The following is a 54,595-nucleotide window of genomic DNA, read 5'->3' on the forward strand; positions in this document are numbered from 1 at the left end:
CGCCAGCCTCCTGCTCCTTCAGCACACCGATAATCTGCTCTTCCGTAAATCGCTGCTTCTTCATTCGTCCGTCCTTTAATGGGCCGGACTCTAATCCATTCTGGAGGAAATTCTCAGTGGCAGGTCACCACGACCAAAGGGCGGTACGCAAACTTTATTCAAGGCACGTGCGATCTGGTATGATCCCTTGCCCGTTGAGGCTTCATTGAAAATCGCGCGAACGATCTCGACCCGATCCGGCATCAGCCTAAACGATTTTCTGTCGCCATTGAGCTCCAACCACGAGGGACACATTCGGGTCAGCTTGCTATCGCTGATGCCTTGCCTCTTGTTTTCCCACGCAGCGCCGACACGCATGCTTTTGGTCTTGGACTCTTCGTGAGCCCGGCTCATGATCAGGACTGACTGGATAATGTCGATGAAATCAGCGCTGCCAGTACGATAGACGTGTTTGTCTACGAGTGTGACGATATTCACGCCAGCTTGCAGGATCTGGAGGAAAAGCGTGGTAGCTGCTACGGAGCTTTGTCTGCTTATGCGATCCAGGGACTCGACTAAAAGGAATGAGCCAGAGGGAATTTGCCCGTTCTGCACAAGATTAAGGAAGCGTCCAAGCGAACCCTCTTCGACATTCCGGCCGTGAAATGCCGAGATGCCAATGTCTTCCAGCTTGAAGTCTTCTACGAGTTCTAGATCATTTTCGGCGGCATATGTCCTAGACGCCTCCGATTGCCTGCGCAGGCTGTCGCCTCGCAGCTGAATCTCAGTGGACATTCGAATGTAGGAATAAGCTTTTGATTTCATGGGGCACCTCTTCAATGCCCAGGTAGGTCAAGCAGAGGCTCATCTCAACGCGAGAACTGTGGACATGCTTTATTGGCTGAACAGAACTTCGCCTCTTGGGTCGTCCCTACGGATTTATTTTTTTCCGCTGGGGCATTCATTCAAACCGTCGTGATTAATCCACCTTACCAGCTGCATGTTGATCTTGCCCGGCCCGACCATGAGCTGAACGTCGACCGGAACGCCTTCTATGCCTTGGAATGCGACTGTGCTGACGCGCGAAACCATAACCACCCCGCCCCTAACTTCATGTCCGGGACGCCAGCGATACACGCTTTCCGTGCCAGGAATTGCAATCTGGCATAGAAACAGGAATGAAACAAGAACATTAACCGAACAATTTCACGCATCCGCTGCAAACGGGTTGCGGGCGGTTGTATCGCGAGAACAAAGGCGATCCGTATCCGAAACGCCTTGCCTTCATCAGGCGCGTTTTGCCTCGATTGCATCCCAGAGGAGGCCTGCGACGTCGGCGCCGCCGAACTTCTTGACTTCGCGGATGCCCGTCGGGGATGTGACGTTGATCTCGGTCATGTAATCGCCGATGACATCGATGCCGACGAAGATGAAGCCGCGCTCGCGCAGGGCGGGTCCGATGCGGGAGCAGATTTCCTTCTCGCGCGGCGTGATCTCGGTCGCCTCGGCGCGGCCGCCGACATGCATGTTGGAGCGGCTGTCGTGTTCGGCGGGAACCCGGTTGATCGCGCCGACTGGCTCTCCGTCCACCAGCAGGATGCGCTTGTCGCCCTTGCGCACGGCCGGCAGATAGGCCTGGGCGATGTAGGGTTCGCCGCGATACATCTGGCCGAACATTTCGAGCAGCGACGTGAAATTGCGATCGTCGCGGGCGGAGTGGAAAACCCCGGCCCCGCCATTGCCGTAGAGCGGCTTCAGGATGATATCGCCCATCTCTTCCCGGAAACGGGCGATTTCGCCCGGATCGCGGCTGATCAGAGTTGCCGGCATCAGATCGGCGAATTCGGTGACGAAAATCTTCTCCGGCGAGTTGCGCACCCAGGCGGGGTCGTTGACGACAAGCGTTTTCGGGTGGATGCGCTCGAGCAGATGCGTCGAGGTGATATAGCCCATGTCGAAGGGCGGATCCTGGCGCAGATGAACGACGTCCATCTCCGACAGGTCGAGGCGTTCCTTCTCCCCGAGCGTGAAATGATCGCCCTTGACGTCGCGAACCTGCAGCGGTTCGACAGCGGCGAAGATCTTGCCGTCACGCATGGTCAGGCGGTCGGGAGTGTAGTGAAACAGCTCGAAGCCACGCGCCTGCGCTTCGAGCGCCATGGCGAAGGTGGAATCGCCGGCAATGCTGATGCCGGAAATATGGTCCATCTGGAACGCGACCTTGCGGATTTTCGCCATGACTTCAGCCCCCTAGGATTGGCCCGCCTGATGTAGGATGGCGGGCCTCCAAAGGCAACTGCAATCGGCCGATATCACGCGGAGATGCCGACCTGCGTCTTTGCCCGCAACATGTTGCGCAGGCGGAAAAGCATGGCGATCGGCTTCGGGAAAGGCCGGCGGATGAAGGCGACCTTCTTTAGGTACTTGTCGATGCGCCACGTGGCCCAGGTCCGGCCCTTGAAATAGGCGACATCGCCTGCCTGGAGAACGCGCTGGGTGCCGTCTTCGGCAGTCACATGCACTTCGCCCTCAAGGATCACCACCGTTTCGTCCCAATGGAAGTACCAGCGGAACTCGCCTGCCGTACATTCCCATACACCGGTCGTCGCGCAATCGTCCTCGGCGGTGGAATGAGAACCGGCGCGCGCCTGCGGATCGCCGGCGATGACCCAGGTGGGCTCGATCGGCATCGGCTTCATTTCGAGAGAATGCGGACAGGCGCCGATAAACGGCTTCACCTTCGGCTTTTCAGGTGCGTAGGACTTGGACCGAAATGCAATTGCCGCTGCGGTCGCGGCGAGGACGTGCCAACTCATGTTTTCCCCGGAAGCTGTCAATTCCGGGAGATGCTAGCGGCAAAGAGTAAGCCCGCTCTTCAGGCCGATGTTAGAATTTTAACGATCGGCCTCAATTTCGGATTGGGCCCTCAGATAACCGGCTCGACCGGCGCGAGCTTTGCCTCCGCCGGAACGTTGCCCGGCAGCCGCTTGCCCGTTTCGATCGAGAAGAAGTGCAGGCGCTTGGCATCGACGGCAATGCGCATTTCCGGCGATAGCGCAATCTCCGGAGAAACGGCGGCAGTCATCTGCTGGTCGCCGACGGTGCCGTGGATCAGGCGCTGGGCACCCAGCTCCTCGGTATATTCGAGACGGAAGGGCAGAGCCTCCTCGTCGTCGCGGGCGATGCGCAGATCCTCGGCGCGGACGCCGACGGTGACGGCACCGGAGGTCGGCGCGAAACCGTTGAGGGCGACCATCGCCGGGCCGATCGCCAGCTTGTCGCCATGCAGCTCGCCCTTGACGAGGTTCATGGCCGGTGAGCCGATGAAGCTTGCAACGAAGGTGGAGGCCGGCGCGTGGTAGACTTCCAGCGGTGCACCGATCTGCTCGATCTCTCCCCCGTTCAGAACGACGAGGCGGTCGGCCAGCGTCATGGCTTCGAGCTGGTCGTGGGTGACGTAGATCGACGTGGTACCAAGCCGGCGCTGCAGGCGCTTGATCTCGCCGCGCATGGAAACACGCAGCTTCGCATCGAGGTTGGAGAGCGGCTCGTCGAACAGGAAGGCTGCCGGCTTGCGGACGATGGCGCGGCCCATGGCGACACGCTGGCGCTGGCCGCCGGACAGCTGGCGGGGCTTACGCTCCAGATACTGGGTGATCTCCAGCATGCGGGCGGCTTCGGCGACACGGGCGTCGATCTCGGCCTTCGGCGTGCCGCGGTTCTTCAGACCGTAGGCGAGGTTGTTGTAGACCGTCATATGCGGATAGAGCGCGTAGTTCTGGAACACCATGGCGATATCGCGCTCGGCCGGCTCGATCTGGTTGACGACCCGGCCGGCGATCTTCACTTCCCCTGAAGAAATGGCTTCCAGCCCCGCAACCATGCGCAGCAGCGTGGATTTGCCGCAGCCTGACGGACCGACGAGGACGATGAACTCGCCGTCGACGATGTCGATGGACACCGAGCTTACCGCCTTCACGCCGCCGGTATAAATTTTCGAAACTTCTGAGATGTGAATTCCAGCCATGTTATTTCTCCGTTTCAGTGAGCCCGCGGATGAACAACCGCTGCATGAAAACCACGACGAGGATGGGGGGAAGCATGGCGAGAACGGAACCTGCCATGACCAGCTGCCACTCGATGACACCGTCCTGCACGGTGACCATGCGCTTCATCCCCATCATCAGCGTGTAATAGCCGGGGTCGGTGGTCACCAGGAGCGGCCAGAGATACTGAACCCAGCCATAGATGAAGAGGATGACGCATAGCGCGCCGATATTGGTGCGCGAGAGCGGCAGCAGGATGTCCCGGAAGAACTTCATGGGGCCTGCTCCGTCCACCCGGGCCGCTTCCAGAAGCTCGTCGGGGACCGTCATGAAGAACTGGCGGAACAGGAAGGTCGCCGTGGCCGATGCGATCAGTGGGACGGTCAGACCGGCCCACGAATTCAGCATGCCGAGGTCGGCGACGATCTTGTATGTCGGCATGATGCGCACCTCGACCGGCAGCATCAGGGTCACGAAGATGATCCAGAAGGCCAGCAACCGGAACGGAAACCGGAAGTAGACGATGGCGAAGGCGGAAAGGATCGAGATCGAGATTTTTCCGATCGTGATCGCCAGTGCCATGATCAGAGAGTTCAGCGCCATGTGCGAATAATTGGGCAGGCCGTGAGCCGCAGCGGCACTCGTCAGAATGGTCGAGTAGTTCTCGATGAGATGCGATCCCGGCAGAAGCGGGACAGGCCCACTCATCAGCGTCGAGACGTCATGGGTCGATGCCACGATCGCGAGATAGACCGGTAGCGCGACCATCAGAAATCCCAGGATCAGGAAAGCGTGGGTGAGGAAGGTCAGGAAGGGGCGATTTTCAACCATGATCGTTCCTCAATACTGGACGCGGCGTTCGACGAAGCGGAACTGAACGAAGGTTAGCAGCATCACGATCAACATCAGCAATACCGACTGCGCCGAGGACGAACCGATGTTGAGACCAACGTAACCGTCCTGGTAGACCTTGTAGACGAGCGTGGTCGTTGCCTGGGCAGGCCCGCCGCCCGTCGTGGCATCCACGATCGGGAAGGTATCGAACATCGTGTAATTCACGTTGATGATGAACAGGAAAAACGTCGTCGGAGACAGAAGCGGCAGAGAGATGGTGAAGAAACGCCTCACCGGGCCCGAACCGTCGATGGCGGCTGCCTCGATCAGCGACTGCGGCACCGACTGCAACCCGGCCAGGAAGAAAAGGAAGTTGTAGGAGATCTGCTTCCAGGCTGCCGCGATGATGATCAGGATCATGGCATGCGTGCCATTGAGATCATGGTCCCAGCGAATGCCCAGGCGCTCCAGGAAGAAGGGCAGCAGGCCGGTAGAAGTATTGAAGAGAAACCACCACAGGACGCCCGCCACCACAGGTGCGACGGCATAAGGCCAGACAAGCAGGGTGGTATAGATTTTTGCGGACCGCGCCAGGCGATCGACCGCCGCCGCGAATGCGAGGCCGAGCATCATCGAAAGAACGGTGACGGATACCGCGAATACGGCGGTGCGCCAGAGCGCATCCAGATAGTTCGGATCCGCAAACAACTGCCGATAGTGGGTCAACCCTACGAAAACGGTCGAGAAGCCAAAAGGATCTTCCCGCTCGAAGGAGGATTTCACTGCCTGCGCGGCAGGCCAGATGAAGAAGACGAGCGTGATAACGAGCTGGGGCGCGAGCAGCAGATAGGGCAGCAGGCGGTTGTTGAAGGTTGTTCTTTTGGTATCCACCGGTCCCTCACCACAACGTAACAAGCAAGCAAGGGAGGGCCGGCGACAGCCGGTCCTCCCTGCAGCAATCGGAACAATCAGTTCGAGTTGGCAGCTTCGAATTCACGCAGAAGCGCATTGCCGCGCTGCACCGCGCTGTCGAGCGCCTGCTTGGCGTCCTTCTTGTTGGCGAGGAGTGCCTGGAACTCTTCGTCGACAATGGTGCGGACCTGGGTGAAGTTGCCGAACCGCACGCCCTTCGAATTTTCCGAGGGAGTACCGCGGGTGATCTGCTTGATGGCGATGTCGGAACCCGGGTTCTTTGCGTAGTAGCCCTGCTTCTGGCCGAGATCGTACGCAGCGTTGGTGATCGGCAGGTAACCGGTGAACTGGTGCCAATCGGCCTGGACTTCCGGCTTGGAGAGATAGCTGAAGAACTTGGCTACGCCCTTGTAGGTCGCCTTTTCCTTGCCGTTCAGCACCCAGAGGGTGGCGCCGCCGATGATGGAGTTCTTCGGCTCCTTGATCTCGTCGTCGTAGTAAGGCAACGGGGCGAAGCCCGGTGTGAAGGTCTTGGCGTTGTTGATGACGCCTGCGCGCCCTGCGGAGGAGTTCATCGTAATGGCGCATTCCTGAGAATAGAACATGGTCGCCGCCTGGTCGCCGCCGACCGGACCGCCATACTTGAACAGGCCTTCATCCTGCCACTTCTTCAGGTTTGCCCAGTGCTTGGTCTGCAGAGGACCGTTGAAGCTGAATTCAGACTTCACACCGCCGAAACCGTTCTGCAGGGTGCCGAAAGGCTTGTCATGCAGCGCCGAAAGGTTTTCGGTCTGGACCCAGGTGATCCAGGCCGAGGTGAGGCCACACTTGGCAGCGCCGGAGGAAACGATCTTCCTCGAGAATTCCTCGACTTCCTTCCAGGTCTTCGGGGCAACCTCGGGATCAAGGCCAGCCTTTTTGAAGACGTCCTTGTTGTAGTACATGATCGGCGTGGAGGAGTTGAAAGGCAGCGACAGGATGTTGCCCTTGGTATCGGAATAGTAGCCGGTGACCGGAGACAGGAATGTCTTGGTGTCGAAGGGTTCGCCTTCATCGGCCATCAGCTTGTAGACCGGGTAGACGGCGCCCTTGGCGGCCATCATCGTGCCGGTGCCAACTTCGAAGACCTGGACGATGGCCGGCTGCTGGCCGGCACGGAACGCGGCGATCGCGGCGGTCAACGTTTCCGGATAGCTTCCCTTGTAGACCGGAACGACCTTGTAGTCGCTCTGGCTCTCGTTGAACTTCTGGGCGATCTCTTCGAGCTTCTTGCCAAGCTCGCCGCCCATGGCATGCCACCAGGTGACTTCGGTCGCAGCAAGCGACGAGGTCGCAGACAGTGCGACCGCGATCGCGGCCATCGAAAGTTTTTTGAACATTTTTAGGTCCTCTCCACCTCTGTTGGGATGAGGACCGCAATAGGACCAGGCTGTGACAGGCCCTTAACAGTTTTATGTCAGGAATGTTACATTGCACACCTATGCAATAATTTCACATCAGCGTCAGAACGCATTCGCAAAATGCCGCGGCAGACGGCCGGGAAGCACCGCGATCACGTCGTAACGCCGAGACAATCTGGCGGCGTCCTGTCGTTTTGAAAGCCAGACATCGCTTGCGGCTCGAATTCGGCTCTGAGTGACGTAACCGACGGCGTCGATCGCCTCCTGTTCCCCGATCCGCGCCTTGACCTCGACAAAAGCCACCAGGTCGCCTTTGCGGACGATCAGATCGATCTCCCCGAGCTTGGTACGGTAACGGATCGCAAGGACTCGATAGCCCTTGAGCAGGAGATAAAGCGCAGCGAGATATTCCGAGGCATGGCCCCATCGCTGAGCCTTTTGCCGCTGAGCCTTCTGCCGCTCGACTTTGCGGCGCTTCAGGTCTCGGTCAATCTCCGCCACCCGCCTCGCCTTTCAGGTTCAGAAGCCGCTGATAGAGATCCTTGCGCGGAAGTCCGGTCACGCGGGCAGCTTCGGCTGCAGCCTTGGCGGCTGGCATGGAGGCCGAAAGCTGGCGCAGCAGCACGTCCACCTCGATCTCGCCGGGAGGCTCCTCTGCCTCGGGCGGCGCCAGGAGCAGCACGATCTCGCCCTTCACGACGCGGTCGTCATTGTAATAGGCGGCAAGCTCCTCCAACGTGCCGCGGCGAAACTCCTCGAACGTCTTCGTCAATTCGCGGCAGACCGCCGCGCGTCGCCCCGCCCCGAGTACTTCGGCGGCAGCGCCAAGCGTTGCGCCGATGCGATGCGGCGATTCAAAGAAGATCAAAGTCGCCGGCACTTTCGAAAGCTCGGCCAGCCGGTCCCGCCGGCCCTTGTCCCTGACCGGCAGGAAACCGGCGAACAGGAACGCATCGGACGGCATGCCGGAACCGACGAGGGCTGCGAGCGGCGCCGAGGCGCCGGGGATCGGCACGACCTTATGACCGGCCTCGATCGCCATCTGACCGAGGCGGTAACCGGGATCGGAGACGAGCGGCGTGCCGGCATCGGAGACCAGCGCCACCGATTTTCCCTCCTGCAGCGCCGCGATGAGCTTCGGCCCGACCTCGTCGGAATTATGCTCGTGATAGGCGTAAGGCCGATTGACGATGCCGTAGCGGTCGAGCAGCACCCGAGTTACCCGGGTATCCTCGCACGCCAGCACATCGGCACCGGAGAGCGTTTCGAGCGCCCTCAGCGTGATGTCGCCGAGATTGCCGATCGGGGTTGCGACCAGATAAAGCGCCGGCTCCAGCGGCCGCGCGGGCACGAAAGTATTGGCGACGCGATAGCCGCGCTGGCTGCTCTTCGGTTCATCGGTCAAGGGGCGTCACGCGCAGATGAATGGTCATGAGCCTTTATGGGCAAGCCGGCCGGCTTCGGCAAGTAACGGGCAAGCCGTTGAGAACGCATATTTTCTGTGTGCAGTGCGTGAGACAGATGTGAAATGACTTGCTAACGCCTTGTTCACCTCTTGCTTTTCGAACGGGTTGTCTGCCATTTTGCCGGTCCACATCATCCGGCTGACCCAAAGCCGGCAGAATATCAGGGTCCGGCCCTGCCGGATCGCCACGGTCGAAAGCGATTGCGTCCATGCGTATTACTCTTGAGCGGTCAAACCTTCTGAAGTCGCTGAACCACGTGCATCGCGTGGTGGAGCGACGGAACACCATCCCGATCCTCTCCAACGTGCTGATGCGCGCGTCCGGCGCCGGTCTCGACCTGAAAGCGACCGACCTCGATCTCGAAATCACCGAAGCCCTTCCGGCCATGGTCGAGACTGCCGGCGCCACGACGGTTCCGGCGCACCTGCTTTACGAAATCGTCCGCAAGCTGCCGGACGGTTCCGAGGTGCTGCTCGCCACCAACCCGGACGGCGGCTCGATGACAGTGCAATCCGGCCGCTCGAAGTTCTCTCTGCAGTGCCTGCCGGAATCGGACTTCCCGGACCTTACCGCCGGCAGCTTCACGCATACGTTCAAGCTGAAGGCGACCGATCTGAAAATGCTGATCGATCGCACCCAGTTCGCGATCTCCACCGAGGAGACCCGCTACTACCTGAACGGCATCTTCTTCCACACGATCGAAGCCGACGGGGACCTGAAGCTTCGCGCGGTAGCGACCGACGGTCACCGTCTGGCGCGCGCCGATGTGCAGGCACCGTCGGGCTCGGAAGGCATGCCGGGCATCATCATTCCCCGCAAGACGGTCGGCGAGCTGCAGAAACTGGTCGACGATCCGGAAGCGGCTGTCACAGTCGAGGTTTCGGATGCCAAGATCCGCGTCACGATCGGCTCGGTCGTGATGACCTCGAAGCTGATCGACGGCACTTTCCCGGATTACCAGCGGGTCATCCCGACAGGCAACGACAAGGAAATGCGCGTCGATTGCCAGAGCTTTACCAGGGCCGTCGACCGCGTCTCGACCATTTCCTCCGAGCGCGGCCGCGCCGTAAAACTGTCGCTGACCGACGGCCAGCTGATGCTGACCGTCAACAATCCTGATTCCGGCAGCGCCACGGAAGAGGTTGCGGTCGGTTACGACAACGACCCGATGGAAATCGGCTTCAACGCCAAATACCTGCTCGACATTACCGCCCAGCTTTCGGGCGACGACGCGATCTTCATGCTGGCGGATGCCGGTTCCCCGACATTGGTGCGCGACACGGCGGGCGACGACGCGCTCTATGTGTTGATGCCGATGCGCGTTTAAATCATGAAGGCGGCCGGAAACCCCGGCCGCCTTTTTCATACGGTTTTCCCAGGTGCGACATTTTTCCTTGCTTTTGCGGCATTGAGGTTCCACATGGGGCGAAAAAGGGAGAGGATAAAAATGGAACTGCGCTTGAAGGAGCGGCTCGGCCGCAAGTTCGATGACGAGATCCGGTTCTTCAAGGGTTGGATCGATGGCCCGAAACGGGTCGGCGCGATCTGCCCCACCTCCTCCGTCACCGCCAAACGCATGGCAAGCGTCATCGACACGGCCTCGGGCCTGCCCGTCCTCGAACTCGGACCCGGCACCGGTATCATCACCAAGGCGATCCTGAAGCACGGCGTCTCGCCGGAAAACCTGGTCTCCATCGAATATTCGACCGATTTCTTCCAACATCTCGTCCGCACCTATCCGAGTGTCAACTTTATCAACGGCGATGCCTTCGACCTCAAGCGCACGCTCGGCGCCTTGAAGGACAAGACCTTCGACAGCGTTATTTCGGCAATCCCGCTTTTGAGCTTCCCGATGGAGCGCCGCATCGCGCTGCTCGAAGACCTGCTCAACCGCATTCCGGCCGGCCGGCCGGTGATGCAGATCACCTACGGTCCCGTCTCGCCGATCATCGCCCAGCCCGACCGTTACCGGATCAAGCACTACGATTTCGTCGTCAGGAACATCCCGCCGGCGCAGCTCTGGACCTATAGCCGCGGCTGACATGACGTTCGGTCTCTACATCACTCATCCTCAGGTCCGTATCGATCCCGACATTCCGGTGCCCCGTTGGGGGCTTTCGGATCTCGGCGCCGCCCGCGCCCGCGAGGCCGCCAAATCCGATTGGGCGAGGAAATTGGGCCGGATCGTCTCCAGCGACGAGGTGAAGGCGATCGAGACTGCGGAAATCCTTAGCCTCGCCTCGGGCATTTCGATCGAGATCGCGGAAGATACCCACGAGAACGACCGGTCGGCGACGGGCTTTCTGCCGCCGCCGCAGTTCGAGGATGCGGCCAACTGGTTCTTCGCCCACCCGGAAGAGAGCTTCAAAGGCTGGGAGCGCGCCGTGGACGCCCAGAGACGCATCGTTTCGGCGGTCACCAGAATTCTCGCCGATCACGATCCACATGTGCCGATCGCCTTCGTCGGCCATGGCGGCGTTGGAACGCTGTTGAAATGCCACCTCACCGGCTCGCCGATCGCCCGTGACCGGGACCAGCCGGGTGGCGGCGGAAATCTCTTCTGCTTCACCCTTGCGGATCGGACTGTCTCATGCGACTGGACGCCCATCGAAAAATGGGAAGGGTTCCAGGCATGAACGCTCGTGATCGCCTCATCGTAGGCCTCGATATTCCGACCATCGGCGACGCCGAAAAGATGGTCGCCACGCTCGGTGACACCGTTTCCTTCTATAAGATCGGCTATCAGCTCGTATTCGCCGGCGGTCTCGAACTTGCACGCGATCTCGCAAAGGATGGCAAAAACGTCTTCCTCGACATGAAGCTGCTCGACATCGACAACACGGTCGCGAAGGGCGTCGAGAACATCGTCAAGATGGGCATGACCATGCTCACCCTGCACGCCTATCCGAAGGCGATGCGCGCCGCGGTCGAGGCAGCAAAAGGTTCTCATCTCTGTCTGCTCGCGGTAACCGTCCTGACCTCGATGGACGAGACGGATCTCGTCGACGCCGGTTACGAATACGATCCGCATACGCTTGTTCTGCGACGCTCCGAGCAGGCGCTGGCCGCCGGCATGGGCGGCATCGTCTGCTCGGCAGAAGAGTCGGCCGCGGTGCGCAAGATCGTCGGCCCCGAAATGGCGATCGTCACGCCCGGCATCCGCCCTGCAGGTTCGGAAGCGGGCGACCAGAAGCGGGTCATGACGCCTTCGGACGCATTGCGGGCCGGATCGAGCCATCTCGTCGTCGCCCGGCCGATCGTCAAGGCGGCGGATCCGAAGGCTGCGGCACAAGCCATCCTCGCCGAGATGCAGGGCGCGCTCTGACGACCATTCGTTGCCGGAGACGATTTCTCCGGCTGTGATCCGGGATGAGTTCCGGCGGACCGCAGGAAAGGGTGCAAAGCCTGTCGTATTGACTCGTCCCGGAATTTGCCTGAAGTCATCGCAACCGAAAACACGCTGGAGGAAATACCATGGCCAAGGGATATTGGGTTGCCCGCGTCGATGTCCGCGATCCGGAACGCTACAAGGATTATATCGCGGCCGCCACGCCCGCCTTCGAGAAATACGGCGCCAATTTCCTCGCCCGCGGCGGCGCGATGGCAGCGATGGAGGGCAAGTCCCGCGCCCGCAACGTCATCATCGAATTCCCGTCGATGCAGGCCGCCATCGACTGCTACAATTCTCCCGAATATGCGATCGCCATCAAGATCCGCCAGGAAGTGGCGGATGGCGAAATCGTCGTCCTCGACGGCCTTTAAGAACCGGTTGTCGCGGGCGGTGCGGCAGTGGAGACACTTCCACCCGTGCCGCGATTCGGTTAAACAGCACTCATCTCGTCCCACAGGCTCCCGGAGCACGCCATGACCATCAACAACCTTCCGCCGCTCGTCACCGTTTTCGGAGGATCGGGCTTCGTCGGCAGGCATGTGGTTCGTACGCTGGCCAAGCGCGGTTATCGCGTCCGGGTTGCCGTCCGCCGCCCGGATCTCGCAGGCTTCCTGCTGCCGGCCGGCTATGTCGGCCAGATCTCGCTGGTCCAGGCGAACCTTCGCTACCGCCAGTCGGTCCTGAAGGCCGCCGAAGGCGCTTCGCATGTGGTCAACTGCGTCGGCATCATGTTCGAGAGCGGCCGCAACACGTTCGATGCGGTCCAGGATTTTGGTGCTCGCGCGGTTGTCGATGCGGCACGTGCGGCCGGCGCCAAGCTTACCCATGTTTCCGCGATCGGCGCCGATGCCAACTCGGAATCGTCCTATGCCCGCAGCAAGGGCCGCGCCGAGGCGACGATCCTTTCGACGCTGCCGGATGCCGTGATCCTGCGGCCGTCGATCATGTTCGGGCCGGAAGACAGCTTCTTCAACAAGTTCGCCTCCATGGCCCGCACCTTCCCCGCCCTGCCGCTGATCGGCGGCGGCAAGACGAAGTTTCAGCCGGTCTATGTGGAGGACGTCGCCGAAACCGTCGCACGCTCCGTCGACGGCACGATCGCAACCGGAAAAATCTATGAGCTGGGCGGGGGCGAAGTCATGACCTTCCGCCAGTGTCTCGAGACGATGTTGCGCGTCACCAATCGCAGCAACGCGCTCGTCTCGCTGCCCTTCGGCATCGCATCGCTGATCGGCAGCATCGCGTCTCTGATCCCCTTCGTCCAGCCGCCGATCACCAGCGACCAGGTGAAGCTGCTGAAGATCGACAACGTGGTTTCCGATGCCGCCGTCACGGAAGGCCGCACGCTGCAGGGGATAGGCATCCGCCCGACGCTCGCCTCTTCGATCCTGCCATCCTACCTTGTGCAGTACCGCCCGCAGGGGCAGTACACCGGTTCCGGCCGCGCCGCCTGACATTCGTTAACCATATTACGCAATTGATTTCGCTCCGGCATGCCGGCAGTGCCCGCTGAAAATTCGGGCACCCCTTTGTTGTCGCTCATGTTTCGGGCAAGGATTGTGGCACAAAGGTCGCAGTGGCCAATGCAGTCGCGTTAACGGCCGGTTCAGCAAAATCCTTTATTGAATTCTTCTAATCCAACCCATAGATCCTCCCTCACCAAACAAGCGGCGCAACCGTGACGATAAAATCTTCCATCGAAAGGCATTCCTCCATGGGCAAGCCCATCGCCCTCTTTTTTGCATGCGCAGCGCTGATCATCCTCGCGGGCTCCTTCATGGCCCCGACGACGGGCGCAGCCGGCAAGAGCGAATGCACGCCCGCATACGGCGTCGACCCGTGCAGCACGGCATCCATCCAGCACTGACATGATCGGGAAGTCGGCGGCCTTTTGAGCCGCCTTCTTTTTACGCTCCCAGCAGCAGGGCGATCAGGCCCGCGGCGCCGATGACGATTCGCCAGTAGGCGAACGGCGCATAGCCCCGGCTCGATACGAAATCGAGCAGCGATCGCACCACCACGATGGCGGTGACGAAGGCGGCGACGAAACCGACAGCGATCACGGCGCCGTCGTCGAAACTCAACGCATTGCGGTTTTTATAAAGATCGAGCACGAAGGCGCCGAGCATGGTCGGCATGGCGAGGAAGAACGAAAATTCCGCCGCCGAGCGCTTGTCCGCGCCGAGCAGAAGCGCACCGACGATCGTCGCGCCGGAACGCGAGGTCCCGGGGATCATCGCCACGCATTGGCAAAGGCCAATCTTGAAGGCGAGCGACAGCGGATAATCCATCACGTCGTGGTATTTCGGCTGGAACTTGATCCTGTCGACCACAAGCAGCACGAAGCCGCCAAGGATCAGCATGACACAGATCAGCATCGGCGTTTCGAACAGCACGGCCTTGATGAAATCGTGGGCCAAAGCGCCGATCACCGCCGCGGGCAGGAACGCGATCAGCACCGTTGCCACGAACCTGCGCGCCTTGGGGCTGGTCGGCAGATCGGCTGCGATCTGCAGCAGCTTGCGGGCATAAACGAGCAGGATGGCGAGGATAGCACCAAGCTGGATCAGGACCGCGAAAGTGTTGCCGGGGGATTGGAAACCGAGGAAATGACCAGCCAAAAGAACGTGGGCGGTCGAGGAAACGGGAAGAAATTCAGTGAGCCCCTCGATCAAACCGAGGACGAGCGCACTGATGATGGACTGATCCGCCATTCTTAATCCTTTATTGAGCAGATAAGGGCAGTTTTAAGCAGTTTATGAGCCGTTGCTTGTCTTGGGACTACCAAATCCATATAGCTGCCATATGTCAGGCGGGCGCGCGAGGCGCCCCTGCCCCTCCTATACGAAGTTCGTGAAGTTCAAGTATCCATGCCCACGCTCTATCATCATTCCATGTCTTCGGCCTCCCGGTTCGTCCGGCTGATTCTCGCCGAATACGGCTTTCAGGCGGACTTGCTCGAGGAGCAGCCGTGGGAAAAGCGGCGGGAATTCCTGACGCTCAATCCTGCGGGCACACTCCCGGTCTATGTCGACGACAGCATGAGAGTGCTTTGTGGCCCTTCCGTGCTCCTGGAATTCCTCGACGAAACCCATGGCGTGCTGAAGCGCGACCGCCGGCTGCTTGCCGAAGACCCGTGGCAGCGCGCCGAAATCCGGCGCCTGACGGAATGGTTCCTGCAGAAGATGGAGCAGGATGTCACCCGGCCGCTGACCCGGGAGCGGGTCTACAAGCTGCAGATGACGACCGCCCAGGGTGGTGGCGCGCCGGACTCGAAGGTGCTGCGCACATCCCGCGCCAACATCCGCCAGCATATGAAATATCTCTCCTGGCTTGCCGGATCACGGCCATGGCTTGCGGGCGACCGCCTGAGCTATGCCGATCTCGCCGCCGCCGCTTCGATTTCGATCCTCGACTACCTTGGCGAGATTGATTGGTCGGAGACGCCGGTCGCCAAGGACTGGTATCAGCGGCTGAAATCGCGACCCTCCTTCCGGCCGATGCTTGCCGAACGCATCCGCGGCCTCACCCCGGTATCCCATTATGCGGACCTTGATTTCTGACGCGACCTCGCGGGAGGAAGAAAAGGCGCTCCGGCGGCGGGAGAAGCTGACCGCCTTCATCCGCGAGGAGGCAAAGGCGCAGGGCTTCGATCTCTGCCATGTTACCGGCCCGGACAGTATTCCGCGGGCACCCGAGCGGCTGGAGATTTTCCTCGCCGAAGGCCACCACGGCAGCATGGACTGGATGGCGGAGACGAGGCTGCGCCGCGCCGATCCGAAGGTGTTGTGGGATCAGGTGCGTTCGATCGTGATGTTCGGGCTGAACTACGGGCCGGACGAAGACCCGCGCGGCGTTCTCGAAAAGCCCGACAAGGCGGCGATCTCGGTCTATGCGCGCAACCGCGATTATCACGACGTCATCAAGGGCCGTCTGAAAGAGATCGCGACGCGCTTTGCGGCGCGCGCCGGCGAGGACGTGAAGGTCTTCGTCGATACCGCACCGGTGATGGAAAAGCCGCTGGCGGAGGCGGCCGGGCTCGGCTGGCAGGGCAAGCATACCAATCTCGTCAGCCGCACCCATGGTTCCTGGCTGTTCCTCGGCAGCCTGTTCACCACGGCAGACCTTATTATGGACGCGCCCGAGACAGACCATTGCGGCTCCTGCCGGGCCTGCCTCGACGCCTGCCCAACGGCGGCCTTTCCTTCTCCCTACCGGCTCGACGCCCGCCGCTGCATCTCCTATCTGACGATCGAACACAAAGGTCCGATCGATCCGGAATTCCGACCGCTGATCGGCAACCGCATCTACGGCTGCGACGATTGTCTTGCGGCCTGTCCCTGGAACAAATTCGCGGCAAGCGCCTCGGAGATGAAGCTGCAGGCGCGCGAAGACCTGAAGGAGCCGTCGATCACGTTTCTGCTGACCATGGACGATGCGGCCTTCCGGACCTTCTTCAGCGGTTCGCCGGTCAAGCGCATCGGCCGCGACCGGTTTATCCGCAACGTACTGATTGCCGCCGGCAATTCCGACGATGCCAGCCTTATCGCACAATGTCTCGAACTTGCCGGCGACCCCTCGCCCACGGTGCGCGGCATGGCTATATGGGCCCTGAAGCGCCTGATGACGGATATGGACTTCGCGGAGCTTGCGGGGGCACGCGGCACCGAAGACGATCCGGAAGTGCGGGAAGAATGGCGACTGGCGGGAGCGGCCTGATGAATGTGATGATCTTCGGATGCGGTTATTCGGGCCAGGCAATCGCCGAGGCGTTCAAATCCGAAGGCCATCGGGTCTCCGGCACGGTCAGAACGGCCCACAAGGCACTGGAGCTCGCGACCCGTGACATCAAGGCCTTCGTGTTCGACGGCAGCCCGTTCAGCGAAGAACTGCTGACAGAGCTTCGGGAGACGACACATCTGGTGCAATCGATCCCGCCCGGCACCGAGGGCGATCCGCTGCTCAAGCTCGTCTCCGGACGGCTGCGCGCGCTTTGCCCGAAACTCGAATGGGTGGGTTATCTCTCGACCGTCGGCGTTTATGGCGATCATGGCGGCGGCTGGGTCACCGAGGAGACCCCCGGCAGCCCGATCCACGGCCGGTCGATCGAACGGGTCGATACGGAAGATGCCTGGGCCGCCGAAGGGCGGGCCGCCGGTCGGCCAGTGGCGAGCCTGCGCCTCGCCGGCATTTATGGACCCGGCCGTAACGCGTTCGTCAATCTCGCACGGGGCACAGCGCGGCGCATCATAAAGAAAGATCAGGTCTTCAACCGCATCCGCGTCGAAGACATCGGCGGCGCGGCGCTCTTCCTCGCGAAGGGCAATGTCGGCGGAATATATAATGTCACCGACGACGAGCCCGGCCCGCCCCAGGATGTCATCGTCGAAGCGGCACGGCTGATGGGTGTCGAGCCACCGCCGGAACTGGACTTCGAGACTGCCGACATGACGCCGATGGCGCGTTCGTTCTACGGCGCCAACAAACGGGTTTCGAATGCCAAGATTCGCGCTGCGGGGTTCCAGTTCCAGTTCCCCAATTACCGCATGTCGCTCGCCGAAATGTGGGCCTCGGGCCGCTGGCGAGGATAAAATTCCCATTTTGAAACGGTTGAAATTTCCATCTTCTGGCGCCTTTCCGGTTATAATTTCTTAATACCTGAGGCTTGAGATCACAAAATTTGCCCAAATGAGGCAGGAAATCTCGCAAAGCAACAAATTTTTTTCTGCGATTTCCGTGATCACAGACTCTCTCCGAGTCTTACCGGAACCATATTCCTCTTTCTGACTGTTTTTAAAGGTTTTCTTCCGCAGAAGCTTAGCTGGCTTCTTAAAAATATCGGCGGCAATCTAATCACAAATGTTACAGACCGTAATGTTCCGTGATCGATAACCCCACTTTTTCGCCACTTTTCGCCCCGCTTAGCCATTTTGCACGCAACGTGCAGGGACAAAACGAACGGGGACGACCGACTTGACAACAATTCGACGCTCGACTTTCGCCGCGGCCTCCATTGCTGCTTTTGCAACTCTCGGCGCCGCGCAAGCCAATGCTGCGCCTGGATGCGGTCACGCATCCTGGTATGCCCTCGGATCCAAGACCGCATCCGGGGAGCGAATGAACCCCTCTCTGATGACGGCGGCACACCGGACGCTGCCATTCGGCACCAAGGTCGTCGTGACCAACAAGCGCAACGGCAAAAGCGTCGTCGTTCGCATCAACGACCGTGGGCCATTCATCCGCGGCCGGGTGATCGACGTTTCCAAGGCCGCAGCCAAGAACATCGGCATGATCAGCTCCGGCACCGCCCAGGTCTGTTACCAGATTGTCGACGCCGGCGATCAGAAGGTCCCGGGCAAGGGCCTGAAAGCGATCGAAGGCTGAGGCTGGCCAGAGAGACGGTTTAGACCGGCCTATTGCCCTATCGCGCGATCACGGTTACGACCCGTGCCACACGGGTGCAACCGACACGGAGAGCGACATGCGATTGGGCGGACGAATTGCCGGAGCCATTGAGGTTCTGGCCGATATCGAGACGCGCAGGCGTCCTGTAGCCGACGCTCTCAAGGACTGGGGCCTCGCCCATCGTTTCGCCGGTTCCGGCGATCGTGCTGCAATAGGCAACATCGTCTACGACGCATTGCGCATGCGTCTGTCGCATGCCTGGCTCATGGACGACGAAAGCCCGGCGGCCCTCGCCTACGCGGTCCTCATCCGGCAATGGGGCTTCACACCCGAGGCACTCCAGGCCGAGTTTACCGACGACCGCTTCGCGCCACCGGCTCTGACCGAGGCGAACCTCTCGTCGCTCGCCTCCCGCCGTCTCGAGGATGCGCCCCTGCATGTGCAGGGAGACATACCCGACTGGATCCAGCCGTCCTTCGAAGCCAATTTCGGCGAGGACTGGCTTGTTGAGGCCAAGGCACTGGCCGATCGCCCGACCCTCGATCTGCGCGCCAACACGCTGAAGGCGTCTCGCGAGAAGGTCGTCAGGGCGTTGGAACGCTCGAACGCCAAGGCTTCGCGCATTGCCCGCAACGGCATCCGGATTGCCGCCGGCGAAGGAGCGTCGCGTCTGCCCAACGTCACCGCCGAGCTTTCGTTCCAGAAAGGCTGGTTCGAAGTTCAGGACGAAGGCTCGCAGATCGTCGCCGAGCTCGTGCAGCCGGGCGAACACGACCAGGTTCTCGATTACTGCGCCGGCGGCGGCGGCAAGACGCTAGCCATGGCCGCCGCCATGCACAACAAGGGCCAGATCCACGCCTATGACGCCGACCGCAAGCGGCTGGCGCCGATCATCGAGCGGCTGCGGCGCGCGGGCACCCGCAATGTGCAGGTGCATGACGACGCGCCCCAACTCAACGCCCTGAAAGGCAAGCTCGATGCGGTCCTGGTCGATGCGCCCTGCACCGGCACCGGCACCTGGCGCCGCCGCCCGGACACCAAGTGGCGACTGACCCCGAAGAATCTCGACGAGCGCATTACCCAGCAGCAGGAGGCGCTTTCCGAAGCCGCCGTCTTCGTGAAGCCGGGCGGTGCACTTCTCTATGTCACCTGCTCCATCCTCCCGGAGGAGAACGATGCCCAGGTCTCGCGCTTCTGCGCCGAAAACCCGGAGTTTTCCATCGCGCCCGCAGCGGAGCATTGGGATCGCATTTTCGGAAAGGACGCGCCGCGGCCTCGCTCGAAAGATGCACTGACCGTAACCTTGACGCCCGCAAGTACCGATACGGACGGATTCTTTTTCTGCCGCATGCAACGCAAAGTTTGAGTGCGACAGGATCAAAGCCAAAGTCGAGTTCTACTTTCAAATTATTCTAAACTAGATAGTTTGACACCAGTTTCCAATTGCGCGATGAACCCTTTGACGGCCGGGGAGAGATCCGGGCCGTGAAGGAGAGGGACATGATCCGCAAGACCGTTCTCGGCGCCGCCCTGGCGCTTTTCGCCGCCTCCGCGGCGTTCGTCGTGACAGAGGCGCAGGCCGCCACCACATCCGCCGCCGTCCTCAAGCATTATGCCGAGCTAGCGCATGCGAAATACGAGGACTCGCTGACAACAGCGCAGGCCCTCGACAAGGCAATCAACGCATTCCTCGCCAAGCCCGGCGAAGAGACGCTGAAGGCTGCCAAGGACGCATGGATCGCCGCCCGCGTTCCCTACCAGCAGACGGAAGTCTATCGTTTCGGCAACCCGATCGTCGACGATTGGGAAGGCAAGGTGAATGCCTGGCCGCTCGATGAAGGCCTGATCGACTATGTCGACGCCTCCTACGGCAAGGAAAGCGACGAGAACGCACTCTATACCGCCAACGTCATTGCCAACCCGAAGATCAAGGTCAACGGCAAGACGCTCAACCTTACGAAGTTCGACGCCAAGACGCTGCACAGCCTGAACGAAGCCGGCGAGATCGAGGCGAACGTCGCGACCGGTTACCACGTCATCGAGTTCCTGCTCTGGGGCCAGGATTTGAACGGCACCGGACCCGGCGCCGGCAAGCGTCCCTATACGGACTACGACAAGGCCAATTGCACCAACGGACATTGTGACCGCCGCGGCGAATACCTGAAGGCCGCGTCCGCGCTGCTGGTCTCCGACCTCAAGGACATGGTGACCGCCTGGGCGCCCAAGGGCAAGGCGACCAAGAACGTCGAAGCCAATTCCAAGAAGGGCCTGACCGCCATCCTGACGGGCATGGGTTCGCTCTCCTACGGCGAGCTTGCCGGCGAGCGCATGAAGCTCGGCCTGCTGTTGCACGACCCGGAAGAAGAGCATGATTGCTTCTCCGACAACACCTACAACTCGCATCTCAACGACGCGATCGGCATCAAGTCGGCCTATACGGGCGAATATACCCGCGTCGACGGCACCAAGATGACCGGTCCGTCGCTCTCCGAGCTGGTTGCCGCGAACGACAAGGGGCTCGATACCGAAATGCTTGGCAAGCTGGACGCGACGCTCGCGGCCATGAACGCCATGGCCGACCGGGCGAAGAAGGTCGAGGCCTACGACCAGATGATCGGCGAAGGCAATGCCGAGGGCAATGCGGTCGTCCAGAAGGCGATCGATGGCCTGATCGACCAGAGCAAGAGCGTCGAGCGCGTCATTGCGTCGCTGAAGCTAGGCAAAGTAGAGCTTGAAGGTTCCGACAGCCTCGATAATCCTGACGCCGTCTTCAAATAAGCGATGAAAAGGCGGGCCGCGGCTGACCTTCAGCCTGCGGCCCGATGCCCCCATGAGAACGCCCAAGTCTTTCGTCTTCCTGCTGCCGATTCTTTCGGGCGCTCTCTTTCTCATGCCGCTGATCGCGATCGGTGGGGACGCGCTTTTCCCGACCATCCGCACGGATCTCAATCCGAAGGACCAGAAACGCGTCGAGAGCGTCACGCGCCCGACGACGGATTTTTCCAAGGCCGAGCAGTTCGAGACCATGTCGGGCGGGGCCGCGACCAGCCGCGCCGACGTCAATGGCGATGCCTTCTCGCATTTCTCCGCCAACATCACCTTCGAGGAAGAAGGGACGTTCAAGCTCGGCAATGCGCTGTTCACAAAACTCTGGGTCTCGGCGCCGTCCTCGACACAGGCGTCCGACGGGCTGGGGCCGCTCTTCAACGCGCGTGCCTGCCAGAGCTGCCATCTGAAGGACGGCCGCGGCCATCCTCCGGAAGGCGGCGCCGACGCGACCTCGATGTTCTTCCGGCTCGCTCGTCCGGCGCGCACCGACGAGGAACGCGAAGCGGTCGCCGATTACAGAAAACTCAATTTCCCCGATGCGATCTATGGCGAGCAGTTGCAGGACCTCGCCGTGTCCGGCCTCGCCTCCGAAGGCCGGATGCAGATTTCCTACGAGGAAATCCCGGTCAAGCTCGGCGACGGCGAAGTGGTCAACCTGCGCAAGCCGACCTATTCGGTCGCCGATCTCGGCTACGGTGCGATGGAAGGCGACGTGACGCTTTCGCCGCGGATCGCGCCGCCGATGATCGGCATGGGGCTGATCCAGGCTATCCACGATGCTGACATTCTCGGCCTGGTGGACCCGGACGACAAGGACGGCGACGGGATTTCCGGCAAGCCGGCCATGGTGCGCGACCACAAGACCGGCAAACTGAAGCTCGGCCGCTTCGGCTTCAAGGCGCAGAATGCCTCGGTCCGCGACCAGAGTTCGTCCGCCTTTGCCGGTGACCTCGGTATCTCCACTCCCGACAATCCGTTCGACCACGGCGACTGCACGAAGGCGGAGGCTGCGTGCCTCGCCATGCCGACCGGAGTGCAGCAGCGGCTCGGGCCGGTCGAAGCACCCGATCCTGTCCTGCCGCTGGTTACCTTCTATTCCGAAAACCTTGCGGTGCCGGCCCGCCGCGATATCGGCGACAAGACGGTTCTGAAGGGCAAGGAACTGTTCTACCAGTCCGGCTGCACCGCCTGTCACACGCCGAAATTCGTGACCAGCCGCGATGCCGGCAACAAAGCGCAGGCTTTCCAGCTGATCTGGCCCTATTCGGATTTCCTGCTGCACGACATGGGTGAAGGCCTTGCCGACGGCCAGCCGGTGGGCGTTGCCACCGGCAGCGAGTGGCGCACACAACCGCTCTGGGGCATTGGCCTTACGGAAACCGTCAACGCCCACACGTTCTTCCTGCATGACGGCCGGGCAAGAAACCTGACGGAGGCTGTCCTCTGGCATGGCGGCGAGGCGCAGAAGGCCCGCGATGCCTTCGCCGCGCTCTCAAGACAAGACCGTGCCGCCCTCCTCAAATTCCTGGAGTCGCTCTGATGCGCAAGATCCTTTTTGCCGGACTCGTCTCGCTGCTTCCCGCCACCGCCTTCGCGCAGGAAGGTGAACCTGCTCCTTCGGCGGATCTGCCGATGGCTGACGTCACCAAGGTGATGACGGCGGCGGTGGACGGGTTCATCCGACCCGGATACGACGCCTTCCACGAATCCGCGGGCAAGATGACGACGGCGATGAAGGCGCTCTGCGAGGCGCCCTCCAGGACGAACTACGATGCCGCGAAAAGCGCCTTCCGCGACGCGGCGGTCAGCTGGGCGCATATCGAGGTGGTGCGCGTCGGACCCGTCATCGAGCAGAACCGCTTCGAGCGCATCCTCTTTTATCCCGACCGCAAGAGCACCGGATTGAAGCAGGTCCAATCGGTCCTCTCCAAGGTCGACGAGACCGCCACCGATCCCGCCACGCTCGGCACCAAGAGCGTCGCCATGCAGGGTTTCGGGGCGCTGGAATACGTGCTTGCCGGCACGGGCTCCGACGAACTTCTGAAGGCGAAGAACAGTTACCGCTGCCGCTATGGCGCGGCCGTCGCCGGCAATATCACCAATGTCGCCAAGGAGCTTTCCGATATCTGGGACGCGCCCGACGGTATCCAGAAGACGTGGGAACAGCCGGGGCCTGACAACCTCAATTTCCGCACCGGCGGCGAGGCGATCACGGCGCTGCTCGGCATTCTCGTGCATGGTGCCGAAGCGGTGCGCGACCAGCGGATCGAGACCTTCTACAAGGGCGCCGACAAGGCGAAATTCCCGAAACAGGCACTGTTCTGGCGCTCGGAGAACACCTGGCCGGCCATCAAGGGCAATCTCGAAGGCCTTTCGACCCTGCTCGAAAAATCCGGGATGGTGGAACTGCTGAAGGAAAAGGACCGGCCGATCGTCGCCGCCACCCAGGCGAAGCTGAAGTCGATGACCGAGCTTTCGGCGAAGATCACGCCGGATCTCGAAAAGGCGGTAGAGAGCGCCGCCGAGCGAAAGAAGCTCGATACGCTGCTGGCGGACGGCAAGGACGTGATCACCAAGCTGAACGACGGTTATGGCGGCGCGATCGGGCTCAGTTCCGGCTTCTCGTTTGCGGACGGCGACTAAGGCCATGTGGCGCGGCGAGGCCATCGACCGGCGCGGTTTCCTGAAGGCGGCGGGGATCACCTTCACCGCCGCGCTGGCGCCGCGCTCGCTGATGGCCCTCGAACGCACCGATGCGGTCTATGCCTCGGGGTTTCGTGCGCCGGACGGCTCGTTCGGCGTCGCCACCGTTTCGGAGCGCGGCGAGATCATCGACCGCGTCGCCCTTCCTGCCCGCACCCACGGCATGGCCTACAGCACCGCCACCGGCCGCACCGTCGCCTTCGCTCGCCGTCCCGGCACATTCGCGATGGTGTTCGACCCGTCGCGGCAGACCGAACCGGTGATGATCACCTCCCCGGAAGGCCGGCATTTCTACGGCCACGGCCATTTCTCGCCGGACGGGACGCGGCTTTATGCCAGCGAGAACGATTTCGACGGCAATCGCGGCATGATCGGCGTCTACGACGCGCGAGACAAATTCCGCCGCATCGCAGAGTTCGACGCCCACGGCATCGGCACCCATGACATGACCGTCTCCGACGATGGCAAGCTGCTGGTCATCGCCAATGGCGGCATCGAGACTCATCCGGATTTCGGGCGCACCAAGCTCAATGTCGACCGCATGGAACCGTCGCTGGTTCTGCTCGATGCCACATCCGGCGCCCTCATCCAGCGGCACCGCCTGCCCGCTTTGCTCAAACAGCTCTCCACCCGCCATCTCGACATCGCGGAAAACGGCCGGATCTGGTTCGCCTGCCAATGGGAAGGCCCGCGCAACGCGCTGCCGCCGCTCGCCGGCTGGTTTGCCAAGGGCGAGGACCTGTCCTTCGTCTCGCTGCCGGAGGAAACAACGGTCCGGCTCGGCAACTATCTCGGCGCCATCGCCGTCAACCGCCGCGAAGGCTTGGTCGGCCTCACCTCGCCGGTCGGCGGCGCTGCGGTCACGCTCGACGCGAAAACCGGAGCGGTGGTGAAGGAAGAGATCGTCCGCGAGGCGGCCGGCGTCGCGCCCGCAGATCATGGCATTGCCGTTTCGTCCTATGATGGACGGTTCAACGAGAGGCATAGCCAGGTCGCCTGGGACCAGCACATCGTCCGGCTGGGCTGACCTTTACCCGCTACGGAAGCGCCCTAGTTGCGGCGGGATGAGCAAAACCGTCGTTATGATCCTCTTCATCGTCGCCTGCGTCGCACTCGGCGCCTTGAGCGGCGCAAGCAACCAGCCCGGCGAATGGTACCAGTCGCTCAACAAACCGTCCTTCAATCCGCCGGGCTGGATTTTTGCGCCCGTCTGGACGGTCCTTTACGTCCTGATCGGCGTCGCACTTTCCGAGACATGGTATGACCAGAACAACGGCCGCCGCCTCGTTCTCTTTGCCGTCCAGGCCGCGCTCAACCTTCTGTGGTCGCCGGCCTTCTTCGGCCTGGAGAGCCCTGTTCTCGGCCTCGTCGTCATTGTGCCGCTGCTGGTCTCGATCCTGCTGTTCATCACCGCCAGCTGGCGGGAAAACCGCAGGGCTGCATGGCTTTTCGTGCCCTATGGGCTCTGGGTCGCGTTCGCGACACTCCTCAACCTGTCGATCGTTCTCATGAATTAAGCACGCTCCATCGTACGGCTTGCCGAACATCGCCCGCCATGCCAATTTCGCATCTGCGAAAGGGGCGGGACATGGACGGGAGAGACACGGGCGATTTCCGCGAACGGGTGCGCCAGAGTTTTGGTCGACAGGGCGCGATGGCGATGCTTGGCGCCGAGCTCACACGCGTCGAACAGGCGATAGTCGAGATCGAGCTGCCTTTCGACATCAAGCTCACCCAGCAGCACGGTTTTCTGCATGCCGGCGTGATTTCCGCGGCACTTGATGCCGCCTGCGGTTATGCCGCCTATACCGTCATCGAACCGGAAGCCTCGATCCTCACCATCGAGTTCAAGGTGAATCTGATGTCGCCCGGCCGCGGCGATCGTTTTCTGTTCCGTGGCGAAATCACCAAGCCGGGCTCGACGATAATAGTCGCCGACGGCCGCGCCTATGCGATCGGCGACGGCCCCGCCAAACTCATCGCTTCCATGACCGGCACCATGATGGTGATACGGGGCCGAGAGGACGTAACTGGATGACTTCTCCCCTTCCCCTCGGCGAGCCGAGCCTTGCCAGCGGTAAATCCATTCTCTTCGTGATGGCGGTCGATGCCGAGTACGGCCCGGCGCTGAAATCCCGCATCAAGCCGCTGATGACCGGCGTCGGCCCGGTCGAGGCAGCCGTCCTGCTGTCCCATGCGCTGACACGCCTGGAGGCGACGGACGACCTGCCCGATCTCGTCGTTTCGCTCGGCTCGGCCGGTTCCCGCAATCTTGAGCAGACCGAAATCTATCAGGCCTCGTCGGTTGCCTATCGCGACATGGACGCCTCGCCGCTCGGGTTCGAGAAGGGCCGCACGCCCTTCCTCGACCATCCGGCGATCATGCCGCTCCCCTTGCGTATTCCCGGCGTCAGGGAAGCCTCGCTATCGACCGGGGGCAATATCGTCTCCGGTGCCGCCTACGATCTCGTCGGCGCCGACATGGTCGACATGGAAACGTTCGCGGTGCTGCGCTGTTGCCAACTTTTCGGCCTGCCGCTGATCGGCCTACGCGGCATTTCGGACGGCAAGGAAGAGCTGAAGCATGTCGGCGACTGGACCGAATACCTGCATGTGATCGACAAAAAGTTGGCGGATGCGGTCGACAGCCTGTTCGAGGGATTGGAGGATGGCGCTATCGTCCTCTGAAGGCGCGATTTTCGCCGCGTTCCCCGTTGCCAGAAAGGCGAAGTTTCTTTAAAGGCTCGCCATGACCCAGATAGCTCATCCCGACAGCATCCTCATCATCGATTTTGGCAGCCAGGTGACGCAGCTCATCGCGCGTCGCATCCGTGAAGCGGGCGTCTACTGCGAAATCCACCCCTTCCAGCATGCAGGCGCAGCATTCGAGAAACTTCAGCCCAAGGGCGTGATCTTCTCCGGTGGCCCGGCATCGGTCACCACCGAAGGCAGCCCCCGCGCACCGCAGGCGGTGTTCGACAGCGGGGTTCCGATCCTCGGCATCTGTTACGGCCAACAGACGCTCGCAACCCAGCTCGGCGGTGTCGTCGAAGGCGGGCATGCAGCTGAATTCGGCCGCGCCGACGTGGAGATCAAGGCGAAGAGCCCGCTGTTCGAAGGTTTCTGGGAAGTCGGCGGCCGCTATCCCGTCTGGATGAGCCATGGCGACCGCGTCACGCAGCTTCCGGACGGTTTCGAGGTCATCGCGACTTCGGAGAATGCGCCTTTCGCCATCGCGGCCAACGAAAGCCGGCACTACTACACCACCATGTTCCACCCGGAAGTGGTGCATACACCCGACGGCGCCAAGTTGCTCTCCAATTTCGTGCACAAGATCGTCGGGCTGAAGTCCGACTGGACGATGTCTGCCTATCGCGCCGAGATGATCCGCAAGATCCGCGAACAGGTCGGCAAGGAACGGGTCATCTGCGGCCTCTCCGGCGGCGTCGATTCCTCGGTCGCAGCGGTCCTGATCCACGAAGCGGTCGGCGACCAGCTGACCTGCATCTATGTCGATCACGGCCTGATGCGCCAGGGCGAGACCGAGCAGGTCGTCGGCATGTTCCGCGACAACTACAATATCCCGCTCGTGCATGTGGATGCGTCCGACCTGTTCCTGACCCAGCTTGCCGGCGTTTCCGATCCGGAAGTGAAGCGCAAGACGATCGGCCGCCTGTTCATCGAAGTCTTCGAGGCGGAAGCCGCCAAGATCGCCGCCGACGGCAAGGGTTCTCCGGCATTTCTGGCCCAGGGAACGCTCTATCCGGACGTGATCGAAAGCGTCTCCTTCTCGGGTGGACCTTCGGTGACGATCAAGAGCCACCACAATGTGGGCGGTCTGCCCGAACGCATGAACATGAAGCTGGTCGAGCCGCTGCGCGAGCTCTTCAAGGACGAAGTGCGCGCACTCGGCCGCGAACTCGGCCTGCCGGAAAGCTTCATCGGCCGCCATCCCTTCCCGGGTCCGGGCCTTGCGATCCGCTGCCCAGGCGGCGTCACCCGCGAAAAGCTCGACATCCTTCGCAAGGCGGACGCGATCTACCTCGACGAAATCCGCAAGGCCGGCCTCTATGACACGATCTGGCAGGCGTTCGCCGTGCTTCTGCCGGTGCAGACGGTTGGCGTCATGGGCGACTACCGCACCTACGACTTCGTCTGCGCATTGCGCGCCGTCACGTCAGTCGACGGCATGACTGCGGACTTCTATCCCTACGACATGAATTTCCTCGGTCGCACGGCCACCCGCATCATCAACGAAGTCCGCGGCATCAACCGCGTCGTTTACGACGTGACCAGCAAGCCGCCCGGCACGATCGAGTGGGAGTGAAGGGGGAGGCCGCCAGGCCCACCCCGACCTTCGCGACTTTGCGGCCTTCAGATATTCGGTCGCGCGCTGCCCGAAGACGTTGGCGCGCGACCAGTTCTCGATATCGATCACACGGACGTAGATCGATCACTGCTCCTTCTTGAACAAATCCTGGAAGATGAGCTGGCCCCAAATGCGGCCGCGTGCATGCACCAGCGCGCCACCCTCGTTGAGCTTTCCGAGCTTGACGGGTGCGAACCCGAGTTGTTTGGCCAAATCCGCCACGGGAGCGATCGCGTTCTCGTCGTCACCAGACAGAAAGACGACCCGGTGGCCGCCCTCGACGACCGGATCGGTAGCCAGGGTGGCTGCGATCAGGTGATTGAAGCCTTTCACGAACCTGGCGCCGGTGAACGACTTCGCGACGAAGGCGGAGGACGGGAGGCCGTCCAGTTCTTCAGGGGGAACTCCAAACGTGTTCGTCGCGTCGATGACTGTCTTGCCTTCCCAGCTCGGCAGGGCCTTCGCAACCTCTCGATGCTCTCCGAACGGGACCGCCAGGATGATCGTATCAGCCTCGAGTGCTTCCCGCAGCGACTTGGCGACGACGTTAAGTCCAATTGCCCGAGCCTGCGGCGCCAACGCCTCGGGCGGACGGCGACTCGCGACGGCCACCTCGATGTTTTTACGGGCGAAGGCGTGGGCGAGAGCCTGGCCTACCTTGCCGAATCCTACAATCGCATAGCTCATGATGTTTCTCCGGTCTTGTGTTGACATTGAATTCCCGGCTCTCAACGGCGCTGGGTTATTTACCGAGCCCCATGGCGCTCCGAACGATCGAACAGAGCGCTCGGCCGGGCGTAGCGGCGTCAGAGTTGTGCCAGGCCGCCGTCGACGGCGACCTCGCTGGCGGTCATGAAGCTGCTGTCCGACGACGCGAGAAAGGCGGCCACCGCTCCGATCTCCGACGGATCGGCCATGCGCTGGAGCGGGGTCATCGAGGCGAAGACCTTCTGGCCCTCCTCGCCGAGTGCTTCCTTCGCGAGTTCGGTCGCGGTCGCCCCGGGCGACAGCACGTTTACGCGGATGCCGGTGCCCTTCAGGTCCTCCGCCCAGGTCCGTGCGAGATTGCGCACTGCCGCCTTGCTGGCGCTGTAGGCGGTGAATGCCGGGGCGCCGGTGGTGCCGGCGCTCGATCCGGTCAGGATGATCGAACCGCCCGGGCCCATCAGCGGCAACGCCTTCTGGACCGTGAAGATCGTTCCCTTCACATTGATGTCGAAGGTTTCGTCAATGTGCTCGGCGGTGATCTCGCCGAGCCGAAGCTGGCTTCCCACCCCGGCATTGGCGAAGACGATGTCGAGGATTCCGCGCTCGGCCTTCACCGCCGCGTAAAGCCGGTCGAGGTCGGCCAGATCGAAGACCGAGCCCTTGACCGCGCGGGCGTTGGGCCCGAGGTCGGCCACAGCGGCGTCGAGCGCTTCCTGCCGACGGCCGAAAATGAAGACGAAGGCGCCCTCCTCGATGAAGCGCTTCGCTGCGGCGAGGCCGATGCCGGTAGCGCCGCCGGTGATCATGGCGGTTTTTCCATTCAGTCTGTTCATGTCATGCATCCTTTGGTCGTTCGGGGACGCCCCCGAGACCCTCGAAATAGGTTTGCCAGCATCAGTTTCTGAGTGTGGAAGCGCGCACATCGGTGGTGCAAAATCGATCCGGCCGGAAGACTGACGCCAGATCGCGACGATCAATGTCCGCCGTTCGGAACTGGGCCGTGCTGATCGACAATAGCTATGATAGCCGCCCGCATTGCTGTACGAAGCGTCGGATAGGGACTTTGGGAAGACGCACCGCGCGGTGCCGGATTGCACCATGATCGACTGGGATGACATTCGATACTTTCTTGCCGTGGCGCGCGGAGGCTCAGTGCGGGCTGCCGCCGAAGGCCTCGGGGTCAATCACTCGACCGTGCTGCGACGCATCGCTCAGTTCGAGGAACGCCTCGGGGCGCAGATGTTCAAAAAGCTGCCTTCAGGCTACCGCATGACGGCTGCAGGAGAGGAGGTCCTCGAACTCGCGAACCAGATGGAAGCGTCGTCGCACCAGCTTGAGACGCGCGTCTTCGGGCGCGACCAGAGCGTACGCGGGCTTCTGCGGGTGACGCTGGCTCCGCCGCTTGCGACACACCTGCTGATGCCGGACTTCGCCGATTTCGCGCGTCTGCATCCGGATATCGAGATGGAAATCCTGTCGTCCGGCGATCTGGCAAATCTGACCAACCGAGAGGCCGACGTGGCGATCCGCGTCGTCTACGACCGCAAGACCCTGCCACTCAATCTTCACGGCCTGAAGGGACCGGAGGTGTTTGGCGGCGTCTACATGTCCCGCGATCGACTGGCCGCATGGCGTGCGGGCGCGGCTGATCCCATCCGGTGGATCGTCATCAGCATTCATGGAATTCCGGATTGGGCCAGCGAAGGTGAGGTTCGAACCACAGGGGTTCCATTCAGGACCACGGGCGCAGAGGCGCAGGTCGTTGCCGTACGACAAGGGCTTGGGATCACGACGCTGCCGTGCTTCGTCGGAGATGCCGACCCCCTGCTGGCGAGGGTGCCGGGCACCGACCTGCACATGTACGGAACGCTCTGGCTTCTCACACAGGGGGAGACACGCAAGACGAAGCGCGTGCAACTCTTCACGGAGTTCGTATCCCGCAGGCTCGCCGCATACGCCCCGCTTCTCGCGGGGCTGTCCATATCGCGCGACTGACGCCCGGCAGGTCGCCGGCGGCCCGCTACAAGCCACTCATGATCGTTTTCCCGACTGCTAACTCGCTCGCGAAATAGCCACTGTACTTGGGCAAGCTATCGGGCATGTCCAGCACGCGACGGTGATAGAATATATCCATCCTAACTGGCGGCAGACGGGCCTCAGGCTCGAAATTGCTGGCCGGGATGAACATCACCTTGAAGGGCCCGGCGCCCGCAACCTCGACAATGGGCTTGCCGCAAGTCCGGCAGACCCCGCGATTGAAGTTCGGCGGCGGACGGTATTTCCTGAACGAGATATTGGCGGCGTTTTTCAGCACTACGTCCCTGGCACGAACAGCGACCACATCCGCGAAGGGCTTATCGTTGAACCCCTGGCAGATCAGGCAGTGGCACCGAAATCTGGCTTTCGGCGCCGTGCGCACCTCGAACGAGCAGGCGCCGCATTCGCATGAGCCGCGTAGCGACAGTGATGTGTGGGTGGTCATCTGCTGATGCTCCGGGGCTTGATTGGATGACGGCATGCTGGTCACCGAAGCATCATGTTGAGGATGATATCGATCGGCTGCCTGAACGGGGCGTGGAGCAGGTTCGAGAGGTTCCAGCGGCCCTGCTCGTAGATCCCCTTGGCATGGCTGAGCGTACGGAAGCCCTCGACGCCATGGTAAGCGCCCACGCCGCTGGGCCCGACACCGCCGAAGGGCAAGTCATCCTGGGCGATATGCATGATCGTCCCGTTGATAGTAACGTTGCCTGAGGTTGTTCGGCTCAGCACCATGCGTCGGTCTTGATCGTCGGCACCGAAATAGTAGAGCGCGAGCGGCCGAGCCCGGGCATTCACATAGGCAATCGCATCGCCGATGTCGCGGTAGGGAAAGATCGGCAGGACCGGGCCGAAGATCTCCTCATGAGCGATGCGCATGGTGTCCGTCACGCCGAGCACGACGGTTGGCGCCAGCGTGTTGGGGCGACGGGATGCGTCGCCAGGCCGGTTGCCGACCTCGACGATCCTCGCTCCCTTGGCGCCGGCGTCCTCCAGAAGGCCCCGGAGCCGGGCATGGTGCCGCTCGTTGATGATGGAAGTATAGTGTTCACTCGTGGGCCCGTCCGCATAGAAGGACGCCACTTTCCGGTCATACACCTCGACGAACGACTCGACGTCGTCTTCGTGGACGAGTGCGTAATCGGGAGCGATGCACGTCTGGCCGGCGTTGAGCAGCTTGCCGAAAGCAATGGACGCCGCCGCCTGGTCGAGGGAATGGCCTTTGGCGACGATGACCGGCGATTTGCCTCCCAGTTCGAGGGTGACCGGGACAAGGTTGTCGCTGGCAGCCTTCATCACCGCCCGCCCCACTGCGGTGCTGCCGGTGAAGACGAGATGGTCGAACGGCAGGGCCGTGAATGCGGCCCCGACAGTCGCATCACCGGTCACCATCGCGAACTGGTCCTCGGAGAATATCTCGCCGAACATTTTTGCGAGTAGCGTATTGGTACCGGGCGTGAACTCCGAGGGTTTCAGCATCACCCGGTTTCCGGCCGCGATCGCGGTCGCGACCGGCATCAGCGCGAGGTTCACCGGATAGTTCCACGGCGACATTACGCCGACGACGCCAAGCGGCTGATATTCGATCCGGGCCTTGCCCATCCGCATGTGCAGAGCAACGTGGCGGCGGGTCGGCGCCATGAATTTGCGAAGGTTGCGGATCAGATATTTCGTGCCCTCGGCGACCCCTCCAACCTCCATGATCGCCGTCTCATACCTCGAGCGATGCCCGAAATCGGCATTGATGGCATCTTCGATCGCCTTGCGGTGCCCAATTAAGGTGGCCCTGAACCTGACCAGATCAGCGCGTCGCTGCGCCAGAGAGGGCGCCCCGTCACGCAGGAACGCAGTACGCTGGGCGGCCAGGAGAGTGCCTAGCCGATCAGCGTCGGTGGTATTTGCGATTGCGTTCATGGCCCACTCCAATGTAGACAGGGGAAACTTATGCCATTGACATAGGCACTTAAGTAGCCACTGTCAACAATGTAGTCACAAGTAACTTCGAGGTGCCATGCAGGACACACCCAGCCGCCCCTATCACCACGGTGATCTCCGTCGTGCGATTATCGAGACGGCGTTGGATATGCTTGCCGAGGAGAAGGGCTGGCAGTTCACGCTGCGGGAAGTCGCCCGCCGGGCTGGCGTAAGCCACGCGGCACCTTACAAGCACTTCCCCGACAAAGCCGCGCTGCTGGCAGAACTCGCGATGATCGGGTTCGACCGGCTGCGCGAATCCCTGTCGGCTGCGAAGCCTGAGGCGCCCGAAACTCTGCGCGACGAAATCACTCCGATAGCTCGAGCCTACCTCGCGTTCGGAACAGAGAACCCGGCTCTCTACCGCCTGATGTTTAGCGCGGAGGAGGGAAAAGCGGTGGGAATGCATCTCAATGAGCGGGCGCTGGCGGTATTCGATATTCTCCGCGAAATCCTCCGGCTCGGCCAAGCCGCAGGCAGCATTCGCAAGCGGCCCATAGAAGGTCAGGCGGCAGCCGGCTGGGGGCTCATCCACGGCTTGACTATGCTTGCGATCGATGGGCTGCTGGTGCCCGAGAAGGTGGGATCGGCCCCCTTGGATGCCGCCTTGAGCGCGCTGGTGGAGGGGCTGGGGAGCCCAGCAACATGACACGAGCCGGGCACCGTCGCGGAGACGGTGCCTGCTGTCTTGTCGTTCAGGGCGTCAGAACCCCAGGGATTGCTGTGCCGGCTCCGGCGGCGCCAGGCGCACGCCTTCGAGTTCCAGCATGCGGGTCTTCGACGTCGAGCCGCCCGGAGCCGAGAACCCGCCGATCTTGCCGCCGGCGGCAAGCACGCGGTGGCATGGGATGATCAGCGCCACAGGGTTTTTCGCCATCGCCTGGCCGACGTCGCGAGCGGCCTCAGGACCGGCGCCGAGTTCCTTGGCGATCGCGCCATAGGTCGTCGTATGCCCCCAGCCGATCCGGCGGGCGGCGGCATAGATCTGCTTGAAGAAATCGTCCTGTCCTTCGAGATCGAGTTTGACCTTCGAGAAATCGACTTCCTCGCCCGCAAAATAACGCTTCACGGCGTCGACGGCTTCCAGAACCTCGGCCGGCGGCGTGCCCGGCTCGGCTTCAGGCAGCCGACGCTGCAGCAGCTTCTCGGTCGAATCCGCGCTTTTGGTGGGCAGTTGGAAACGAGTGATACCGATCTCATTCCAGGCGATCCCGCAGAAGCCGGCTGCGGTTTGGAAAATCAGGTATTGATGCGTTGTCATGAGGAAACTTCCGCATTGTGATTGACCTTAAAATCGTGCCTTAGGCTCAAGGATTCAACCCGTTTCTTGCCTGCAAGGGCGAAGTTCTCACAGAACTGTTGGTTGAAGTTCCCGGGCCGCTCCTTAAATTTTCCCTATGAGCGGATCGCAACCATTGGCTGGAAAAGCGCAATTGACGGCGGAGAGGCTGCACACGCCTCCCGGCGGCGGACGCTTTGCGATATCGCGCCTGGCGCTCGGGCTTTTTCTCGTCGATCAGGAGCGCCACCGGATTGCCATCGACTCGGACAAGCGGCTACATGTGCCGCTGAAAGCCGGCGAAGGCTGGATCCTGCCGGCCGGTGCGACGGGCATCTGCGAATACGACGAGGCGCTGTCTTTCCTGAAGCTCGAAGTGCCGGAAAACCTGCTCGCCGATGTGGGCTTCGAACATCATTCGGACTTCCGGCCTGTGGTCGGCGCCTTCGACCCGTTGCTGGCGCAGCTTGCTCATCAGACGGCCTCGATTGCCGGTCATGCGTCGGCGCTCTACCGCGAAACGATGCAATTGGCGCTCGCGGCACACCTCGCCCAAATCCTGGCTCTGGCACAGCCGAGGCTTGTCGGCATCGACGACCGGCGGCTGCACCGCGCGCTCGACTACATTCACGACAACCTCGCCGCCAATCTGTCACTGGAAGACATGGCAGCCGAAGCGGCAATGAGCCGTTTTCATTTCGTGCGGGCATTTACCAAGGCGCTCGGAAGATCGCCGCTTCAATATGTCATTCATGAACGGATGGAGCTGGCGAAACTGTTCCTGAAGACGACCCGCCTGCCGATCTCCGCCGTTGCCGCGCGCGTCGGTTATGAAGACGTCTCGCGGTTCGGCCAGCATTTCCGTCGCCACACGGGCACAACGCCCGCTGCCTTCAGAGCCAATTGAAGCAATAATCACATAACGAACGCCAAGAACCGCGCCTGTGCCGCGGCGGCAAAGCTGCCAACCTCCCGTCATTCGACATGAGACAGGAGAAACGCCATGGAAGCCGCAGCTGTTTCAACCTTCTGCATCTCGGTGATGGGCTCTACCGCCATCGCGGAGGATATCCAGACCCGTAGAGTTTCCTTTGAGAACCGAGGCGCGACGCTCGCCGTGCCGGGTGAAAAATCGGAGCTCTGGCTCGACGGTATCAGCCAGTTCGATTTCTACGACCGGCCGGAGCCGGTGACGATCGCGGCGGACGCCGCGGCAGCGCATTTCACCCGCGCCAACGCGTCTCGGCGGGTCGCTCCCCAAGATCGGGCGGCGATCATAGATGCAATTACCGACATCGCCGCCGGCGCCGACAGGCATCAATGGGGCCGCGTCCGGAGTGCTTTCGCAAAGGATGTCATGCTCGACTATACGAGCCTTTGGGGAGGCACGCCGACGACCCAGGCGGCCGACGACGTAATCCGGCAATGGTCCGGTTTCCTGCCGGGTTTCGACGAGACGCAGCACCTCGTGACCAATCACGCGATCACGAGCCTTGAAGGCACGAAAGCAACCGCCGAGGCCGATTTCCAGGCCACCCATCGTATCGGGACCGACCTCTGGGTGCTGACGGGCCACTACCGCTACGAACTCGTCAAGGTTAACGCCGCCTGGAAAGTGTCCGCGCTGACCATGACTGCGACGCACGAAACCGGCGACCGTGGGCTGGTTGCACGTGCGGCCGAACGCGCCCCGAAAATCCGCTGAGCCTTGAAGGAGGACCCTATGTTCGAAACCAGCTTCCGAGCGCTGCTCGTCACCGCCACCCTCTTTTCAGGAGTGCCCGCCATGGCCGCCAGCCCCGAACAGAACCGCAAGGTCATCACCGACTATTATGCCGCCTACGGCAGCGGCGACATGACCAAGATGGCATCCTTCTTCGCCGATGACATCGAATGGCATATTCCGGGCCACCACCCGCTTGCGGGTACTAAACGCGGCAAGGCGGAAGTCGCCGCGTTTTTCCAGCAACTCGGAAAGGCCGGCTTTCGCGCGGAACTCATCGCACTGATGGCCGACGAAAACTGGGTGATCGACATGCATCGGGGCTGGTCGAACCGTGACGGCGCCAATGTCGATACGGTCTGGGTGCTCGCCTTCCGCATCGAGGACGGCAAGATCAAGGAAGCCCGCAACTTCTCCTACAATCAGGCTGCCGCCGACAGCTTCTTCTGGCAGGCCTATCAGCTAAAGCCGGTGCCGGACCGGCTCGCGAATTAACCATGATTGCAATTGTTCCGCATTTGTTCTTTACTCATCCAGGGAGTCCCGCTAGGTTTCGTTCAACGGCATGAGGTCGCATTACTATGACGGTAGCAAGATGAGCTTGCGCAAGCACGCTGGCCAGCCTTCGCTCCCCTTTGGCGAAGGCTGGCTTTCGAAACCGGCCCCGCCTGCTCGGCGCAAGAGCAAGCTCATGTTCGTGCTGAAGCCGTCCAATCCCCTCGGTCTCATCATGCATGGCGACGCAATGATCCACGCCGCGAACGAGAATACCCGCGACGCCTATCCAGCCGACCTTCTCCATATGAGCCTGCTCTGCATAGAACAGTTCGAAGAGCCGCCCATGCCGCTTATTGAAGCAACCAAAATGGTCGCAGCCAGCCTCCAGGCGAGACCTGTCCCGATCACGCTCGACAGCAGCGCCCTGTTCGGAGGCAAGCGTCATCTTGCCCTCTATCGCGCCAGGGGCAACCCGGTGGTCGTCCAGTTCGCGCAGATGCTGCGCCGCGCTCTCGCCCGTCACAACCTTCCGAACGACTGGATGGCGGACACTACTCCGCATGTAACGCTGATCTATGGCTGCGGGCGCATAGAACCCATGCCCATCGAGCGGAATTATGCCTGGATCGCCGGTGAGTTCATGCTGGTCTACAGCCATTACGGCGAGACGCGGCACGAGGAATTCGGAAGATGGAGCTTCGATCCGAATGCTCCTGCCTATCCGACGCGGCCGGAACAGCTCCGCATGATGATCTGAAAGAATTTCGCCAGGCGAGTCGGATCGGCGGGCGCCTGGGCGTCCTCTGGACGATCGCCCGCTTGAGGAGAGAACAATGGCCATCCAGAAGCACAAGATCGTTCCGCATCTCTGGTTCGATAACAACGCGGAAGAAGCCGTCAATTTCTATGTCTCGGTATTCGAGAACTCGAGGATCACCGATGTCTCGCGTTTTGGGGATGCCGGTCCCGGGCTCAAGGGTTCGGTGATGGCGATGGGCTTCGAGCTCGAGGGTCAGAATTTCGCGGCGATTAACGGCGGACCTTGGGCGAAGTTCAACGGCGCGGTTTCCTTCCTTGTCCATTGTGAGACGCAGGACGAGATCGACCACTATTACGACAGGCTCGTCGAGGGTGGCCAGCAACAGCCCTGCGGTTGGCTGACGGATCGTTTCGGGCTGGTCTGGCAGGTCACTTACACCAGGATGCCGAAAATGCTGACGGATAGCGATAGCGCCCGCGCCTATCGCGTCATGCAGGCCATGTTCTCGATGAAGAAGATCGATATTGCAGCGCTGGACGCGGCCTACGCGGCATGACCGAGGCCGCCTCCCTATATCAAACCTTGATAGCGAGACGCAGACCGCCCCAATGGCGCCCGTTGACGGTGATCGGGGCGGAAATGTCCTTCATCAGCACAAACTCACCGCCGCCCATGTCGCGGCGGTAGGTCTGTAGCAGAAAAGGTTCCTTGTTGCGGCCGGCCGCCAGGCCCACGCGGTCGTTGAAGATGCGCCGGTTGCGGCAGTTGGCAGTATTCCAGGTCACGTCGCCTGGACGCTGACGCTGCGAGAATTTTCGATTGTGGGTCGGCAGGTAGCCGTTTTCATCTATGGCAGCGCAGAATGCGACCTGCGCGTCGCCTTCGGCCGCCCGTTCCTGGACGGGCGGCAGCACGGTATCGGTGAACTCCGTAAAGCGCGTCATGTACTGGACAGGATCGCTACCGGGGATCGCGACATATTGCCGGTCGAACAATGCGCCAAGATCGATGCGGCCGGATTTTATGCCTGCCTCGAAGGCGGAGGAAACCTCGGCGGCATAGGCCATGACTGCACGGATATGGGGAGTGTCGGGGGTTTCGATGCCGGCGCTTGCCGTCGTCTGGATCATCCGCTCGGAAATCGTCACCACCTCTCCGACGCGGGACGAGGTCTGCTGCAACTGATCATTGGATTTCAGGATCGCGCTTGCCGCGGAAGCAATCGACGAGGCGAACTCGCCGCATTGCCTGTCGACCGTTTCGGTCGTTCCGGCGAGCGAGGACGCCTTGTCGAGGATCTGAGTCATGACGCCTTCGACGCCCTTGAACGACCCCTGAACCTTCATCGCGGTCGTCTTGACGCCCTCGGCCGACTGGCTGGCGCCTTCGCCGGCCGTTACCAGCTTGTCGATGCGGCTGTTCAACTGATCGAGCGTGGCCTGGATCGAACTCGTGGTCTGAGAGGTTTGCAGCGACAGCGCGCGTACCTCCGCGGCGACCACGGCAAAACCCTTGCCGGCTTCGCCGGCACGCGCCGCTTCGATCGCGGCATTCAATGCCAGAAGGTTCGTCTGCCGGGCGATCATACCGATCGCATCTGCCAAACGTCCGACGTCTCCGAGCGCCGTGGAAAACAGCTTGATCTCGGCGCCGATTTCCTGGGACGCATGGACCATGTGATCGATCGCGGTGATCGAGCCGGAAAGCTGTTCAGCCTGCTCGCCGAGCACCTTGCGCGCGTTCGCCGTCAGCTTGTCGGATTCCTGAAGGGAGCGGGCAACGTGGCCGTTGGCGTCCGCGATCGATTGAGCGGACTGCGTCAGGCGGCCAAGCAGTGTCGCATGTGCGGAGGATTGTGCAGCCGTATCCTGGATAGCACCGGCAATATCGACCAGATGGAGGCCGAGCGCGGAAGCCTCGTTCGCCAGCTTGGCGACGGACCTCTTCAACACATCGCCGTCGACGGATACAGGCCCCGACGGCGCTTCTTCCCTGACAACCTGCCCGACCAAATCCACATCTCCCGGAATATTAGGAGAATATAGGATGGTATGGTTAACGGACAGTTTCCGCGGGTACTCGGCAAAGCCTTATACTTAAGGCTGAGATGCAAAGCCCCTTCCCAGCCAAGCAAGGCCGGGAATGACGGATCAGCCGAGACGATCGAAAGCCTTCGGGTCGATGCCGAGGGTGGTCAGGTCGCGGTTGTTCGGGCGGCGATGGTTTTCCACGGCAGCCGAAACCGAGATTGCGGCGCTCATAACTGCGAAGGCGCGGCCAATGGCGCTGCCACGGATTTTTTTCTGTACGGACATGTGAAACTCTCCTTTTTCGTTCTGCTAAAATATGATGCCTGTGCTGTTTTTGTGCAATGCACAACGGGACAGGGGAGCCATGCAACTGTCACATAACAACCGTTAACCACGGCGAAAGGCTTGCACGGCAAGGGGTGCCCTTGGTATCTGTCGAGCCCGAATAAAGAGGCTTCGATGGCAATCACGATCTACGGCATCAAGAACTGCGACACGATGAAAAAGGCGCGCGACTGGCTCGACCGCAAGGGCGTCACCTACACTTTTCACGACTATAAGGCCGAGGGCATCGACCGTGCTCATCTCGATACCTGGACGGACCGCGCCGGCTGGGAGATCGTGCTCAACCGAGCCGGCACCACGTTCAAGAAAATCGATGACGCTGACAAGGCAAACCTCGACCGCGAGAAGGCGATCACCCTGATGCTTGCCCAGCCTTCGATGATCAAGCGGCCGGTGCTGGAAGCGGACGGGAAGCTGATCGTCGGTTTCAAGCCGGAGGTTTATGAAGAGGCTTTTGCCGGTATCTGAACCCAGGATTCATCCATGTCCAAGACAACCCGTGCTACCCAGATGCTCGAAAAAGCAGGCGTCGCCTTTGCCACCGTCACCTATGAATACGATCCCACTGCAGACCGGATCGGGATGCAGGCGGCCGAGGCGATCGGCGAGGAGCCGCGCCGTGTCTTGAAGACGCTGATGGCGGAGGTGGACGGCAAGGCGGTCTGCGTCGTGGTGCCGTCGGACCACGAGGTTTCGATGAAGAAGCTCGCGGCCGCATTCGGTGGCAAATCTGCGAGCATGATGAAGCCCGCCGACGCGGAACGGGCAACCGGCTATCATGTCGGCGGCATCAGCCCCTTCGGTCAGAAGAAGCTCGTGCCGACCGCGATCGAGATCACCGCGCTCGACGAGCCGCATGTCTTCATCAATGGCGGCCAGCGCGGATTGCAGGTGCGGCTGGACCCGAAGGCGGCCCGCGATGCACTGAAGGCGGTCACCGCGCCGCTGGTGGCGTGAATGCGATCATGAGTGATATGACCTCGACCCTTCGAATTCTCGAGCCCTATCCGGGGATCTTTGCCTATTACGACGGACGGGTGCCTGGCAAACGGCTGCACGCGAAAACCACGAACTGGCTGGACGACGGCGCCTATTCGCTCGGCGTCGCTTCCTATGCGATCGTCGATCAGGGCGAGGCGCTGGTCTATGACACGCATATCTCGCTAGACCACGCCAAGGCGATCCGCACCCATCTGGAGGGGCTCGCTGTCGCGAAGATCCGCGTCGTGCTCAGTCACTGGCACAAGGATCATATTGCCGGAAACGCGATCTTTTCCGATTGCGAAATCATCGCGCTGACGCTGACGGCCGAAAAGCTGAACGAAAACCGAGAGAAGATCGAAAGCGCCAACCCGCCGATCTCACCGCTCGTCATGCCGACCACCCTGTTCGATGGCCGGTTGGACCTGACGGTCGGCGCCCGCCGGATCGAACTGCATCATTTCGCCATCCACAGCGCCGACGGCAACGTGGTCTGGATGCCGGACGAACGGCTTCTGCTCGCAGGCGACACCCTGGAAGACACCGTCACCTATATTTCGGAAGCCGCCGAGATCGGCACGCATATCGCCGAACTCGCCCGGATGGCCTCCTGGCCGATCGCAAAAATCCTGCCGGCGCACGGCGATGCGGAACGGATTGCGGCCGGTGGTTATGAGCCGGATCTGATCGACGCCAACCGCGCCTATCTGCGCCACATGGCAGGCGCCATCGCCGCGGATCAGGATATCGATCCCTCCTTGAAATCCTTCGTCGAGGAGGAAATCGCCTCAGGCGCCGTGCTCTATTTCGCACCCTACGAAGAGGTTCATGCCAGCAACATCGCCGCGGTCAAGGCGGCGCTGTTGCGCTGAAGGGCTATTGTCCCACTGTCACGGCCACTTTGCCGACCACTCCTTGAGAGCGGCGAGCGCCGGGGCCGGCCATCTGCGCACCGCTGGACGCAGTATGATCTTCTTCCCCTCGGGCTTCCAGGCGAGATAGAGCTTTCTGGCGGAAATATCCGCCGCGATCAATGCTTCGGCCTCGGTGCACATATGCGGCATGCAGGCCTCGCCGATATAAAAACCGTTCTTGTAGGCGCCGCTGCCCGGCCCGGTGATGGAACTCTCGAACTCCTGCTTATGCTCGCCGAGCATTGCATCTGCCGCCTCGGCAATCGGCCCGATGCCGAGGAGGTCGGACGGGTGCTCCGCCTTTTTCATGTCGTCCCACCCCATCGTCGCGCTCGGCTGGAAGGCGACCTTGCCGGCCTCGGCGAAACCTTTTTCAGGCGTCCAGGTCCAGCGCAGGCTCGGCTGGCCGGCAACCGCCTGCGTCGCAAGCAGAAGATGATCGTCCTCTATGGTGATCGAGGCGGCGGCGCGGCAATCGTCTATCGGGTCATCGACACGCGGCTCCTCATCCTGCGGGAACGAGACGACCAGAGGCGAGCCCGGGCAGGCGTTGCCGCCGTCCGAACTCACCACCACGACGAACGGTACACCCGCGACCAGACCGACATTGTCGATCAGCAGGAACCGGTTGGAATGGACTTGCCTGCCGTCAATCGTCAGTTTCTCCTCATCGTCATCGGATGCGATGGCCACCTGATGATCGAACATGGTCGCCGCAAAGTCGGCCGAGAGACCAGGAGAAGCCGAGGCGCCGAAGAGGACGGCGCACAGCAAGGCGGTTTTCATGAACATGGTTCCCTCAGCTTCAATTTTGCCCCAAACCTCTTTAAGTCTCTTCGATCACAGAAATCAGGTGAGGTCTAACATGACAATCGTGCCGAATTTTCAAACAGTCGTCGATCCTCAAAAGCTCGAAAAGCTGGCCGAAGTCGCCATCAAGGTGGGCTTGCGCCTCGAGAAGGGTCAGGATCTGGTGATCACGGCACCGCTCGCCGCCCTGCCGCTCGTGCGGCTCCTCACCAAACACGCGTATATCGCCGGCGCCGGCATCGTCTCGACCTTCTATTCCGACGAAGAAACGACGCTCGCGCGCTACGAATACGCCTCCGATGCAAGCTTCGACAAGGCGTCCGACTGGCTCTACGACGGCATGGCCAAGGCTTATGCCAACGGCGCCGCGCGGCTTGCCATCTCCGGCGACAACCCGATGATGCTCTCCGGCCAGGACCCCGCCAAAGTGGCGCGCGCCAACAAGGCCAATTCCATTGCCTACAAGCCAGCGCTCGAAAAGATCGCCAATTTCGACATCAACTGGAACATCGTTTCCTATCCCAACCCCTCCTGGGCACGCCAGGTATTCCCGGACGTTCCGGAAGACGTCGCAGTCGGCAAGCTGGCGGACGCGATCTTCGCCGCCTCGCGCGTCGATCTCGTCGATCCGATCGCGGCCTGGGCCGAACACAACGGCAATCTCAAGAAGCGCTCGACATGGCTCAATGGCGAGCGCTTTTCCGCACTCCACTTTACCGGTCCGGGCACCGACCTGACGGTCGGGCTTGCCGACGGCCACGAATGGCATGGCGGCGCCTCGACAGCCAAGAACGGCATTACCTGCAACCCGAACATCCCGACCGAAGAGGTCTTCACCACGCCGCATGCGCTGAAGGTCGAAGGCCATGTTTCCAGCACCAAGCCGCTCTCCCACCAGGGCACCTTGATCGACAATATCCAGGTAAAGTTCGAAGGCGGCCGGATCGTCGAGGCGAAGGCTTCGAAGGGCGAGGAAGTGCTGAACAAGGTGCTCGATACCGACGAGGGCGCCCGCCGGCTGGGCGAAGTGGCGCTGGTGCCGCATTCCTCGCCGATCTCCAAAAGCGGCATCCTGTTCTACAACACCCTGTTCGATGAAAACGCCTCCTGCCACATCGCACTCGGCCAGTGCTACTCGAAATGCTTCCTCGACGGTGCATCGCTCAGCCAGGATCAGATCAAGGCCCAGGGCGGCAATTCAAGCCTGATCCACATCGACTGGATGATCGGCTCCGACAAGGTCGACATCGACGGCCTGCGCGCCGACGGCTCAAAGGTGCCGGTCATGCGCAAGGGCGAATGGGCCTGATTTCGCCAACTGGTTGACTTTCCCTCTTTTACGGCAGGAAACTGATCGCGCCGGCACGTTCGATGTGTCGGCTCACGCTGATCAGGACAATCCGAAAAGAGGGAAACAGCATGCCCATTTCTCTTATGCGTCTGGCTGCACCGCTCGGCGCGGCACTTCTCGCCATTGCGCCCGTCGCCAGCGTCTCCGCCCAGGAGCCCGGTCTCTGGAAGGTCTATAACGAGACCTTGAAGGGCGCCAAATATGTGGACCTCACCCACACGATCACGCCGAATATCCCCGTATGGGCGGGCTTCGGCAAATCGGCCTTCGGCCAGGCCGCGGCTGGTGTCGACCTGGAAGGTTATGCCAAGAAGGGCGACACCTTCACCTATGAGAAGCATGGTTTCGCCGCATCCACCTACAATCTCGCCACCGACCAGCTCGGTACGCAGCTCGATCCGCCGGCCCATTGGGCGCCGGAATATGCGGCGATCGACGAACTTCCAGCCACCTATGCCGTGCGGCCGCTCGTCGTCATCAATATCGAGGACAAGGTGAAGACCGATGCCGGCTATCACCTGCAGGTCTCCGACATCGCCGATTTCGAGAAGAAGAACGGCAAGATCCCGGAAGGCTCGGTCGTGTTCGTCCGCTCCGGCTGGTACAAGAAATGGCCGGATCCCTCGCTTTCCACGACGAAGCCGTTTCCCGGCGTCAGCCTCGATGCGTTGAAATTCCTGCACCTCGAGCGAAAGATCCTGTTTCACGGCCACGAACCGCTCGATACCGATACGACACCGAACCTCGAAGGCGAATACTGGCTGATGCACAACGGGTTCGCGCAGGCGGAAGGCGTGGCGAACCTCGACAAGGTGCCGGAAACGGGTGCGCTGGTAGCAATCGGCTACCCGAAATTCGGCGGCGGTGTCGGCGGGTATGCCCGCTATATCGCAATATGCCCGCCGGACTGGCAATTCGGCGTGACGATCGGTTCGGTGCCGGAGGCGCCACTTCAGAGATTCGACAAGCCGCTGCATTTCGACGAGAAGGCCGGCATGCGGGTGCGCTGACTATCGCAAGGATTGGAGCGCGGCCTTGACGCGCTCCAGATGCCGCCCGCGCTTTTCTGCCGTGGCGCGGTCCATGTCGTGCAGCGCCAGCATGCGGAACTCGGCTTTTCTGTTGCAGAAGACAGCGATGCCGCGCTTGAGTTGGCGGCGCACCGGATCGCCCATGTAGAACTTCACCACCCACCAGGGCGAACCTGTGGTCGTGAAGACCCAGAAATGGCGGATGTTGGTGAGCAGCGGGAAGATCCTTCCGCCGGCCTTGTCGTGGCGGAAGGCGACGCCTGGTGCAAAGACCCGGTCGAAGAAACCCTTCAGCACCGCCGGCAGGTTGAACCACCATTGCGGAAAGACCAATATCAGCGCCTCGGCCTTCTGCAGCCGCGCCACCAGGTCCGCCACCTCAGACGTGTCGTAGGGCACATCGAAATAACCGCGCCGTTCGCGTTCCGTCAGCCGCGGATCGAAGCTCTCCGCATAAAGATCGAGCAGATCGACCGTGTGGCCGTTCGCCTCCAGGGTCTCGCGCGCCAGACGGGCAACCGAATGCGCAAAACTTTCCGGCAGCGGATGGGCAAGCACCAGGAGGACATGCATCAGAAGAGCGTACCCTGTTTCGGCGCGTCTCCGCCCGGCTCCGATTTCGACGGCCGCTTTTTGGGCTGAGGCGGCACGGCGGACGCTACCGCAGGATCGCCACCCTCGCCCGTCACCGCCGTAATCCGCCCATCGGCGAATTCCACCGAGATACCCTGCCCCTCGCCGATGCCGGCGGCCCGCGTCAGCGGCCGGTCGTCCTCACCCCGCACGACGGCAAAGCCGCGCTTCAACACGTTCTTGTAGGAGAGCGATTGCAGAACGCGATCCTGTGCCGTGATTGCCGCACGGCTGCGTATTAGCGTGTGCGAGATCGCCGTATCCGCATGACGGGCCATCGACGTGAGGTGCTGGCGCTCGCGCTGCAGATGACCCAGCAGCCTTGCGGGAAGCGCCGAAAGCGAAGCGCCGGCCTTGGCGACGCGGTTGTTCTCCTTCAGCAATTGCCGCTCCAGGCAACGGTCGCTGCGCGTCAGCCGGTCGGCCAGCAATTGCCGCTGCTGGGCAAGGCGGTTGGTCAAAAGTTCAAGACGCAGCCCCGACGATGCCCGCTCGAAACTGCGGCGCTTGACCACCGTCGTGCGCTCCAGCCCGCGGCCGAGACCAGCCGCCGCCTCGTCGAAACGACGACGCGGCAAAGCCAGCAACTGGTCGATGGATGGCAGCGCGCGGACCAGCGCCCGCACCGACTGGCGGCGCAGGTCCATCTGCCGGCTGGCGGCACCCCGCAGGCGGGCCGTCAGATTGGCGAGCTGCGCTTCCATGTCCGCCTTGACCGGCACCGCCATTTCGGCGGCACCTGTCGGCGTCGGCGCACGGACGTCGGCGGCGTGGTCGATCAGCGTCCAATCGGTCTCGTGGCCGACAGCCGATATCAGCGGGATTTGGCTGTCCGCCGCGGCGCGCACGACCGCCTCGTCGTTGAAACTCCAGAGGTCTTCGAGACTGCCGCCGCCGCGCGCGACGATCAGCACGTCCGGCCGCCTGATCGGCCCGCCAGGCACGATCGCGTTGAAACCGCGGATCGCGGCCGCCACCTCGTCGCCAGACCCTTCGCCCTGCACCTTGACCGGCCAAACGATGACATGCACCGGAAAACGGTCGGCGATGCGGTGCAGGATATCACGGATGACCGCGCCGGTCGGCGAGGTCACGACGCCGATGACCCGCGGCAGGAAGGGCAGAGGCCGCTTCCGGCTTTGGTCAAACAGACCCTCGGCACCAAGCCTGCGCCGACGTTCTTCGAGCAGCGCCATCAGCGCGCCGGCACCCGCCGGCTCCAGGTTCTCGATGACGATCTGGTATTTCGAAGAACCGGGGAACGTGGTGATCTTGCCGGTGGCAATCACTTCCATCCCTTCTTCGGGACGGAACTTGATCCGCGGGAAGGTACCTTTCCAGATCACGGCGTCGATCCGGGCGCGATCGTCCTTCAGCGAAAAATAGGCGTGGCCAGACGAATGCTGGCCGCGATAGCCGGAAATCTCGCCGCGCACACGCACGTGGTCGAACGCGTTCTCTACCGTGCGCTTGATCGAGCCGGACAGTTCCGACACCGAAAACTCGGTGAGGTTCGTGGGCGAATCGTTGTCGAGCAAACTGGTCATCCTTTTCTTCTAAAGGAAGAGCGCGGCGATTTCACCATTCTCGGACGGCAGAAACGGGGATGATGCGGCCGGCAAACGGCCGCTTCGAAAGGCCCGCCCGACAACCGCATTGGAGCCTGGCCGTTCGTTCCTTTGCAGCCAAGCATTTGACGCTGCACCTTTTCTTTTGCCGGGCACGCCACATTTCCTTTTCTGTGAGAAACAGAAAACCTCCGTTACAGCGCTTTTTTAAGCCTCGCATTTTCCCCGCTGGAGAGAGGAGAGCGACAATGAAGGCGAACGATATTCAAGGAGATTTCGTCCATGCCAGACCGTTTCGCCAATACCCAAGCCTCGCTCTCCGGCCCCGCCGCCTCCGGATTTGCGATCACGCCCAGCGACAGCACAGACCTGCCGGAGACAACGCGCGCGCTCTATGTAGGGACCGGCGGCCATCTGTCCGTCCGCATGCTGTCCGGCGAGACGCTAACACTTTCGAATGTACCGGCTGGCGGCCTGCTTCCGTTGCGGGTGATCCGCGTGTTTGCGACCGGCACGACGGCGGTGGCGATCGCCGGCCTCGTTTGAGAAAAGCGGCGGGCGGCAATGCGGTGTGAACCCCTGCTGCTCCGCTTCGAGGACAGGCCACAGGCAATGTCCGTGCTTGGCGAGATCGGCGTCGCGTTCGATGTCGTCTCGGGTGACGGCGTCATCCGCAAGCCGACCGGAGAAACGGCCGAATTCGAGGGCGAGGTCGTCGCGCTCACCTCTCCGCTCTCCGGTTACCACGTCCGGCTTGTCTGGCGAGGAGAACTGCCAAGCTCCTTGACGCCATATCTTGTGGATCGCGGCGCTTGAGGCAAAGACCAGAGCCACTGAACATGGCTTGGCCGCAACGAATCAGATCGTATCGAAATCGTCGACGGTGCATTGACCCCGCCACACATTGGAGCGAAAGCATTTATTAGCGGATTGCTAATACGTTCGTTCCCTTGAGGCCGATGAGGAGATATCCGGGTGCTTTTTCTGACCGCTGCATCGATTGGCATCTGCGTCGGCACGATGCGGTCCGCGTTCTCGATTGCTTTTGTCGCTGTCATGATCACCGCGACATTTGCGCTTGCGACCGCCATATCACCCGGCCCGGCGTCCTATTTCAATCTGCTGATTGCCATCCTTGGCTACAATGCCGGCCTGATCGGGTTCCTTACCGGCCTTTTTGCCCTGAATATCCGCCGCGCGGCGTGAGCGCATTTCGTCGACGCAATCAATTCTTGTCCGGCAGCACCCTGTAGAGACGGAAGCCGCTTTTGCTCTGTTCTCCGAAGGGCTGCAGATAATCGGGCACTTGGCCGCGGGCGAGATTGGCATAGAGCCCGTCCGGTTTGCGCCTGATCAGGGCGTCCGTCTGCGGGTCGGTCTTGCAGAAGGCCAGCGTCGTCACACCGGCCCCTCTCATGAAGGCCCTTGCCTCTCCCGGCTGGGCGAGACCTATATAGAGTTCGGTCAGCATGCCTTTCTGGTTGCGATGGTAGGGTGCCGTCAGGACCCTGTGAGGGGTCCAGCGCAGGATATCCGCCCCGCTGTTCGAGGGCGCGGCTATGACGCCCGCAGGCAATGTGTTCAACACAGCCATATCCGCCTCATCGCCGCATTCGCCGACTTCGCCATCGGATAGGCCGGCACTCGAAAGCGCCCGCATGTCGGCCGCCTGTTTCCAGCCGTGCACGGCAAGGACGCCGCCCAGGGCCCAGACGACCGGAACGGACATCAGCACCACGCTGATATAGGCAAAGGCGGCACCGGGGTTTCCAGGATCGGCCGCGGAGGTGCGCCGCAGATCGGTGATCAGCAGCGACAACGGCAGGATGGCCAGCATGTTGGAAAAGAAAGCGCCGCGCACCTGCAGCAGCGCGATCCCCCATGACGCCCCGATCAGCGCCAGAAGCACGAGATGGAGTTCCGTCTTTTCCCGCCTCAGGCTGCGGACAAGGCAGACCACGATCGCAAAAAGTCCGACCGCGTAGAATCCGCCCACCATTTCCGGCTCGGTCCGGGCCTCGGCCAGAAACGAACGCGCCTCCGTCACGCCGTTCAACCAAAGCTCGACCAATAGCGGGTCGAGCGTGCTCAACGGATCGGCAAGGCATTGCGGCGCGATGATGCGGGTGGTCAGAAGAAGGAGACCGCCGGTGCCGCCGGCCAGGGCGACGCGGACGATACGATCGGGTTGTCTCGGCAGGCTCGCGAGGAGAAACAACGCCGCTCCTCCGAGAGCGGAAAGGGCATAGAAGCCAAGCGAGAAGTTGTCGCAGGTGACGACTGCATAAGCACGCGGCGGGATCGTCAGGAAGAAGGCCGCCGAGACGGACAGCGCAAGCGACAGGCCGAAAAAACGGGCCGGCCGGGAAAATGCCTGGCCGTGCCAAATCCACTGAAGCGCAACGCAGACACAGACGACGGCAACAAAAGGCGTCGTTTCGACGCCGATCGCCAATGCCAGCGCACAGGCGATGGCAGCGATGATATAGCTCGACGCCCGCCTCTGCGGATCGACCAGCATGGCGGCGATCCACATGACGAGCATGAGCTGGACATTGTGATGGTCGATGGAACCAGGCTTGAAGCGGACGCAGCCGAGGGCGAAGAGCGCACCGAGGCCCAGTGCGATATGCATGGCCGCGACGCCCTCCAGCCGGCGGACAGCCAGGCCGAGCGGCAGAAGCATAAGCGGCACCAGAAGAAGAGGCCAGATCGTAACAACGACGGCTTCGGCCTTGTCTGGGGTGAGGAAGAGCGAAAACAGCCGGATCAGCAGCGCCATCGGCAGATCGATCAATCGCGACCAGTGCATCAGCGTGCCGCCCTCGAGGCCGAGCCGGTACTGGGTCAGATCGAACCAGTTCTGGCCGCCGAGAAAATCCCTGACCTCGACGAGCCGCATGACGTCGTCATTGTCGGCCCCGACGTAATCCTTGGCGTCCGAGAGGAAAAACGCGAGGGCTATCGCGGCGGTGATGACCGCATAAAGAGCCACCGCAGGCAGGAGCCGCGACAATAGCGGCACAGCGGGCTGGCCGGCCGTCCTCGATAAGGATCTGTCTGCCATGTCTTCCGTCATCTTGGTGCGGACTTTTCGCCTGTTTCGAGGGAAGAGGAAACCTAGCCTTAACCTTCCCAAGAAATAGTAAAGCCTGCGGCACGGGAGACTCCCGCGTTCGGTTTTCAGTGTATCGAGTGAACAACATGACCGACGCCCTGACCGGCCACTTCGACATCGCAATCCTGCTGCCCTGTTATAACGAAGCCATGACCATCGCCGGCGTGGTGCGCGGCTTCCGCGAGGCGCTTCCGGGCGCCCGGATCTTTGTCTACGACAACAATTCCACGGACGGCACAGCGCTCCAGGCCATGCTTGCCGGTGCCCTGGTGATGCGCGAGCGACGGCAGGGCAAGGGCCACGTGGTGCGCCGCATGTTCGCCGACATCGATGCGGACATCTACATCATGGCGGACGGAGACGGCACCTATGCGCCGCAGGATGCGGAAGAACTGGTCCGCACGCTTTTGACCGAGCGCGCCGACATGGTGGTCGGCTCCCGCCGCGGGGTGCACGCTGATGCCGGGCGGCAGGGCCACGCCGCCGGCAACCGGCTGTTCAACTTCCTCTACCGGACGATGTTTGCTTCCGACTTCACCGATATTTTCTCCGGCTATCGCGCCTTCTCGCGCCGGTTCGTGAAAAGCTTTCCGGCGGTCTCAGGCGGCTTCGAGATCGAGACCGAAATGTCGGTGCATGCCTCGCTGCTCAAGCTGCCGGTCTGCGAGATCGAACTTGACTACGGAAGGCGCCCGAAAGGGTCGCATTCCAAGCTCTCGACCTTCAAGGACGGCGCCAAAATCCTCTGGATGTTCGCCATGCTGATGAAGGAGACGCGGCCCTTCGCGTTTTTCGGCCTGATCAGCGGCGCCTTCATGGCAGCGAGCCTGGTCTTCATGGCGCCGGTGCTCATCGCTTATTTCCAGACCGGCCTTGTCGAGCGCATGCCCACCTGGGTCTTCTCGCTGGTGCTGATGCTGGTTTCGCTGCTGATCTTCACCGCCGGGCTGATCCTCGACTCGGTTTCGCGCGCCCGGGCCGAGCAATTGCGCATCCATTATATGAGCCTGCCGGCCAGTGCCCACGCCGCCGATCCTGCGTCAATCACGGCCCAGCCCGCCAAGCCCGAGCGGCGCAGGACCAAAGCGGCATGAACAGGGAAACCACCAACCGCATCCGCTTCGTCATCGAGGACCTGCTGCCGCCGATCCTCAGGGACTCGCCGCTTTTCCTCTGGCTCGCCAAGCGTGTCTGGGGCGACCATATCAGCCATCTCGCCAGTTTTCGCGAACGGGCACCCTTCCTGAGCGCGGAAGAATATGCGGAACTCTACCGCAACCATCCGCGCGTCCATGAGGGCACGGACAATTCGGCGGCCTGCATCCGGCGCATCAATTCCACGATCACCGGCACCAGCGTCTGCGACGTCGGCTGTGGTACCGGCGCCCTGCTCACCCATATCCGCGCCGCCCATCCCGAACTCACGCGCGTCGTCGGTGTGGATTTCGTCGTGGAGGACGCGGCCGCCATCGAAGGCGTCGAATATGTCGCCGCCAAGATCGAGGACCTGCCGTTTGCCGACGGCGAATTCGACACCGTGGTCTGTACCCATGTGATCGAGCATGTGCTGGAATATCAAAAGGCGATTGCCGAGCTACGACGGATCGCCAAAAAGCGACTGATCATCGTCGTGCCGCGCGAACGGGAATCCCGCTACACGTTCAACCCGCATTTCAACTTCTTCGCCTACACCCACGCTTTCCTGCGCGCCGCCCATCCGGTGCCGGAGGTCCATGTCTGCGAAGATATTGGCCGGGACATCTTCTACAGCGAAGACCGGCCGGACTGAGGACGCTTCATGTTCGTTTCGCTTTCCCCCATCACCTGGCTCGGGCTTCTCGGAACGCCGCTGCTGATTGCCATGGGGCAGGTTCTCTTCAAGATGACCAGCTCCACCGCCGGCGACTTTTCGTTGCGAGGGCTCGCGGCGCTCGCCGCCAACCCGGTGCTGATCGCGGCATTGGCGCTTTACGGTTTCGGCACCATCGTCTGGATCTATGTGCTGAAATCCGTGCCGCTGACGCTCGCCTATTCGTTCATGGGGCTGACGTTCTGCTTCGTGCCGCTGCTGGCGCAGTTTTTCTTCGGCGAACCGCTGACGTTTCGATATGCGCTTGGGACCGTGCTGATCTTTGCCGGCCTGCTGGCGATCAACGGCTGACCGCGCGATGACCAGCCGCGCCCGGTTTGCCATTCTCCTCGCGCTGCTGATCTTCATTGATGCGCTGCTATTGCAGGTCCTGACGACGGAGACCGCGGCTGTCACGCTTATCGACCGCCTGCTCTCCTTGAGCGCCGGCCTGGTCGCCGCACTGACCTTGCACAGGGTACTCCCCGCGGCTTCGGATCACAGGCGCCAGCCAGGCTTCTGGCCGCTCTTCGCGATCGGCCTTGTCCTTAACTACGGAATTTTTGCAGCACTGGCATCGCGCGCACCGCATGTGCAGCCGCTCGTGCATCTCGGCTTTTGCTGGGCCGGCACACTGCTGTTCGGCGGATTCGGCCTATACCGCATCCGCCGCTGGCGGGACTAGACCGCTTCCCAGCCGTCGTGTCCGCCGGCGCGATAGATGGCGTCGATGAACCTCTGGTTCTTCAGCGAATTCTCGAGTGTCACGATTTCGACCGGCTCGCCCGCGGCAGCCTTCGCGAAAGCCTCCGCCTGGCGCTTGTACTGGCGGCTGTCGGGGAAGCGGAAGATCTGCGACACCGCGTGGTTCTGATTGGTGAGCTCGATTTCCTCCGCACCCCAGCGGCCGGCATTGAACGGCGACTTGACCTCGATGTAACCCTCGGTGCCGTGGAAGACCATCAGTTGTCGGGCCGCCATCTGGGTGGCGATGTAGAAGGTCATTTCGAACGAGCCGAAATCCGCCTTGACGCTGGAATAGATATCCGTGCCGAAGCCGGGATCGCGCTCCACCCGCGCCTGTATCCGCTGCGGTTCCTGGCCGGTGACGAAACGTGTGGTGATCGTCGGATAGACGCCGATATCGGGCAGCGCTCCGCCGCCGAGTTCCGGGATGTTGCGCATGTTGGACGGGTCGCGGTTGAAATAGCTGAACGAGCCCTGCACGTGCTTCAGCTCGCCGATCGCCTTTTGGCTGAGGAGCTCGCGCACCTTCAGCCAGACCGGTGCGTAAGTGACCATGAACGCTTCGCAGATCAGCTTGCCGGTGCGGTCCCGCACCTTGATCAGGCCCTCGATCTCGCTCGCCTTGATCGCGATCGGCTTTTCGGACAGCACATGCTTGCCGGCTTCGGCGGCCTTGATCGACCATTCGACATGCTGGCTGGACGGAAGCGGAATATAGACCGCGTCGATGACGTCGGACGCCAGCATCTCGTCATAGGAACCAAACGCATGCGGCGCCCCGAAACGATCGGCAAGCGCCCGCGCCTTAGCAAGATCGCGGCTGGCAAAGGCGGTGACAACGCAATTTTCAGCGTCCTGGATCGCCGGTACCACCTGTTCGTGGCCGATCTTGGCAGTCGATAGGATTCCGAAACGCAGCATGTGAGCCTCCCTATAGCATTGTTGCCGCACCTTATTGGCCTGCCGACACCCACGCAACGGCATGCCGGATGCGACGCTTGAAAAATTGATCGTCCGCCCAAAATAGGGACTGGTCGGCGGCGGAACATCGGCTAATCTCAGGCTCCTTTCCCAGGCTCATCCACTCACTTAAAAATTTTTGGAGGAATATCATGGAGCTGCGCGCACTCGGCCGGACCGGCCTTTCCATTTCCCCAGTCGTTCTCGGCGGCAACGTGTTCGGCTGGACCGCCGACGAGAGGACGTCGTTCGATATCCTCGACCGGTTCTTCGACGCCGGCTTCAACACGATCGATACGGCCGACAGCTACAATCGCTGGGTGCCCGGCCATGTGGGCGGCGAGTCCGAGGCGATCATCGGCAAATGGCTGAAGAGCAGCAGCGTTTCCCGCGACAAGGCGGTCATCGTCACCAAGGTCGGGTCCGACATGGGCCAGGGCAAGAAGGACCTGTCGGCCAAGTGGATTCTCGAAGAGGTCGAAAATTCGCTGCGTCGCCTGCAGACCGACCATATCGACCTCTATCTCGCCCACTGGCCGGACGAGACCGTGCCTTACGAGGAAACGCTCGGCGCCTTCGCCAAGCTGAAGGAACAGGGCAAGATCCGGGCGATCGGCTGCTCCAACCTCGACGCCAAGATGATGCAGGATAGCTTCGACGCCGCCAGGAAAGCCGGCCTGCCGCGCTACGACGTGCTGCAGCCGCAATACAATCTCTATGACCGCGACACGTTCGAAGGGCCGCTTGCGGACCTTTGCGTCAGCCAAGAGATCGGCGCCATCAACTATTACGGCCTCGCCTCCGGCTTCCTGACCGGCAAATACCGTGACAAGGCCGATACCGAAGGCAAGGCACGCGGCGGCCGGGCGCTCGGTTATCTCAACGACAAGGGCCTGCGCATCCTCGCAGCCCTCGACGAGATCTCGGTCGAAACCAACGCCGAGC

62 protein-coding genes and 1 pseudogene (1 of these 63 cut by a window edge) are annotated in these 54,595 nt (G+C 61.7%); 40 read left to right on the forward strand and 23 right to left on the reverse strand.

Annotated features, from left to right (window positions below):
* Nucleotides 1–90 precede the first annotated feature (90 nt).
* From C5L10_RS04480 to rsmI, 10 genes and pseudogenes are all read right to left on the reverse strand, one after another.
* Nucleotides 91–804 (reverse strand): recombinase family protein, encoded by a 714-nt coding sequence (locus tag C5L10_RS04480; protein ID WP_105428696.1) that lies wholly within the window; start codon nt 802–804, stop codon nt 91–93.
* A 165-nt stretch (nt 805–969) separates the two neighbouring features.
* A pseudogene (locus tag C5L10_RS34140) lies at nt 970–1,071 on the reverse strand (ATP-binding protein); the annotation flags it as partial.
* Between the two features lie 195 nt (nt 1,072–1,266).
* Nucleotides 1,267–2,217 (reverse strand): glutathione synthase, encoded by a 951-nt coding sequence (gshB, locus tag C5L10_RS04485; protein WP_105428697.1) that lies wholly within the window; start codon nt 2,215–2,217, stop codon nt 1,267–1,269.
* A gap of 74 nt (nt 2,218–2,291) precedes the next feature.
* The gene (locus tag C5L10_RS04490) at nt 2,292–2,795 is read right to left on the reverse strand and encodes a cupin domain-containing protein (protein WP_046609561.1); all 504 of its coding nucleotides are present in this window, start codon (nt 2,793–2,795) and stop codon (nt 2,292–2,294) included.
* Between the two features lie 110 nt (nt 2,796–2,905).
* Nucleotides 2,906–4,006 carry a sn-glycerol-3-phosphate import ATP-binding protein UgpC gene (locus C5L10_RS04495; protein WP_105428698.1) on the reverse strand — a complete coding sequence of 367 codons (1,101 nt, stop codon included), beginning with the start codon at nt 4,004–4,006 and terminating at the stop codon, nt 2,906–2,908.
* Between the two features lies 1 nt (nt 4,007).
* Nucleotides 4,008–4,856 (reverse strand): sn-glycerol-3-phosphate ABC transporter permease UgpE, encoded by an 849-nt coding sequence (gene ugpE / locus C5L10_RS04500; protein ID WP_105428699.1) that lies wholly within the window; start codon nt 4,854–4,856, stop codon nt 4,008–4,010.
* Between the two features lie 9 nt (nt 4,857–4,865).
* Nucleotides 4,866–5,750: a sn-glycerol-3-phosphate ABC transporter permease UgpA gene (ugpA, locus tag C5L10_RS04505; protein WP_046667349.1), complete on the reverse strand. Its 885-nt coding sequence runs from the start codon at nt 5,748–5,750 to the stop codon at nt 4,866–4,868.
* Between the two features lie 77 nt (nt 5,751–5,827).
* Entirely contained in the window at nt 5,828–7,150 is a 1,323-nt protein-coding gene (gene ugpB / locus C5L10_RS04510) for a sn-glycerol-3-phosphate ABC transporter substrate-binding protein UgpB (protein WP_105428700.1), read from the reverse strand.
* 123 nt (nt 7,151–7,273) lie between these two features.
* Entirely contained in the window at nt 7,274–7,672 is a 399-nt protein-coding gene (locus C5L10_RS04515) for a YraN family protein (protein WP_371411915.1), read from the reverse strand.
* On the reverse strand, nt 7,659–8,576 hold the full coding sequence (rsmI, locus tag C5L10_RS04520) for a 16S rRNA (cytidine(1402)-2'-O)-methyltransferase (RefSeq protein ID WP_105428701.1): 918 nt from the start codon (nt 8,574–8,576) through the stop codon (nt 7,659–7,661). The genes C5L10_RS04515 and rsmI overlap by 14 nt, the downstream gene beginning before the upstream one ends.
* 269 nt (nt 8,577–8,845) lie before the next feature.
* Here rsmI and dnaN point away from each other — a divergent pair, with 269 nt between their 5' ends.
* The 7 genes from dnaN to C5L10_RS04555 all read left to right on the forward strand — a co-directional run bounded on the left by dnaN (nt 8,846) and on the right by C5L10_RS04555 (nt 13,895).
* Complete coding sequence (gene dnaN, locus C5L10_RS04525) at nt 8,846–9,964, forward strand: DNA polymerase III subunit beta (RefSeq protein ID WP_105428702.1); 1,119 nt, start codon at nt 8,846–8,848, stop codon at nt 9,962–9,964.
* A 120-nt stretch (nt 9,965–10,084) separates the two neighbouring features.
* Nucleotides 10,085–10,678: a phospholipid N-methyltransferase PmtA gene (gene pmtA, locus C5L10_RS04530; RefSeq protein ID WP_105428703.1), complete on the forward strand. Its 594-nt coding sequence runs from the start codon at nt 10,085–10,087 to the stop codon at nt 10,676–10,678.
* Between the two features lies 1 nt (nt 10,679).
* Entirely contained in the window at nt 10,680–11,273 is a 594-nt protein-coding gene (locus tag C5L10_RS04535) for a histidine phosphatase family protein (protein ID WP_105428704.1), read from the forward strand.
* Nucleotides 11,270–11,962, forward strand: a complete 693-nt coding sequence (gene pyrF / locus C5L10_RS04540; protein WP_105428705.1) for an orotidine-5'-phosphate decarboxylase — start codon at nt 11,270–11,272, stop codon at nt 11,960–11,962. The genes C5L10_RS04535 and pyrF overlap by 4 nt, the downstream gene beginning before the upstream one ends.
* 149 nt (nt 11,963–12,111) lie before the next feature.
* Nucleotides 12,112–12,399, forward strand: coding sequence for a DUF1330 domain-containing protein (locus C5L10_RS04545; RefSeq protein WP_037079589.1), 288 nt, complete (start codon nt 12,112–12,114; stop codon nt 12,397–12,399).
* Between the two features lie 102 nt (nt 12,400–12,501).
* Entirely contained in the window at nt 12,502–13,482 is a 981-nt protein-coding gene (locus C5L10_RS04550; RefSeq protein WP_046667343.1) for a complex I NDUFA9 subunit family protein, read from the forward strand.
* A gap of 260 nt (nt 13,483–13,742) precedes the next feature.
* Nucleotides 13,743–13,895 (forward strand): hypothetical protein, encoded by a 153-nt coding sequence (locus C5L10_RS04555; RefSeq protein ID WP_037079592.1) that lies wholly within the window; start codon nt 13,743–13,745, stop codon nt 13,893–13,895.
* A gap of 40 nt (nt 13,896–13,935) precedes the next feature.
* Here the strand turns inward: C5L10_RS04555 and C5L10_RS04560 are convergent, their stop codons facing one another.
* Nucleotides 13,936–14,742 carry an undecaprenyl-diphosphate phosphatase gene (locus C5L10_RS04560; RefSeq protein WP_046667342.1) on the reverse strand — a complete coding sequence of 269 codons (807 nt, stop codon included), beginning with the start codon at nt 14,740–14,742 and terminating at the stop codon, nt 13,936–13,938.
* Between the two features lie 156 nt (nt 14,743–14,898).
* Between C5L10_RS04560 and C5L10_RS04565 the strand changes: the two genes are divergently transcribed.
* The 13 genes from C5L10_RS04565 (at nt 14,899) to guaA (ending at nt 28,292) form a co-directional block, all read left to right on the forward strand.
* On the forward strand, nt 14,899–15,591 hold the full coding sequence (locus C5L10_RS04565; RefSeq protein WP_046667341.1) for a glutathione S-transferase family protein: 693 nt from the start codon (nt 14,899–14,901) through the stop codon (nt 15,589–15,591).
* Nucleotides 15,572–16,747: a tRNA epoxyqueuosine(34) reductase QueG gene (gene queG / locus C5L10_RS04570; RefSeq protein ID WP_105428706.1), complete on the forward strand. Its 1,176-nt coding sequence runs from the start codon at nt 15,572–15,574 to the stop codon at nt 16,745–16,747. Before C5L10_RS04565 ends, queG begins: the two co-directional genes overlap by 20 nt.
* Entirely contained in the window at nt 16,747–17,619 is an 873-nt protein-coding gene (locus C5L10_RS04575; RefSeq protein ID WP_105428947.1) for an SDR family oxidoreductase, read from the forward strand. Before queG ends, C5L10_RS04575 begins: the two co-directional genes overlap by 1 nt.
* Before the next feature lie 382 nt (nt 17,620–18,001).
* Entirely contained in the window at nt 18,002–18,412 is a 411-nt protein-coding gene (locus tag C5L10_RS04580) for a septal ring lytic transglycosylase RlpA family protein (RefSeq protein ID WP_046630324.1), read from the forward strand.
* Nucleotides 18,413–18,509: 97 nt separating this feature from the next.
* A complete protein-coding gene (locus tag C5L10_RS04585; protein WP_105428707.1) occupies nt 18,510–19,799 on the forward strand; it encodes an RsmB/NOP family class I SAM-dependent RNA methyltransferase in 1,290 nt (429 codons plus the stop codon).
* A 134-nt stretch (nt 19,800–19,933) separates the two neighbouring features.
* Nucleotides 19,934–21,211 carry an imelysin family protein gene (locus tag C5L10_RS04590; protein WP_105428708.1) on the forward strand — a complete coding sequence of 426 codons (1,278 nt, stop codon included), beginning with the start codon at nt 19,934–19,936 and terminating at the stop codon, nt 21,209–21,211.
* Between the two features lie 52 nt (nt 21,212–21,263).
* Entirely contained in the window at nt 21,264–22,802 is a 1,539-nt protein-coding gene (locus tag C5L10_RS04595) for a di-heme oxidoredictase family protein (protein ID WP_105428709.1), read from the forward strand.
* Complete coding sequence (locus tag C5L10_RS04600; RefSeq protein WP_105428710.1) at nt 22,802–23,905, forward strand: imelysin family protein; 1,104 nt, start codon at nt 22,802–22,804, stop codon at nt 23,903–23,905. The genes C5L10_RS04595 and C5L10_RS04600 overlap by 1 nt, the downstream gene beginning before the upstream one ends.
* Before the next feature lie 4 nt (nt 23,906–23,909).
* Nucleotides 23,910–24,992 (forward strand): DUF1513 domain-containing protein, encoded by a 1,083-nt coding sequence (locus C5L10_RS04605; RefSeq protein ID WP_105428711.1) that lies wholly within the window; start codon nt 23,910–23,912, stop codon nt 24,990–24,992.
* Between the two features lie 37 nt (nt 24,993–25,029).
* Entirely contained in the window at nt 25,030–25,482 is a 453-nt protein-coding gene (locus C5L10_RS04610) for a TspO/MBR family protein (protein WP_105428712.1), read from the forward strand.
* Between the two features lie 71 nt (nt 25,483–25,553).
* Nucleotides 25,554–26,003, forward strand: coding sequence for a PaaI family thioesterase (locus C5L10_RS04615; protein ID WP_105402451.1), 450 nt, complete (start codon nt 25,554–25,556; stop codon nt 26,001–26,003).
* Nucleotides 26,000–26,653, forward strand: a complete 654-nt coding sequence (locus C5L10_RS04620; RefSeq protein WP_105428713.1) for a 5'-methylthioadenosine/S-adenosylhomocysteine nucleosidase — start codon at nt 26,000–26,002, stop codon at nt 26,651–26,653. The genes C5L10_RS04615 and C5L10_RS04620 overlap by 4 nt, the downstream gene beginning before the upstream one ends.
* A 61-nt stretch (nt 26,654–26,714) precedes the next feature.
* On the forward strand, nt 26,715–28,292 hold the full coding sequence (guaA, locus tag C5L10_RS04625; RefSeq protein WP_105402449.1) for a glutamine-hydrolyzing GMP synthase: 1,578 nt from the start codon (nt 26,715–26,717) through the stop codon (nt 28,290–28,292).
* Nucleotides 28,293–28,418: 126 nt separating this feature from the next.
* Here guaA and C5L10_RS04630 read toward each other — a convergent pair whose 3' ends face one another.
* The gene (locus C5L10_RS04630; RefSeq protein ID WP_105428714.1) at nt 28,419–29,021 is read right to left on the reverse strand and encodes an NADPH-dependent F420 reductase; all 603 of its coding nucleotides are present in this window, start codon (nt 29,019–29,021) and stop codon (nt 28,419–28,421) included.
* Between the two features lie 119 nt (nt 29,022–29,140).
* Nucleotides 29,141–29,875 carry an SDR family NAD(P)-dependent oxidoreductase gene (locus tag C5L10_RS04635; protein WP_105428715.1) on the reverse strand — a complete coding sequence of 245 codons (735 nt, stop codon included), beginning with the start codon at nt 29,873–29,875 and terminating at the stop codon, nt 29,141–29,143.
* Nucleotides 29,876–30,140: 265 nt separating this feature from the next.
* Here C5L10_RS04635 and C5L10_RS04640 point away from each other — a divergent pair, with 265 nt between their 5' ends.
* Nucleotides 30,141–31,037: a LysR family transcriptional regulator gene (locus tag C5L10_RS04640; RefSeq protein WP_105428716.1), complete on the forward strand. Its 897-nt coding sequence runs from the start codon at nt 30,141–30,143 to the stop codon at nt 31,035–31,037.
* Nucleotides 31,038–31,062: 25 nt separating this feature from the next.
* Here the strand turns inward: C5L10_RS04640 and C5L10_RS04645 are convergent, their stop codons facing one another.
* A complete protein-coding gene (locus tag C5L10_RS04645; protein ID WP_105428717.1) occupies nt 31,063–31,524 on the reverse strand; it encodes a GFA family protein in 462 nt (153 codons plus the stop codon).
* A gap of 41 nt (nt 31,525–31,565) precedes the next feature.
* The gene (locus C5L10_RS04650) at nt 31,566–32,993 is read right to left on the reverse strand and encodes a coniferyl aldehyde dehydrogenase (RefSeq protein WP_105428718.1); all 1,428 of its coding nucleotides are present in this window, start codon (nt 32,991–32,993) and stop codon (nt 31,566–31,568) included.
* A 97-nt stretch (nt 32,994–33,090) separates the two neighbouring features.
* Between C5L10_RS04650 and C5L10_RS04655 the strand changes: the two genes are divergently transcribed.
* The gene (locus tag C5L10_RS04655) at nt 33,091–33,702 is read left to right on the forward strand and encodes a TetR/AcrR family transcriptional regulator (protein ID WP_046667324.1); all 612 of its coding nucleotides are present in this window, start codon (nt 33,091–33,093) and stop codon (nt 33,700–33,702) included.
* A gap of 54 nt (nt 33,703–33,756) precedes the next feature.
* Here the strand turns inward: C5L10_RS04655 and C5L10_RS04660 are convergent, their stop codons facing one another.
* Complete coding sequence (locus C5L10_RS04660; RefSeq protein ID WP_105428719.1) at nt 33,757–34,314, reverse strand: methylated-DNA--[protein]-cysteine S-methyltransferase; 558 nt, start codon at nt 34,312–34,314, stop codon at nt 33,757–33,759.
* 172 nt (nt 34,315–34,486) lie between these two features.
* Between C5L10_RS04660 and C5L10_RS04665 the strand changes: the two genes are divergently transcribed.
* The 5 genes from C5L10_RS04665 to C5L10_RS04685 all read left to right on the forward strand — a co-directional run bounded on the left by C5L10_RS04665 (nt 34,487) and on the right by C5L10_RS04685 (nt 37,869).
* Entirely contained in the window at nt 34,487–35,239 is a 753-nt protein-coding gene (locus C5L10_RS04665) for a helix-turn-helix domain-containing protein (protein ID WP_105428720.1), read from the forward strand.
* Nucleotides 35,240–35,335: 96 nt separating this feature from the next.
* Nucleotides 35,336–36,037 carry a nuclear transport factor 2 family protein gene (locus tag C5L10_RS04670; RefSeq protein ID WP_245447918.1) on the forward strand — a complete coding sequence of 234 codons (702 nt, stop codon included), beginning with the start codon at nt 35,336–35,338 and terminating at the stop codon, nt 36,035–36,037.
* A gap of 18 nt (nt 36,038–36,055) precedes the next feature.
* A complete protein-coding gene (locus tag C5L10_RS04675; protein WP_245447919.1) occupies nt 36,056–36,550 on the forward strand; it encodes a nuclear transport factor 2 family protein in 495 nt (164 codons plus the stop codon).
* A gap of 196 nt (nt 36,551–36,746) precedes the next feature.
* Nucleotides 36,747–37,310 (forward strand): 2'-5' RNA ligase family protein, encoded by a 564-nt coding sequence (locus C5L10_RS04680; RefSeq protein WP_172716910.1) that lies wholly within the window; start codon nt 36,747–36,749, stop codon nt 37,308–37,310.
* Nucleotides 37,311–37,386: 76 nt separating this feature from the next.
* Nucleotides 37,387–37,869 (forward strand): VOC family protein, encoded by a 483-nt coding sequence (locus tag C5L10_RS04685; protein ID WP_105428722.1) that lies wholly within the window; start codon nt 37,387–37,389, stop codon nt 37,867–37,869.
* A 19-nt stretch (nt 37,870–37,888) separates the two neighbouring features.
* Here the strand turns inward: C5L10_RS04685 and C5L10_RS04690 are convergent, their stop codons facing one another.
* Nucleotides 37,889–39,331, reverse strand: a complete 1,443-nt coding sequence (locus C5L10_RS04690) for a methyl-accepting chemotaxis protein (RefSeq protein ID WP_105428723.1) — start codon at nt 39,329–39,331, stop codon at nt 37,889–37,891.
* A 132-nt stretch (nt 39,332–39,463) separates the two neighbouring features.
* Nucleotides 39,464–39,628 carry a hypothetical protein gene (locus C5L10_RS33520; protein ID WP_172716911.1) on the reverse strand — a complete coding sequence of 55 codons (165 nt, stop codon included), beginning with the start codon at nt 39,626–39,628 and terminating at the stop codon, nt 39,464–39,466.
* A gap of 174 nt (nt 39,629–39,802) precedes the next feature.
* Here C5L10_RS33520 and C5L10_RS04695 point away from each other — a divergent pair, with 174 nt between their 5' ends.
* From C5L10_RS04695 to C5L10_RS04705, 3 genes are read left to right on the forward strand one after another with little or no spacing between them, the layout of a single operon-like run.
* Nucleotides 39,803–40,156 carry an ArsC family reductase gene (locus tag C5L10_RS04695; RefSeq protein WP_046667318.1) on the forward strand — a complete coding sequence of 118 codons (354 nt, stop codon included), beginning with the start codon at nt 39,803–39,805 and terminating at the stop codon, nt 40,154–40,156.
* Nucleotides 40,157–40,171: 15 nt separating this feature from the next.
* Entirely contained in the window at nt 40,172–40,645 is a 474-nt protein-coding gene (gene ybaK, locus C5L10_RS04700; protein WP_105428724.1) for a Cys-tRNA(Pro) deacylase, read from the forward strand.
* Nucleotides 40,646–40,653: 8 nt separating this feature from the next.
* Nucleotides 40,654–41,541 carry an MBL fold metallo-hydrolase gene (locus C5L10_RS04705; protein WP_105428950.1) on the forward strand — a complete coding sequence of 296 codons (888 nt, stop codon included), beginning with the start codon at nt 40,654–40,656 and terminating at the stop codon, nt 41,539–41,541.
* Nucleotides 41,542–41,559: 18 nt separating this feature from the next.
* On the opposite strand, the gene C5L10_RS04710 is transcribed toward C5L10_RS04705, so the two are convergent.
* Nucleotides 41,560–42,369, reverse strand: a complete 810-nt coding sequence (locus C5L10_RS04710) for a hypothetical protein (protein WP_172716912.1) — start codon at nt 42,367–42,369, stop codon at nt 41,560–41,562.
* Between the two features lie 79 nt (nt 42,370–42,448).
* On the opposite strand from C5L10_RS04710, the gene C5L10_RS04715 reads away from it, so the two are divergent.
* Together C5L10_RS04715 and C5L10_RS04720 are read left to right on the forward strand one after the other, a co-directional pair.
* The gene (locus C5L10_RS04715; RefSeq protein WP_105402411.1) at nt 42,449–43,702 is read left to right on the forward strand and encodes an aminopeptidase; all 1,254 of its coding nucleotides are present in this window, start codon (nt 42,449–42,451) and stop codon (nt 43,700–43,702) included.
* A 125-nt stretch (nt 43,703–43,827) separates the two neighbouring features.
* Nucleotides 43,828–44,754 (forward strand): cyclase family protein, encoded by a 927-nt coding sequence (locus C5L10_RS04720; protein WP_205837024.1) that lies wholly within the window; start codon nt 43,828–43,830, stop codon nt 44,752–44,754.
* On the opposite strand, the gene C5L10_RS04725 is transcribed toward C5L10_RS04720, so the two are convergent.
* Together C5L10_RS04725 and xseA are read right to left on the reverse strand one after the other, a co-directional pair.
* A complete protein-coding gene (locus C5L10_RS04725; protein ID WP_105428727.1) occupies nt 44,755–45,348 on the reverse strand; it encodes an NAD(P)H-dependent oxidoreductase in 594 nt (197 codons plus the stop codon).
* On the reverse strand, nt 45,348–46,955 hold the full coding sequence (xseA, locus tag C5L10_RS04730; RefSeq protein WP_105428728.1) for an exodeoxyribonuclease VII large subunit: 1,608 nt from the start codon (nt 46,953–46,955) through the stop codon (nt 45,348–45,350). Before xseA ends, C5L10_RS04725 begins: the two co-directional genes overlap by 1 nt.
* A 303-nt stretch (nt 46,956–47,258) precedes the next feature.
* Between xseA and C5L10_RS04735 the strand changes: the two genes are divergently transcribed.
* From C5L10_RS04735 to C5L10_RS04745, 3 genes are all read left to right on the forward strand, one after another.
* Complete coding sequence (locus C5L10_RS04735) at nt 47,259–47,522, forward strand: hypothetical protein (protein ID WP_105428729.1); 264 nt, start codon at nt 47,259–47,261, stop codon at nt 47,520–47,522.
* 18 nt (nt 47,523–47,540) lie between these two features.
* On the forward strand, nt 47,541–47,792 hold the full coding sequence (locus tag C5L10_RS04740) for a hypothetical protein (protein ID WP_105428730.1): 252 nt from the start codon (nt 47,541–47,543) through the stop codon (nt 47,790–47,792).
* A gap of 159 nt (nt 47,793–47,951) precedes the next feature.
* Nucleotides 47,952–48,182, forward strand: coding sequence for a hypothetical protein (locus tag C5L10_RS04745; RefSeq protein ID WP_046630281.1), 231 nt, complete (start codon nt 47,952–47,954; stop codon nt 48,180–48,182).
* 19 nt (nt 48,183–48,201) lie between these two features.
* On the opposite strand, the gene C5L10_RS04750 is transcribed toward C5L10_RS04745, so the two are convergent.
* Nucleotides 48,202–50,043 (reverse strand): hypothetical protein, encoded by a 1,842-nt coding sequence (locus C5L10_RS04750; protein ID WP_105428951.1) that lies wholly within the window; start codon nt 50,041–50,043, stop codon nt 48,202–48,204.
* A gap of 137 nt (nt 50,044–50,180) precedes the next feature.
* Here C5L10_RS04750 and C5L10_RS04755 point away from each other — a divergent pair, with 137 nt between their 5' ends.
* The 4 genes from C5L10_RS04755 to C5L10_RS04770 are packed head-to-tail and all read left to right on the forward strand — an operon-like array spanning nt 50,181 to nt 52,628.
* On the forward strand, nt 50,181–51,188 hold the full coding sequence (locus tag C5L10_RS04755; RefSeq protein WP_105428952.1) for a glycosyltransferase: 1,008 nt from the start codon (nt 50,181–50,183) through the stop codon (nt 51,186–51,188).
* Nucleotides 51,185–51,883, forward strand: coding sequence for a class I SAM-dependent methyltransferase (locus C5L10_RS04760; RefSeq protein WP_105428731.1), 699 nt, complete (start codon nt 51,185–51,187; stop codon nt 51,881–51,883). Before C5L10_RS04755 ends, C5L10_RS04760 begins: the two co-directional genes overlap by 4 nt.
* A gap of 9 nt (nt 51,884–51,892) precedes the next feature.
* Nucleotides 51,893–52,255 carry a transporter gene (locus C5L10_RS04765; protein ID WP_105424632.1) on the forward strand — a complete coding sequence of 121 codons (363 nt, stop codon included), beginning with the start codon at nt 51,893–51,895 and terminating at the stop codon, nt 52,253–52,255.
* Between the two features lie 7 nt (nt 52,256–52,262).
* Complete coding sequence (locus C5L10_RS04770) at nt 52,263–52,628, forward strand: hypothetical protein (RefSeq protein ID WP_105428732.1); 366 nt, start codon at nt 52,263–52,265, stop codon at nt 52,626–52,628.
* Here C5L10_RS04770 and C5L10_RS04775 read toward each other — a convergent pair.
* On the reverse strand, nt 52,625–53,611 hold the full coding sequence (locus C5L10_RS04775; RefSeq protein WP_105428733.1) for a Gfo/Idh/MocA family protein: 987 nt from the start codon (nt 53,609–53,611) through the stop codon (nt 52,625–52,627). The two genes, C5L10_RS04770 and C5L10_RS04775, sit on opposite strands and share 4 nt — an antisense overlap.
* Nucleotides 53,612–53,802: 191 nt before the next feature.
* Between C5L10_RS04775 and C5L10_RS04780 the strand changes: the two genes are divergently transcribed.
* Nucleotides 53,803–54,595 carry the 5' portion of an aldo/keto reductase gene (locus tag C5L10_RS04780; protein ID WP_105428734.1) on the forward strand. 158 nt of this gene lie beyond the right edge of the window, so only the first 793 of its 951 coding nucleotides appear in the window; it begins with the start codon at nt 53,803–53,805; the stop codon falls past the right edge of the window.

Source organism: Neorhizobium sp. T6_25, from assembly GCF_002968555.1.
Classification (GTDB): Bacteria; Pseudomonadota; Alphaproteobacteria; order Rhizobiales; family Rhizobiaceae; genus Neorhizobium.

Bases quoted from the DNA above. Each gene is read 5' to 3' on its own strand.
- C5L10_RS04715 (WP_105402411.1), top strand. From the start codon at position 42,449: ATGACAATCGTGCCGAATTTTCAAACAGTCGTCGATCCTCAAAAGCTC.
- C5L10_RS04740 (WP_105428730.1), top strand. From the start codon at position 47,541: ATGCGGTGTGAACCCCTGCTGCTCCGCTTCGAGGACAGGCCACAGGCA.
- C5L10_RS04620 (WP_105428713.1), top strand. From the start codon at position 26,000: ATGACTTCTCCCCTTCCCCTCGGCGAGCCGAGCCTTGCCAGCGGTAAA.
- C5L10_RS04560 (WP_046667342.1), bottom strand. From the start codon at position 14,742: ATGGCGGATCAGTCCATCATCAGTGCGCTCGTCCTCGGTTTGATCGAG.
- ugpE (WP_105428699.1), bottom strand. From the start codon at position 4,856: ATGGTTGAAAATCGCCCCTTCCTGACCTTCCTCACCCACGCTTTCCTG.
- ybaK (WP_105428724.1), top strand. From the start codon at position 40,172: ATGTCCAAGACAACCCGTGCTACCCAGATGCTCGAAAAAGCAGGCGTC.
- C5L10_RS04725 (WP_105428727.1), bottom strand. From the start codon at position 45,348: ATGCATGTCCTCCTGGTGCTTGCCCATCCGCTGCCGGAAAGTTTTGCG.
- C5L10_RS04675 (WP_245447919.1), top strand. From the start codon at position 36,056: ATGTTCGAAACCAGCTTCCGAGCGCTGCTCGTCACCGCCACCCTCTTT.
- C5L10_RS04635 (WP_105428715.1), bottom strand. From the start codon at position 29,875: ATGAACAGACTGAATGGAAAAACCGCCATGATCACCGGCGGCGCTACC.
- C5L10_RS04595 (WP_105428709.1), top strand. From the start codon at position 21,264: ATGAGAACGCCCAAGTCTTTCGTCTTCCTGCTGCCGATTCTTTCGGGC.
- C5L10_RS04565 (WP_046667341.1), top strand. From the start codon at position 14,899: ATGCCCACGCTCTATCATCATTCCATGTCTTCGGCCTCCCGGTTCGTC.
- C5L10_RS04775 (WP_105428733.1), bottom strand. From the start codon at position 53,611: ATGCTGCGTTTCGGAATCCTATCGACTGCCAAGATCGGCCACGAACAG.
- C5L10_RS04770 (WP_105428732.1), top strand. From the start codon at position 52,263: ATGACCAGCCGCGCCCGGTTTGCCATTCTCCTCGCGCTGCTGATCTTC.
- C5L10_RS04705 (WP_105428950.1), top strand. From the start codon at position 40,654: ATGAGTGATATGACCTCGACCCTTCGAATTCTCGAGCCCTATCCGGGG.
- C5L10_RS04630 (WP_105428714.1), bottom strand. From the start codon at position 29,021: ATGAGCTATGCGATTGTAGGATTCGGCAAGGTAGGCCAGGCTCTCGCC.
- C5L10_RS04685 (WP_105428722.1), top strand. From the start codon at position 37,387: ATGGCCATCCAGAAGCACAAGATCGTTCCGCATCTCTGGTTCGATAAC.
- C5L10_RS04760 (WP_105428731.1), top strand. From the start codon at position 51,185: ATGAACAGGGAAACCACCAACCGCATCCGCTTCGTCATCGAGGACCTG.
- C5L10_RS04585 (WP_105428707.1), top strand. From the start codon at position 18,510: ATGCGATTGGGCGGACGAATTGCCGGAGCCATTGAGGTTCTGGCCGAT.
- C5L10_RS04640 (WP_105428716.1), top strand. From the start codon at position 30,141: ATGATCGACTGGGATGACATTCGATACTTTCTTGCCGTGGCGCGCGGA.
- C5L10_RS04680 (WP_172716910.1), top strand. From the start codon at position 36,747: ATGTTCGTGCTGAAGCCGTCCAATCCCCTCGGTCTCATCATGCATGGC.
- C5L10_RS04535 (WP_105428704.1), top strand. From the start codon at position 10,680: ATGACGTTCGGTCTCTACATCACTCATCCTCAGGTCCGTATCGATCCC.
- C5L10_RS04600 (WP_105428710.1), top strand. From the start codon at position 22,802: ATGCGCAAGATCCTTTTTGCCGGACTCGTCTCGCTGCTTCCCGCCACC.
- queG (WP_105428706.1), top strand. From the start codon at position 15,572: ATGCGGACCTTGATTTCTGACGCGACCTCGCGGGAGGAAGAAAAGGCG.
- C5L10_RS04750 (WP_105428951.1), bottom strand. From the start codon at position 50,043: ATGGCAGACAGATCCTTATCGAGGACGGCCGGCCAGCCCGCTGTGCCG.
- C5L10_RS04655 (WP_046667324.1), top strand. From the start codon at position 33,091: ATGCAGGACACACCCAGCCGCCCCTATCACCACGGTGATCTCCGTCGT.
- C5L10_RS04645 (WP_105428717.1), bottom strand. From the start codon at position 31,524: ATGACCACCCACACATCACTGTCGCTACGCGGCTCATGCGAATGCGGC.
- C5L10_RS04555 (WP_037079592.1), top strand. From the start codon at position 13,743: ATGGGCAAGCCCATCGCCCTCTTTTTTGCATGCGCAGCGCTGATCATC.
- C5L10_RS04495 (WP_105428698.1), bottom strand. From the start codon at position 4,006: ATGGCTGGAATTCACATCTCAGAAGTTTCGAAAATTTATACCGGCGGC.
- C5L10_RS04550 (WP_046667343.1), top strand. From the start codon at position 12,502: ATGACCATCAACAACCTTCCGCCGCTCGTCACCGTTTTCGGAGGATCG.
- gshB (WP_105428697.1), bottom strand. From the start codon at position 2,217: ATGGCGAAAATCCGCAAGGTCGCGTTCCAGATGGACCATATTTCCGGC.
- C5L10_RS04710 (WP_172716912.1), bottom strand. From the start codon at position 42,369: ATGAAAACCGCCTTGCTGTGCGCCGTCCTCTTCGGCGCCTCGGCTTCT.
- pmtA (WP_105428703.1), top strand. From the start codon at position 10,085: ATGGAACTGCGCTTGAAGGAGCGGCTCGGCCGCAAGTTCGATGACGAG.
- C5L10_RS04545 (WP_037079589.1), top strand. From the start codon at position 12,112: ATGGCCAAGGGATATTGGGTTGCCCGCGTCGATGTCCGCGATCCGGAA.
- C5L10_RS04755 (WP_105428952.1), top strand. From the start codon at position 50,181: ATGACCGACGCCCTGACCGGCCACTTCGACATCGCAATCCTGCTGCCC.
- pyrF (WP_105428705.1), top strand. From the start codon at position 11,270: ATGAACGCTCGTGATCGCCTCATCGTAGGCCTCGATATTCCGACCATC.
- C5L10_RS04575 (WP_105428947.1), top strand. From the start codon at position 16,747: ATGAATGTGATGATCTTCGGATGCGGTTATTCGGGCCAGGCAATCGCC.
- dnaN (WP_105428702.1), top strand. From the start codon at position 8,846: ATGCGTATTACTCTTGAGCGGTCAAACCTTCTGAAGTCGCTGAACCAC.
- C5L10_RS04670 (WP_245447918.1), top strand. From the start codon at position 35,336: ATGGAAGCCGCAGCTGTTTCAACCTTCTGCATCTCGGTGATGGGCTCT.
- C5L10_RS04490 (WP_046609561.1), bottom strand. From the start codon at position 2,795: ATGAGTTGGCACGTCCTCGCCGCGACCGCAGCGGCAATTGCATTTCGG.
- C5L10_RS04695 (WP_046667318.1), top strand. From the start codon at position 39,803: ATGGCAATCACGATCTACGGCATCAAGAACTGCGACACGATGAAAAAG.
- C5L10_RS04610 (WP_105428712.1), top strand. From the start codon at position 25,030: ATGAGCAAAACCGTCGTTATGATCCTCTTCATCGTCGCCTGCGTCGCA.
- ugpB (WP_105428700.1), bottom strand. From the start codon at position 7,150: ATGTTCAAAAAACTTTCGATGGCCGCGATCGCGGTCGCACTGTCTGCG.
- guaA (WP_105402449.1), top strand. From the start codon at position 26,715: ATGACCCAGATAGCTCATCCCGACAGCATCCTCATCATCGATTTTGGC.
- C5L10_RS04720 (WP_205837024.1), top strand. From the start codon at position 43,828: ATGCGTCTGGCTGCACCGCTCGGCGCGGCACTTCTCGCCATTGCGCCC.
- C5L10_RS04480 (WP_105428696.1), bottom strand. From the start codon at position 804: ATGAAATCAAAAGCTTATTCCTACATTCGAATGTCCACTGAGATTCAG.
- C5L10_RS04660 (WP_105428719.1), bottom strand. From the start codon at position 34,314: ATGACAACGCATCAATACCTGATTTTCCAAACCGCAGCCGGCTTCTGC.
- xseA (WP_105428728.1), bottom strand. From the start codon at position 46,955: ATGACCAGTTTGCTCGACAACGATTCGCCCACGAACCTCACCGAGTTT.
- C5L10_RS33520 (WP_172716911.1), bottom strand. From the start codon at position 39,628: ATGTCCGTACAGAAAAAAATCCGTGGCAGCGCCATTGGCCGCGCCTTC.
- C5L10_RS04590 (WP_105428708.1), top strand. From the start codon at position 19,934: ATGATCCGCAAGACCGTTCTCGGCGCCGCCCTGGCGCTTTTCGCCGCC.
- C5L10_RS04765 (WP_105424632.1), top strand. From the start codon at position 51,893: ATGTTCGTTTCGCTTTCCCCCATCACCTGGCTCGGGCTTCTCGGAACG.
- C5L10_RS04650 (WP_105428718.1), bottom strand. From the start codon at position 32,993: ATGAACGCAATCGCAAATACCACCGACGCTGATCGGCTAGGCACTCTC.
- C5L10_RS04735 (WP_105428729.1), top strand. From the start codon at position 47,259: ATGCCAGACCGTTTCGCCAATACCCAAGCCTCGCTCTCCGGCCCCGCC.
- C5L10_RS04605 (WP_105428711.1), top strand. From the start codon at position 23,910: ATGTGGCGCGGCGAGGCCATCGACCGGCGCGGTTTCCTGAAGGCGGCG.
- C5L10_RS04615 (WP_105402451.1), top strand. From the start codon at position 25,554: ATGGACGGGAGAGACACGGGCGATTTCCGCGAACGGGTGCGCCAGAGT.